Here is a 57,671-nt window from a genome sequence, read left to right as displayed (position 1 = left end):
CAATCATGAATTCCTGAGTACTCATACAGAGTCTGTGCCTTGTCGCAAGTTCCCTTACACTTTACAAATGCTACGTTCTTGTCGCCTGCTTCTACGGTTACACCGAGAATCTCAGCAATCTTCTCGCCAACTGCTGCACCACCTACCGGACAGGTATTCGGAGCTGCCTGGCCATTTGCGATTGCCTTTGCCAGAGCGTCACAGCCTGCAAATCCGCATCCGCCACAGTTGTTTCCCGGAAGCTCTCCACGGATTGCGAGCTCTTTTTCATCCACTTCAACTTTAAATTTCTCACCGAACAGCCCCAGACCGATACCAACTACGATACCAGCTGCCGCAACTACTGCTGCCGCGATGACTACTGCCATTATATCCATCCTCGTCTCTCCCTCCTACAATAATCCGGAAAATCCGAAAAATGCGATCGCCATCAGTCCTGCAGTTACAAGAACAATCGGAGATCCCTGGAAACTGTAAGGAATATCATTTCCCTCAATTCTCTCACGGATGCCGGCAAGCAGAACAATCGCAATCGTGTAACCGATTGCAGTTGCCACGCCGTTTACTACGCTCTGTACGAAGCCGTAACCATTCTGTACGTTGGTCAGTGCTACACCGAGAACGGCACAGTTCGTGGTAATCAGCGGAAGGAATACGCCCAGTGCGTTGTAGAGGGACTCCATGCACTTGTGCAGGAACATCTCTACGATCTGTACCAGAGCTGCGATTACAAGGATGAAGACGATCGTCTTCATGTAATCCAGTCCCAGCGGATTTAAAATATAGTTGTAAATCAGACTAGCCACGATGGAAGCGATCGTAATAACGAAGATTACCGCACCGCCCATACCTGCTGCAGTCTCTACCTTACGGGATACACCGACGAAGGAACAGATGCCCAGGAACTGGCTCAGTACAACGTTGCTGACCAGCGCAGAGCTGATCGCAATAACCAGTAATTCTTTCATTTATTTGCCCTCCCCTTCGGTCTTATGCTCGGCGCAGGTCATGCAGTTGCCGGTGCAACCGAAGTTTTCTTTCTCTTCCTTATCTGCAGAACCATTCGTTGCGCACGGTGCTTTCAGCTTGTTCTGAAGAGCGGTCAGCATGGACAGAACGAAGAATGCGCCCGGTGCAAGAATAAAGATAGAGATCGGCTGGAAGGAAGACGGAGTTACCTGAATGCCGAATACAGTTCCGGCACCAAGAACCTCACGGCATGCTCCGATCAGTCCAAGTGCGATTGTGAATCCAAGACCCATTCCAAGTCCATCAAATGCGGACAGGATCGGGGTGTTCTTCATTGCGAAGGACTCGGCACGACCAAGGATGATACAGTTTACAACGATCAGCGGGATGTAAATACCCAGAGCGCTGTACAGGGACGGAAGGAAACCTTCCATCAACATATCTACGATTGTTACGAGTGATGCTACGACTACGATCTCGCCTGGAAGACGAACGCGGTCCGGAATCAGGTGGCGCAGTGCGGAAATCAGAAGGTTTGCACACACAAGCACCGCCGTGGAAGAAAGTCCCATGCCGACACCGTTGATTGCGGAGGTTGTTACCGCCAGAGTCGGGCAAAGACCAAGCATCTGTACGAAAATCGGGTTTTCTTTCCAGATACCATTGTATAAACGTTCTACATATTTGTTCATGATTGCCCCTCCTACTGTGTGATGCAGTTCTCTACGAAGTAGACTGCCGCATTGACTGCACCGGTCGTTGCTTTGGATGTGAAGGTCGCACCACTGATGGCCTGAATCTCCGCATCAGAAGCAGGAGCCGTCTTTGTTACTGAGAATGTTGCTACCGGTTTTCCGTTGAACTGATCCTTGAACTCCGGCTCTTTTGCCTTCATACCAAGACCCGGGGTCTCGCTGATGGACAGGAAACCGATTCCGGTCAGGGTGTTCTCTTTCGTCACACCGACGGAAATCTGAACGGTTCCATTGTAACCGTCGTTAGAAGTAGAGGTAACCAGATAACCAATCACGTTTCCGCTTGCATCGAGTGCCTCCTGTGCACCGTCAACGGATACGTTTCCGAAGTCCTGACCAGAAAGGTCGCAAGCCTCTACGGCTGCCTTCAGATCGTCAGTCTCCTCAAAACTTGCTGCATCCGGATAAACCTCTTTATATGTAGCAGTTGCTGCTGCGAGCTGTGCTGCTGCAATCGGAGCCTTGGTTACCTCATGTACAGCACCTAAGCATACGCCGGCAATCAGGGTAATCGCAAATAAGATGGACGCGTCTTTCATAATTCCTTTCATGACTACTTGCCCTCCTTTTTCGCAAACATTTTTGCCCAACCGCTCTCGCTCTCTCTGCCGAATGCTGCCGGAAGGGTTGCCTTCTCAATAACCGGAACAAGCAGGTTGCTCAGGATGATTGCGTAGGAAACGCCCTCTGCGGAAGCTCCCCACAGACGGAAGATACCGGTCAGAAGACCAAGAACAACGCCGAACACATACTGACCAGCCGGGGTTACCGGGCTTGTCACATAGTCGGTTGCCATGAAGAATGCACCAAAGATCAGACCGCCTCCGCATACTTCACAAGCTACATAATACGGATCATGATTGCCGAAGATGAAGATGAAGACTGCGGTTGTGATGATGTAGGTCAGCGGGATGCGCAGGGAAATTACCTTGCGAACAACCAGATAAGCTGCACCGATCAGAAGAGCGATGACAGAAACCTCACCGATGGTTCCCGGAATCTTACCGATGAACATGGATGCTAAATCCATCGTCTCACCATTTCTCATAGCTGCCAGAGGAGTTGCACCACTCCATCCATCCAGAGTAAAGCTGGACATCTTTCCTGCAAAAGAGATCAGCAGGAAGCATCTTGCTGCCAGTGCCGGGTTCATGAAGTTCTGACCCAGACCACCGTAAAGCTGTTTTACAACGATAATTGCAAATACACCACCGAGTGCCGGAATCCACAGCGGGATTGTTGCCGGCATATTCAGAGCAAGAATCATACCGGTTACGACAGCACTGAAATCAGAGATCGTAATCGGCTTCTTCATGCCTTTCTCATAGACATACTCACTCAGCACGCAGGCTAAAATCGTTACAATCAGAACCAGCAGGGCATGAAGACCAAACTGGAACACGCCGTATGCCGTTGCAGGTAACATCGCAATCGCTACATCCATCATGATGCTACGGGTTGTCTCACTGCTACGCACATGCGGGGACGACGATACGTTAAATAATTTACTCATTTCTTATTCGCCTCCTGCGCTTTCTTTCTGCGGTTAGCCGCAACCGTCTTTCTCATTTCCTTAAATGCCTGAGTAAGCGGTCTCTTGGCAGGACAAATGAAAGTACAGCTTCCGCACTCCATACACTCCATACCATTTATTTTCTCGAATCGGTCACAGTCACCCTTGAGTGCTGCGTCCATCATCATAACCGGAACAATGTGGCTCGGGCATACGCTGATGCACTTACCGCAACGGATACACGGAGTCTCCTGATTTGCCTTGACCTCATCCTTTGTGAAGCAGGTCAGAGCAGAGTTCGTCTTGATGACCGGAACGTCCAGAGTGAACATTGCCATACCCATCATAGGACCACCGGAAATGACCTTCTCCGGCTCCGTCTTGAATCCGCCAGCTGCCTCAACGATCTCCTGCATGTTCGTACCGATCTTGACACGGAAGTTCTGCGGGTTTGCCACAGCATCACCGGTCACAGTAAATGTACGCTCCATCAGCGGAGTCGTCTTGCAGACTGCCTGATAGATTGCGCGCATCGTATCTACGTTGTCCACGATACAACCTGCATCTGCCGGGAGCATGGAAGAATTTACCTTGCGTCCTGTGATTGCATAAATCAGGGAACGCTCACCACCCTGCGGATACTTGGTCTTTAACGGACATACGGAAATACGAGGCTCGTCCTTCACAAGCTCGGTCATCTTCTTGATAGCCTCCGGCTTGTTGTCCTCGATACCGATCACACCTTTTGCCTTCTCAAACAGCTGAAGAACGACTTTCAGTCCTCCGATGACCTGCTCAGGAGCCTCCATCATCAGACGATAGTCGGAAGTCAGATACGGCTCACACTCTGCACCGTTAAGCAGAATGTAATCGATCGCATTCTCATCCTTCGGAGAAAGTTTTACGTTGGTCGGGAAGCCTGCACCGCCCAGACCTACAATTCCCGCTTCCTTTACGATGGTGCGAATATCCTGTTTGGAAAGTGTGGACGGATCACGGTCTGCTCCCAGACCTTCTACCGTGTTGTACTCTCCGTCATTGGTTACCACGATGGAATTCACCATCGCACCACTGGCAACTCTGCGCATCTCCACTGCCTTAACTGTTCCGGAAACTGAACAGATTACATTTGCAGAGATAAATCCACTGGCTTCGCCGATTTTCTGACCCACCAGAACCTGATCGCCCTTTTTTACAAGTGGCGTTGCCGGAGCACCGATGTGCTGAGACATCGGATATACCATATCGCCCTTCGGCATCAGGACCTGAACCGGCTTGCTCTCAGACAGTTCTTTTCCCTCGAAAGGATGAACACCGCCTCTAAATGTAGCCAATCCCATTACCTTTACCCTCTTTCTATACATTTTCGACTTCTATTGACAAATAATCTCGTTTGTCATCTGTATCAGTATAGCACATTTGAGGAAATTAGACAATTTCATCTTTAACATTGTATACAAAAACCACCCCCTGTTTTCCTTGTAAATTCAAGGTTTTGGGCAGTTTTTCCTCCCGATTTTCGTTAAATTTCAAACAGGTTTTTTCCCCTTTCACCCGCACGATTTTTCTGAACCACAGATCTTTTTTCTTCTTTTTCAGCATTTCCCGTTAAATTCTCGTTAATAAATGATAAAAAAATATCATTATTCTTTATTGCACTAAAGTTCTATTAATTTTACTTATAGATCTATTGAATTATTGCAGTTTTTTTATCAGTAAGCGGATTTCAAAATTTCTTTTTATTTTTTTTTGATTTTATGCAATAAAAATGCTCCGTCCTGCATTAACTTAATGAACGGATGAAAAGAGCTTTTGTTTTTGGCAGAGGCGAGGCAGTAACCATTTAGGTATTTTAAATTATATTTTTACGAAATTCCTTAATGCATTACACCCCATCACACACACGCCTTTCCACTGTCAGAGACAAGACTGTTTTCAATCAGAGGAAGCGTCACTGGCGCTTCCCTGATATACAAAAAAATCTCAGGGTATTCGAGAATACTCTGAGAAGGTTGCAACCAATGAGCGGAGGCGTCAAAAGCGCCTCTTTGCTATGTAAAGCGAAATATGCAACACAAAATATGTAAAGTAAAACAGAAGCGTAACTTCCGGAATTTATAGTTCCGAGAGTTACGCTTCTGTTTTTTATATTTTTATTTCTATATGGTATATTTAATAGTATATTTACTCTATCATCAGTCTTTGTCTTTTCTGCCGAAGAGACCCTTCTTGTGCTTCTCCTTCGGCGGTTCTTCTCCGCGCATCAGCGCATCGTAAGTGCGAAGTGCTTCCTTCTGAGCCTCCGTCATGCGATCCGGCACCTGAACAACGAGGGTGACATAGTGATCTCCGCGCAGATTGCGGTTGCGTAAGGACGGAACGCCCTTTCCTTTCAGACGGACTCTCGTATCGGTCTGGGTTCCCGGCTTCACCTCAAACTCAACCTCGCCGTCGACCGTCTTGATGCGGATCGGTCCGCCGAGTGCTGCCGTTGCAAAGGAGATCGGAACGGTTGAGAACAGGCTTGTATCCTGACGCTTGAAGATCGGATGCTGGGAAACCACGATCTCTACGAGCAGATCGCCTCTCTCGCCACCATTCGTTCCCGGCTCGCCACCGCCTGCACAGCGCACGCACTGACCATTGTCGACACCTGCCGGAATCGTAACCTTGAACGTCTTCTTCTTCGTGATGTATCCGGTACCGTAGCAGTCCGGGCACTTCTCCTTGATGACTTTACCCTTACCACCGCACTCCGGACAGGTCTGCACATTCTGCACCTGACCAAAGATCGACTGCTGGGTGTAGAGAATTCTTCCCTTACCACCACATTTCGGACAGGTCTCCGGGGAGGTTCCAGCCTTCGCTCCACTTCCGTGACAGGTTGCACACTCCTCCTTGAAGTTGATCTCCACTTCCTTCTCACAGCCAAAAACAGCTTCCTCGAAGGTAATGCGGACTGCTGTGCGCACATTTGCTCCGCGTGCCGGACCATTGTAGGTGCTTCCGCCACGGCTTCTGCCACCGCCGAAGAAATCTCCGAAGATGTCCCCGAAAATGTCGCCCATGTCGCTGTAATCGAATCCACCGAAACCGCCGGCTCCACCGCCTGCGCCTCCGTCGAATGCGGCATGACCGAACTGGTCATACTGTTTTCTCTTCTGCGGATCACTGAGAACACTGTATGCCTCAGATGCTTCCTTAAATTTCTGTTCAGCCTCTTTATCCCCCGGATTGGCATCCGGATGATACTTCTTGGCAAGCGTGCGATACGCTTTTTTCAGAGTGGCCTCGTCTGCATCTCTTGAAACACCCAAGACCTCATAATAATCTCTCTTATTCTCTGCCATAACCAGGTTCCCTTTCTTCTTCGCGCTGACTGCTCATTCCTGTCCTAAACTTTGATCATTGCCCAGCCCAGACGGTCTACCGGCACATCCCTGCGGAGCATGAAAACAATGCAACGAAATGGCTGTCGCATACCCCGAAGAGTTCCTCTCGGCACCCTCCGGAAATACGCGCCAGCCTATTTTCTATCTTACTTTTTTAATTCAAGTCGACGCTCGCGCTACCGGCTTATGATTAACGTTTATACGTTTTTATTATACTTCCTTGAAGTCGCCGTCGATGACATCATCGCCGTCGTTTCCTGCATTACCTGCATTTGCACCGGTTGCACCGCTCATATCCGGGCCTGCACCCTGAGCACCTGCACCTGCCTGGCTAGCCTCGTAAACCTTAGCGAACAGAGCCTGTGCACTCTTCATCAGCTTCTCCTTGCCAGCCTTGATGTCCTCTACCTGAGCATCGGTCATCTGATCGATCGGTGCGCGGTTGATTGCATCCTTCAGGGCATTCAGATCAGCCTCAACACTTGCCTTGTCGTTTGCGGAGATCTTGTCGCCAACTTCCTCAAGTGCCTTCTCGGTCTGGAATACCATTGCATCTGCATCATTTCTTGCATCGATGCCTTCCTTCTTCTTCTTATCCTGAGCCTCGAACTCAGCAGCTTCCTTGACTGCCTTGTCGATATCGGACTCGGACATGTTAGAACCGGAAGTGATCGTGATGTGCTGTTCCTTACCAGTTCCCAGATCCTTTGCGGATACGTTTACAATACCGTTTGCATCGATATCAAAGGTAACCTCGATCTGCGGAACACCTCTTCTTGCCGGCGGGATACCATCCAGACGGAACTGTCCGAGGGTCTTGTTGTCGCGGGCAAATTCACGCTCACCCTGTACAACGTGGATATCTACTGCGGTCTGGTTATCAGCTGCGGTGGAGAAGATCTGGCTCTTTCTGGTCGGGATCGTGGTGTTACGCTCGATCAGCTTGGTTGCGATGCCTCCCATCGTCTCGATGGACAGAGACAGCGGAGTAACATCCAGCAGAAGTACATCACCTGCGCCTGCATCGCCTGCGAGCTTACCACCCTGGATAGCTGCACCGATTGCAACGCACTCATCCGGGTTCAGAGACTTGCTCGGCTCACTGCCGGTCATCTGCTTTACTTTCTCCTGTGCAGCGATCATTCTGGTGGAACCACCTACCAGAAGTACCTTGCCCAGATCGGAAGTGGTCATACCTGCATCTCTCAGAGCGTTCTGTACCGGAACTGCGGTGCGCTCGATCAGGTCATGAGTCAGCTCGTCAAATTTTGCTCTGGTCAAGTTCATATCCAGATGCTTCGGTCCCTCTGCGGTTGCAGTGATGAACGGAAGGTTGATGTTGGTCGTGGTAGCTGTGGACAGCTCCTTCTTTGCCTTCTCAGCTGCTTCCTTCAATCTCTGCATTGCCATCTTATCGCCAGACAGATCTACGCCCTCAGCCTTCTTGAACTCGTCAACGAGCCACTGAGTAATACGGTTATCGAAATCATCACCGCCCAGGTGAGTATCACCGTTGGTTGCCAGAACCTCGATGACACCATCACCGATCTCGATCAGGGATACATCGAAGGTACCACCACCAAGGTCGTATACCATGATCTTCTGCTCGTTCTCGTTGTCCAGACCATAAGCCAGTGCAGCTGCGGTCGGCTCGTTGATGATACGCTTTACTTCCAGACCTGCGATCTTACCTGCATCCTTGGTTGCCTGACGCTGTGCGTCGTTGAAGTATGCCGGAACCGTGATAACTGCCTCGCTTACCTTCTCGCCCAGATAAGCCTCTGCATCTGCCTTCAGCTTCTGAAGGATCATTGCGGAGATCTCCTGCGGGGTGTAGCTCTTGCCATCGATGGTTACCTTGTAGTCGGTACCCATATGTCTCTTAATAGAAGCGATCGTGCGGTCTGCGTTTGTTACAGCCTGACGCTTTGCCGGCTCACCGACCAGACGCTCACCAGTTTTTGTAAATGCAACAACAGACGGAGTTGTACGAGAACCTTCCTGGTTCGGGATAACAACCGGCTTTCCACCTTCCATAACAGCTACACAGCTGTTCGTAGTACCAAGGTCGATACCAATAATCTTGCTCATAAATTTTTCCTCCTGTTTCATTCAGAGTCTATGTCCTGCCTGATAAAACCAATTCAAACCGAATTCCTTTTAACCAGAATCGCATCAAATCGATTTTTCAGGTACGCATTGCCATTAGTTTGCTACCTGTACCATGCTGTGACGAACAACGGTACCGCGGTATTTGTAACCTTTCTGGAGTTCCTGGGAGATCTCATTCTCTCCGAACTGATCGTCCTCCACATGCATCACGGCGTTGTGAAGATTCGGATCAAACTGCTGACCCTTCGCCTCGATCGCCTCGACGCCTGCATCCTCCAGAGTCTTTACAAACTGCTTGTAAATCTTTTCTATGCCTTCGGCAAAGGATGAACCCTTCTCGTCCTCCGGCACAGCTGCCAAACCTCTCTCGAAGTTGTCGAGCACTGGGAGAATCTTTTCAATGATATCTCTCGCTCCAACCTCATACATCGCAGATTTTTCTTTTTCCGTTCGCTTACGGAAGTTATCAAATTCTGCCATCTGTCTTCTGAGACGGTCCTGAAGCTCTTCTATCTTAGCATCCTTCGGATCTTTCTTTCCGGATGCTTTCTCAGCCTCTGCATCCTGCGCAGTCTGCTCAGCTTCTGCATTTGCCTCTGCCTGAGCGTTCTCAACTGCCTCGTCCTTCACAGCTTCCGCTGTCTCGGACTCAGGAGTGCAGGTCTTGTTCTCATTCTTGCTGTCCTGACTCATGGTTTCTCACCTTTCTTCATTCTTAAAAGTTGCATCCAACTGTTTCATCAGATTTTTCAGGGTTCCAAGAACTCTCTCATAGTCCATTCGCTTCGGACCGATGATTCCGATCGTTCCTCGAATTCCCTCACCCAACTCGTAATTGGCGGTCACCACACTGCAATCTTTCATCGTCTGCAAAGGGGTCTCATTGCCAATGTACACCTGAATGCCATTCTCCCGATTCTCATCTGACTCATTCACGTCATCGATCAGCTCTCTGAGCTTATCTTTCTGTTCTAAGGTACTGATCAGCTGACTTGCTTTCTCTCCGTCGCTGAGCTCCGGGTATTTAAAAATATTGGTCGCACCGCTCGTATAAATCTGAAGATCATCTTCATCCGCCCGGATCGCCATCGCTACCTGCGTCAGCACCTGATCCACAATCTGACTGTACGAGCCAGCCCGTTCTTTCAGACGTGTGATCACATCCAGATTGATCTCCTCAAGGGAGAGACCGTTCAGTGCGCTGTTCAAAAGAATGTTCAGATTCAGCAGTTCTTCCTGACTGATCGCACTCGGCACATCCAACATTGTATTCTTGACCAGATTGCCCTCGACAACCACAACGACGAGAAGTTTGTGCTCATCCATCTGGGAGAGCTGAATAAACTTGAGTTTGTTGCGATGGTACTGAGGTCCGCTGATCATCGCGGCGTAGTTTGTGTTCGCCGCCAGCATCTGTGCGAGACGTTTCAGAACGAGTTCCACTCGGTCCACACGCTGAATCATCAGTTCCTTGACTTCGGTTACTTCCTGTTGTTTCTCCTGCATGATCTGATCCACATAGAAGCGGTATCCCTTATCCGAGGGAATCCGTCCCGCAGAGGTGTGAGGTTGCAGGATGTATCCCATCTCCTCCAGATCAGACATCTCATTGCGGATCGTCGCGGAGCTGAGCTTCAGATCCGTAAACTTGGAAATCGTTCTGGAACCAACCGGCTCCCCTGTCTCCAGGTAAGTCTTGATGATCGCTTTCAGAATTGTAATCTTTCTGTCATCCAGTTCCATTTGACTTCCTCCTTCCGCGTTATTAGCACTCGTTATTGAGGAGTGCTAACATTCTGTGATTAATATACTTTAATGGCACTCGTTTGTCAAGGGGTTTTCTGAAATTTCTTGTGTTTTTCTTCTATATATGTTACATTCTACTGCTTATTAAATATTTTCCTAAACTTCTGATTTGCTTACCAAACACTTTTTAAACACTTTTTTGCTTTATTAAGTGCTCCTCATAGTGTATCCTTTTCTGTTTTGTTAATTTACCAAGCTACTTTCCAAATTTTGATCTGTTTACTACTTTAGATAAAAATAAAACTTAAACAATTCTTCATTTATTTGCTTATCTACGCGCTCCTCACACTGCATCCAATTCCTGAGAACTCGCTCTCGCTCCGATTCCAACGCAACGGTGCATAAGGCTGTAAAAAACACAGCCTAAGCACCGGCGTTTCCAACGGGTTCTCAGGAATTTCCGCAGTCCTCGTCGCGCTTCTACCTTTATAATTCTCCCCTAATATCACTATAAAATAAAGAAAAAGCAAACATTAAATCTTTACTTTACCAAACTCTGTTAAATCTCTCTTCCACATTTTTCCTTGACAAATTCTCAAAAACATGTAAAATAGGTACTCATGGCGCATATATTACAAAATTGTTACATATATTTAAAATGTGTGAATCGTTTATTTATATTTTATTATGTAATTATTCAGCAATGATTACAGCGAATCAGCAAGTTTGCATCCTACCAGATTTGCTAAAAAAACCGTAACAATTTTGTCAACGAAGAAAGGAATGATGAGTTTGAAACGAGTATCCATATGTGCACTGCTTACCTTGATGATTACCCTTTTTGCTGGAACTGCTTTACAGGCATGGGCGAGTGAAAAGGCTGGATATTTTGATGAGATGGACGGAAGTGTGATCGTCGGATGGGGTTGGGATTCTTCCTCTCCAAACACTGCTGTACCTGTTCACATCACTGTTACAAGAAAAGAAGATGGCGAAACAGTTGGAAATTATACACCAACTGCCGGTGTCTACCGCGAAGATTTGGAAGCGGATGGAATCGGAAATGGTCGCCACGGTTTCCGAATCTCAATGGACTGGAACACCCTTCCGGATGGAACCTATGAGATCCGCGGTTGGTCCGGTGACAATGAATTTGCAAATACCCAGACCTACATAAAAGGCGAAAAAGAGGAAGAGACCGCAGAATCAAGCGACTCCTCTGCTGATATCCAGACATCCTCTGCAACACCTGGAATGAGATCTCTTGGATATTTCCGCACAACCGGTTACTGTCCTTGCCGTCAGTGTTCCGAGGGTTGGGGACGCCGTACAAGTACCGGAACAATCGCAACCTCCGGTCGCACCATCGCTGTTGACCCACGCATTATCCCATACGGAAGTAAGGTTATGATCGGCGGAGTCATTTACACAGCTGAAGATCGCGGAGGCGGAGTTCGCGGAAAGCATATCGATATCTTCTACGACAGCCATTCCCAGTCTAAGGCTCATGGTGTCAAACAGCAGGAAGTTTTCCTCTTATATTAATCCTATAAAAAAATATTTTTTCACACAAAAAAGCTCTGAGTTTCCAGACCATTTAAAACAAATCTGAAAACTCAGAGCTTTTTATAATACCTGTTTGTCTAAAACTCAGAGATTCTTAAATATGGATAAACTATTCCATTATCTATCTTTGCGAAGATTTCTGTGCTGTGGCGACGAAAGGCGCGGAAAGTACGTGCAAACCCGTGTGAAGCGTCGGTGTTTAGGTCGCGTACTTTGCGACCTTATGCACCGTTACGCTGAACCCGGAGTGCGAACGAGTTTGCACGACTTATCCCGCCGTCGGAGCCACCCCAAAAGCTACTAAAACCCCCTTAGAATCAAGATCATGGTAATCATCAATAGTTGAACCTTCCCCAAAAGCTACTAAAATCCCTTAGAATCTTAATTTCTTAGGATCTAACATGCTTACAATTAAATAATCTGCCTGCATTCTGCATGTATCTGGAAATAAAAATGCAAATTATCAGAAATGTATCAGAAATGTTGATCTTACTTCTCCGCCAGCTCTTTCTCATAAATCGCAATCACCTGCTTCATCGCATCCGGTCCCGGAGCGCCGATCGTAACACGCTTCTGTACACAAGTCTTCATGCTGATTGCCTCATAAACATCCTGCTCGAATACCGGGCTGATGCTCTTGAACTCCTCAAGGCTCAGATCATCAAGTGCACAGTTCTTCTCGATACACATCAGAACCAGCTGACCTACAATTCCATGAGCATCACGGAACGGAACCCCATGATTTACAAGGTAATCTGCTGCATCCGTCGCATTCGTGAATCCGTGCTTTGCGCTGTCCTCCATACGGTTCTTGTTGAATGTCATTGTGGAAATCATTCCGGTGAACAGAGCCAGACTTCCCTTTACGGTATCAATCGCATCAAACGTCAGCTCCTTATCCTCCTGCATATCCTTATCGTAAGCTAACGGAATTCCCTTCATCACCGTCAGAATCGACATCAGCGCGCCGTACACACGACCAGCCTTTCCGCGAACCAGCTCTGCGATATCCGGATTCTTCTTCTGTGGCATGATACTGCTTCCGGTGCTGTACGCATCATCGATCTCAACAAAACGATACTCATTGCTGTTCCAGATGATGATCTCCTCACAGAAACGGCTCAGATGCATCGCGATCGTGGAGAGTGCAGAGAGAAGCTCAATTACATAATCACGATCAGAAACAGAATCCATACTGTTTAAGGTCGGACCATCAAAACCGAGAAGCTGTGCGGTGTACTCACGATCCAGCGGATACGTTGTTCCTGCCAGTGCTCCAGAACCGAGCGGGCAGTAATTCATACGCTTGCGAATATCATGCAGACGACCGCGGTCACGGCGGAACATCTCAAAATATGCTCCCATATGGTGAGCCAGCGTCACCGGCTGTGCCTTCTGAAGGTGAGTAAATCCCGGCATCCAGGTCTCCAGATTCTCTTTCATAATCTTTAAGAGCTCCTCAAGAAGCGTCTTTACCAGACCATCGATCTCATCAATCTCATCACGACAGTAGAGCTTCATATCCAGTGCAACCTGGTCGTTACGGCTACGTCCGGTGTGCAGGCGCTTTCCTGCCTCTCCGATGCGCTCCGTCAAATTTGCCTCAACGAAAGAGTGAATATCCTCATGCTCCTTCGTAAATACCAGCTTCCCAGACTCAAGATCTGCAAGAATTCCTTTGAGTCCCTCAATGATCGCCTTCTTGTCGTCCTCAGAGACAACACCCTGCTTTGCCAGCATCGTCACATGGGCAATGCTTCCCTCGATATCCTGATGATAAAACTTCTGGTCAAATGACAGAGATTCATTAAAATTGTGTACCAGCTGATTTTCCTCTTTTGTGAAGCGTCCGCCCCATAATTTCATAGTGCTGTTCTCCTTTTCTTCTGTTTTATTTTATACCTTTTAGATCTTTCTATTATTTTCATGATCATCTTCCCCATCACTCTGATTCTGTTGGTTCTGTCCATGTTTTTGCTCATACAGACGGGCATTTCGAAACAGACGCGCCGTTCCAAAAATAATCAGCAAAATCACAATGCTTCCGACTGTAATCCATGCACCAGGCATCAGACCTTCCGGGAAATATTTCATGGAAATCGTGTGTTCACCCGGAGTCAGATCGACTCCGATAAAAGCATCCAGCACTTTCTCTGCTGTCTGCTCCTCTCCATCTACAAAAATCTTCCATCCCTTGTCATACGGAATGGTCGTCATCATCACTCCTGAATCCTTGCAGGTGATCGTTCCCTCAAGCGTACTGTCTGTCCAGCTTGTCAATGTCCACGGCTGTTCAGACAATCGATCATAGACGGACCTAAGTCCCTGCTCCGAGAATCGATAGACACTCGCATCGAGCGGTTCGCTCGTCTCCTCCGCCGTCAGGACAACCTCCTCGCCGGCAACACACCAGCCCAGCTCCAGAAGATACCCGCGATCCGTGTTCGTGAATATCCGGCTTCCATTCCAGGTGTCTACTGAAACTTTTTCCACCTTCTTATTTCTGACATAGGCATAATACAATCCACTCTGTTCCGGAGTGAAACTCATCGAAACTCCGTCATCCGCGACATCCATCATCATCTCGAGCACCTGGTCGGCTCCGATCGCATCCGCAAGACTGTTCTGGACATCCGCCGGCTTGCTGTTGTCAATCTCCCATTTCAGGAAGAAATCGCGATCCACGAGGAATCCGAGTGGAAGTGTATACTTATTTTCATACAGCCAGGTCTCACTTTCCTGTGCAAGAAACGTCTGAAGTCCCGAATCCGCTTGTTCCTGCGGATAAAGCCCGTATTTCACAGAAAACAGAGAGTCGATTAGCGGGGTGCTTCCCGTAATGCTGTATGCATTCGTTGAACTCTCACATCCCAGTTTCTTGAAAAGTTTTGAGAGATCGGCGCTCGCAGTCGATGAGAACAGTGATACAGACGGGAAATGCATCCAGGCACCATCGTTTTTTGTCTTTCCCTTATCCTTCTTTATTCGGAAAAATGTCTCATTCGGCTGAACCGTCGAGACAAGATTCTCCACTGCCGAGTTATCTTTCGTGTACTCTGTCCGGCTCGTCGTCGTCACACTCGTGACTGCCGTGTTGACAGCTGACTCAATCGTCACAACAGCAAGCGTATAAAATAGGATGATACAGCGCCATCTCGGCTTTTTCTTATACCACGCAATTCCCGCAAGGTAAAGTGCTAAAAACAAAATTGCGACGTAGAAAACCGCAAAATGAAACTGTTCATTGTTCTCAAGCAGTTTCTGTGCCATCAGCACAAAGGCAACCGCATATCCAAATGACCGCACAACCTGTTTCCACGGTGTCTGCTCCAGATGAATATAAGCCTCATAACAGATCAAAAGCACAAGCCAGATATAAATGTAAGACTGGCGACACGGAAGACTGTTCGGATAGTGAAATCCATGCCAGATATAGTTGAGCACATTGATCGAAAAGCTCGCGAGAAAGAGCAGAAGGAGAACACAGGATACCACTTTTTCCTTCGGACGGATCTGCCGACAGCCCAGATAGAGGAAAAACAGCATGATCACAGCGACTCCGCAGTAAATGTTTGGCCAGTGATCCAGCCCGATCTCCGTCTCGACATTTCCAATGTGACGCGCAAGCATATCAAAGATCGAAAAATACTGCGTGAAAGTCTGCGGAAACGTCGAACTTCCCGACGCCGTCGATTGCAGAGCAAAAATCTCGGGCAGAAGAACGACTGCCGACAGACCTCCCGCCAAAAGCGAGTAGCCCGCAAACTGAAACAGACGTCCGACAAATTTTTCGAGTGTCATCTCCTGCTCCAGAATCAAAAGCGCAATCATATAGAAGACGAGGAACATGCAGGTCATGATCGAGATATAATAATTGGAAAGGATCGAAAATCCAAGCAAAAGGCAGTACGCCATTCCCTTTCCCTCTTTGACCAGATGCTCGAGCGCCAACATAATCAATGGGAAGACCACGATGCAGTCAAGCCACATGATGTTCCAGCTGTATGCCGCCATATATCCCGACAACGCATAGAAAATGCCAAAAAATACGATTCCAAAGTCCTGCGTCTTGCAGTGGTGTCTCAGATAATACGCCATGCTCCAACCGCAGAGTCCGATTTTTACGACAATTGAGATTGTCATAAATTCAATCACATACTTTGCCGGGCAGAGAAGAATCAGCCAGTTCAGCGGACTCGCCAGATAGTAGGCAAACAGTGCCGCGAAATTGACTCCCATTCCAACATCCCAACTGTACAGCAGGCTTCCACCGTGCGTCAGCTTATAGCGAAATTCCGAGAAAAACGGTGCATACTGATGATACATATCCGTCCTGAGAAACGATTCCTCCCCAAACGGGAAAATTCCTCTCTGAATAAAAATCAGCACCATGACAATCACCGGAATGAGAAAGGACATCAACAGCGCATACCGGGGACTTACCATCTTCAGATTCGGAAATACTTCTGATTCATATTCATATCCCTCATACTCACCCTGTGACTGCCTCCATCTCGAACTCTGATTCTGGTTTTCAGCCTCGTTCGAATTGCATCTTCGATTGTAATCCTCCCGATCTTGTTCCTCAAGATCATTTTCGAGATCCTCAATCAGCGCCCGCTCCGCCTTCTTTGTCTCCTCTTCCTGACGGCGTGCGCGAATTTTCGCAGTCAAACTGCTCTCACTCGTCTCCCAACCGTCCCGCCAGACTGGATGACGGTCTTTTTTTGTCTCATTTTGCATAAATCAATCCCCTGATGTATTCGCAGTCGTGTTATTTCCTTTTTAATTTAATTTAATCATTTCTTTAATTAAATAATTATTTTCTTTTAAATATGAAGAGTTTGCTCAATACATAATTCAAAACCAAAGAAATCACTGACACTGCAATTTTACAAATAAAATCATGCGAAATTTTCAACCCACTGACCATGACGATCATTGCGACCAGTGTAAACAGCCCGGTTGCCATCCGGCAGATCACGAAAGAAGAAAATTCCCTCCACACCTTGCCCGGGTGAAGATCCCAGCTGTTGAAGACAAACAGCTTATTTGTGACAAAGGCAAACAGCACTGCCATCGCCCAGGAAGCGATTGTCGCCAAGCGATAATCCATCCCCGCTCTTCTCATTACCCAGTAGCTGATCCAGTCCGTCAGGGTTGTCAGCACGCCAAAGATCAGGTAGGAAACCGTTTCCCGGTTCACAAACTTCTTCCATAAACGTTCCGCCATTTTTTCTCCCCGATTCATTTCCTGATACACTCGTTCGACCTCTCAAACTTGTTTTTATCGGAAATTCTGATAATTTCTGATGATAGGTCTCACTTTATTTGAGTCTATGCTCACCCGAAAAACAGATTCTTTCCCGAGCGCGCATATAGAGTCATTATAGGACAGAGAACAAAAAATGTAAAGGCGTGATAAATCTCTCTTTTAAAAAGAGGAGTTCCCACAGAACAATGAGATTTTCCTCTGTTCCATGACAACTCCTCTTCTGTCACCGTCTTATTTCCGTAACCTTTTTTCTTTTATGCTTCTGCCTTGCTCTCTGCCGGAGCTACTGCCTTTTCAGACTTCTCCTTGTCTGCAAGCAGTTTGTCGATGCTGACAATCTTTACGCAGAGTGCAAACAGCTCCATCGCTACGATCAGATCACCTAACGGCGGATAGGAAGGAGCGATACGGATGTTGCTGTCGTGCGGATCTTTTCCATATGGATAGGTTGCGCCGGCACCGGTCATCACAAGACCTGCCTTCTTACACTTTGCAACAACGTCCTTTGCACAGCCCTCAAGCGTATCGAAGGAGATGAAATAACCACCCTTCGGGGTCGTCCAGCTTCCGATTCCAAGACCGCTCAACTCTCTGTCGAGAATGCTTGTAACTGCCTCAAACTTCGGGCGCAGGATATCAGCATGGCGACGCATATGCTCTACCATTCCGTGAATATCCTTGAAGAAACGCACATGACGAAGCTGATTTACCTTGTCATGACCGATTGTCTGATACTTCAACTGCTTCTGGATATCCTCCAGGTTGTTGCGGGAAGTTGCGATTGCCGCAATACCGGAACCCGGGAAACTGATCTTTGAGGTGGACGAGAACTTGTATACCAGATCCGGATTTCCGGCGCGCTTACACTCTGCCAGAATCTCAATCAGATGATCCTGATCGTGGTCATACAGATGATGGATGCCATACGCATTGTCCCAGTAAATACGGAAATCCGGAGCTGCCGGTTTCAGGCGGGCAAAACGGCGAACCGTCTCATCGGAGTAGCTGTTTCCGGTCGGGTTGGAGTACTTCGGCACGCACCAGATTCCCTTGATGCTGTCATCGGTGGATACAAGTTTCTCAACCATATCCATATCCGGACCATCCTCGTTCATCGGAACGTTGATCATCTCAATTCCGAAATACTCAGTGATTCCGAAATGACGATCATATCCCGGAACCGGGCAAAGGAATTTTACCTTGTCAAGTTTGCACCACGGAGTAGAACCCATTACACCATGTGTCATCGAACGGGATACGGTATCGAACATCACGTTCAGGCTGGAGTTTCCGTAGATAATGATATTGTCCGGAGATACCTCCATCATATCACCAATCAGTTCCTTTACCTCCTTGATGCCGGTAAGAACGCCGTAGTTACGGCAGTCGGTTCCATCTTCACAGGTGAGATCTGAATCGCTGTTAAGCACATTCATCATCTCCATGGAAAGGTCAAGCTGCTCTGCGCTTGGCTTACCGCGGGACATATCAAGCTTTAAGTCTTTTCCCTGGAATTCCTTGTACTGGGCAGAAAGTTTTTTTCTGAGTGCCTGTAATTCTTCCTTGCTCATCTCTGCGTATGACTGCATCTTCTCGTCCTCCTCATCTGGCGGGCCGGGATGCCAGATGAGATCCGGCACCCTCGCCTCTATTGCTTTCTATTTCATTTTACATGAAACTCTAATGACTGACAATCTCGCATTTGTACAAAATTTAACGAAATTTTCACCTTTTCTTTTGACGTTATGCGTTTTTATCATCGGATCCTTCATTTTGCACATTCCGCTTTTGTTTTCCACGCCACGCTCGCTACGCTACATCTATTTACTCTACTTGCTCATCAGCTCGCGCACAAGTGCATTGACGACAGCAGGATCTGCCTTGCCCTTCATCGCACGCATCGTCTGACCGACGATGAATCCCATCGCCTTTTCTTTTCCTGCCTTGAAATCTGCGACAGACTGCGGATTCTTCTCGAGGAGTTCCTCGATCGTCTTTTTCAGAGCGCCCTCATCGTTGACAACCTTGAGTCCGTGTTCCTCGACATAAACTTCCGGATCGACATCCTCGTTGAAGATTGCCTCAAAGACATTTCTTGCAACGGTGCGGTTTACAACATTCTTGTCCACAAGCTCAATCAGCTTTGCAAGATGTGCCGGGGAGAACTTCATCTGATCGGCATCCTTCTCCTGCTCCTTTAAGAGACGCATTGCCTCAGTCATCAACCAGTTCGAGACTTCCTTCGGCTTTCCGGAAAGTTTCACAGTCTCCTCAAAGACATCTGCCATGTGCTTAGAAGCCGTCAGAATCTCAGCATCGTACTGCGGAAGACCAAATTCTTCCTGGTAACGCGCAAGTTTCTCGGTGCGAAGCTCCGGCTGTGCATTGCGCACGCGCTCAAGCCACTCGTCGCTGATGATGACCGGTGTCAGATCCGGGTCCGGGAAGTAACGGTAATCCTGTGCATCCTCCTTCGAACGCATCGCACGGGAGGACTCTTTGTTGTCGTCCCAACGACGAGTCTCCTGAACAACCTTTCCGCCATCCTCAAGAATCTCAATCTGACGCTCCCGCTCTCCCTCAATCGCACGAGCGATCGCCTTGAACGAGTTTAAGTTCTTCATCTCGGTTCTCGTTCCGAACTCCGGTGCTCCGACCTCGCGGACGGAGAGGTTGACATCGGCACGCATCGAGCCCTCCTGAAGCTTACAGTCGGATGCTCCGAGGTACTGGATGATCAGGCGAAGTTTCTCGAGGTAGGCAATGACCTCGTCCGCACTTCTCATATCCGGCTCGGAAACGATCTCGATCAGCGGAACTCCGCTTCGGTTGTAATCGACGAGAGAGCAGTCCTCCCACTCATCGTGAATCAACTTTCCGGCATCCTCCTCCATATGGATCTCATGGATACCGATTTTCTTCTTTCCGCCTGCGGTCTCGATCTCAACCCATCCATCATGACAGATCGGAAGATAGAGCTGGGAAATCTGATAGTTCTGCGGGTTATCCGGGTAGAAATAGTTCTTTCGGTCAAACTTGCAATACTGGTTGATTCCGCAGTTCGTTGCAAGACCAACTGCAAGCGCATACTCAACAACCTGCTTGTTTAAAACCGGCAGAGAACCCGGCATACCGGTGCAGACCGGGCAGGTGTGGGTGTTCGGCGCACCGCCAAACGCTGTGGAACAACCGCAGAAAATTTTGGTTTTGGTCGCCAGCTCTACATGAACCTCAAGACCGATGACCGTCTCATACTGTTTGCTCATCTTATCTCTCCTCCCGTTCTGCCAGTTCTGGCGCCTCATAGCCACCGCGACTGCACTCAAATGCATAACCTGCGCGGATGATGTTTTTCTCCTTGAAGCAATCACCGATCAGCTGAAGTCCGATCGGAAGTCCCTTGGAATCTTTCCCACACGGAACCGTCATTCCCGGGAGACCTGCAAGGTTTACAGAGATTGTGTAGATATCTCCGAGATACATCTGAAGCGGATCGCTCAGGGATTCGCCGAGCTTCGGGGCTGTCGTCGGGGCAGCCGGTCCGAGAATCACATCGTACTTCTCAAACGCCTTGTCAAATGCCTGCTTGATCAGTGCCTTTGTGCGCAGTGCCTTCAGATAATAAGCGTCATAGTAACCGCTCGAGAGAACGAAGGAGCCGAGCATGATACGGCGCTTTACTTCTGCTCCGAATCCCTCGGAACGAGTCTTTTTGTACATATTATGAAGACCTTCGTACTCTTTCGTGCGGTAGCCGTACTTCACACCGTCGAAACGGGAGAGGTTCGAGCTTGCCTCTGCGGACGCGATGACATAATATGCCGGGATCGCATACTCGACAAGGCTCAAGTCAAACTCCTCAACAATCGCACCCTTTGCCTCGAGAACTTTTGATGCATTCAGGATGGCTTCCTTTACCTCCGGGTCAAGACCTTCTCCGAGATAATCTCTCGGAATTCCGATTCTCATCCCCTTCACATCATCGACAAGCGCGGAAGTGAAATCGCAGTCCTCACGCTTCACCGAAGTGCTGTCCTTCGGGTCGTGAGAAGCAATCACTTCAAGAATTGTTGCACAGTCGGTCACATCTTTTGCAACCGGTCCGATCTGATCGAGAGAAGAACCGTAAGCGATCAGACCATATCGGGAAACCGTTCCGTAAGTCGGCTTGATTCCGGTAACACCACAGAATGAACTCGGCTGACGAATCGAACCGCCGGTATCTGAACCAAGTGCGAAGAAGCACTCATTTGCGGAAACTGCTGCACAGGAACCGCCGGAAGAACCTCCCGGAACATGCTCGGTGTTCCACGGGTTTTTCGTCACGCCGTATGCGGAAGTCTCAGTTGTGCTTCCCATTGCAAACTCATCCATGTTCGTCTTTCCAAGAATGATTGCGCCCGCCTTCTGTAAGTTCAAAACTGCCTCAGCAGAGTAGGTCGGAATAAAGTTTCCAAGAATTTTGGAACTGCAAGTCGTCAGCAGATCCTTCGTGCACATATTGTCCTTGATTGCAACCGGCACACCTGCGAGCGGTCCGGTCAGGACTCCATCCTCAATCTTTTTCTGCACTTCCTCTGCCTGCTTGAGTGCGCCCTCCTCATCGACCGTCACGTAACAGTTTAAGGACGGCTCCAATGCCTTGATCTGCTCGAGAACAGCCTTCGTGGCATCCACAGCGGTTACCTCGCCCGCTTTAATCTTTTTGCCGAGCTCAACGGCAGTTAAATCCAATATACTCACCGCGTTTTCCTCCTGTCCTTCTCTTCTTATTCTACGGTCTTCGGCACTTTGAATGCGCCGTCCTTCTTCTCCGGTGCATTCTTGAGGATATCCTCATGATCATCACCGTTTGTCACGACGTCCTCACGGAACACGTTGTTGACCGGAAATACATGGGACATCGGCTCTACTCCGCTTGTATCTAACTCGTTCAGCTTATCAATGTAGTCGAGCATTCTTCCCATATCTTTCTTTGCTTCCTCTTTTTCAGTCTCAGAAAGCTCCAGCTTCGCCAGAATGCCAACATACTCAATCGTCTCGTCACTGATGATATTTGCCATCGTTCTCTCTCCTTTCACGTTCCAAATTCTGTTTTCACGTTCACGCTTTTCGCATTTGTGCATTTATGCATTTATGCTTCTTGCACTTGTGCTCTTCGTATTTACATTCTTTGTATTTACGCTCTTGGCATTTATGCTTTTCACATTTATGCTTCTTGCACTTATATTTTTCAGATAGTTACGGTTCCAGTCTCGTCACATCACGCGGGAAGAGAGAAGTCTCGCGGACGTTCTGCTCATCTAACAGACGCATCGTCAGACGCTCAAGACCAATTCCCAGACCGCCGTGCGGTGGCATTCCGTACTTGAAAATCATCAGATAATCCTTGATGTCCTCCGGATCCATTCCACGTTTTGCCATCTTCTCAAGAATCATGTTGTAATCATGGATTCTCTGTCCACCGGTCGTGATCTCAAGTCCTTTGTAGAGAAGATCAAAGCTTAAGGTGAAACGCGGATCTGCCGGATCATCCATCGCATAGAACGGACGCTTCTTGCTCGGATAGTGAGTGACAAAAACGAAGTCGCTGTTGTACTCTTCCTTGAAGTAACGACCGATCAGCACTTCCTCCTCCGGCTCAAGATCAAATGGGTTGCGGATCTTTCTGTTGTACTTCTCAGCGACAAGCTCTTTTGCCTTGTCGAAACGAACCTGCGGGATCTTTTCGATGTTCTCGAGCTGAATTCCAAGCATATCGAGCTCTTTCTTGTACTCCTTGTTCAGAAGTTCCATCGTGTACTTGAGGAAACCGGTCTCCATCGCCATCACATCCTCGAAGCTGTCGATGTATCCCATCTCAAAGTCAAGACCGATGTACTCGTTTAAATGACGGGTGGTGTTGTGCTTCTCGGCACGGAACACCGGAGCGACCTCAAACACGCGGTCAAACACACCGACCATCATCTGCTTGTAGAACTGCGGGCTCTGTCCAAGCTCTGCCTTCTTGTTGAAGTAGTTCAGCTTAAAGACGTTTGCTCCACCCTCAGCTCCGCGGGAAACGATCTTCGGGGTGTGCACCTCGGTGAATCCCTGAGAGGAGAGGAACTCGCGGAACCCGCGGACAATTCCTTCCTGAACTTTGAATTTTGCACGCTCTCTGACGTTTCTCAAAGAAATCGGGCGAAGACCAAGTTTCGTCTCAAGGGAAGTGTTCATCTTCCACTTGTTGATTGCGATCGGCATTCCCTCCGCCGGCTCAGAGAGCACGCGGATTGTCTGCAAACGAATCTCGAAACCGTGCGGAGCACGCTCCTCAAGAGCAACAACACCGGTGACCTCAACTGCTGACTCCTCTTTGAGTTCTTTTAAATTGAACTCAGTCTTTCCCTCTTCAAATACGCACTGAACGAGGCCCTCTGCCTTTCGCAGAATCACGAAAGCAACCTCTCCCATATCCCGGACATTGTGGACAGCTCCGTTCATACAAACGGTCTTTCCCACATAATCCTGATCCAGAATCTCTTGGATGCCCACAACTTCTTTTTCTTTTACTCCTGTTAAAAATTCCATGTCTTTTTTCTCCTTACCTGTATGCGTTTTTGGATTCTAAATCGCGATTTCCGAAAGCGGATCAGACATAGGTTTTTAAATATTGGATAATAAAAAACCCGCCCCGGAATATCGCTGCATATTCCGGGACGGGACATTATTCTCATGTTCCGCGGTACCACCCGCATTGAGGCCGATCCAGTGCAAAAACCGGCACTCCTCTCTCGACATGTAACGTATGTCTGACGGATACCCCTACGCAATTTCCCGAACAAAATCAAGATTCATCTTGGTTCATTTGGAAATTCTTTCAGAATACCAGCTCCGGAGTGTTCCCTTTCGCCAAGTCCAACATGACCGCGCTCTCAGTCGGTGACGCCGTCTTCCTGTCGAAGTCCTTCTGGCAAGAGTCTCCTTCTCAGCCGTTTTGGTGCTTTGCCGCACTAAATTGGTATTATATTAGCACATGCTTTTTTCGTTTGCAATACCTAATTTTCACAAACATCTATCTTTTCAGGAGCACGGTTTCTGTTGATATTGACTTGAATTTGGATGATTTTTTGCACATACGACAGTCTGGAATCATATTCTGAATACAGAAAACCAAACTGGAAATCCTGATTTTTCTGAAGATTCCTGCATAAAAAACGATAAAAAGCGATACACCCGAAAAAGAGAACGAGTGAGAATTTCTTGCCGTATTTTTGCTAAATGCCTGTGAAACTCGATTAATTGTGGAAACTCTGAAGATTCTGGATTATTGTAAACAAGAAAGTGGGACCAGGAGGTCACTCATGCATATTTTGGAATTGTTTTTCATCGCCGTCGGACTCTCAATGGACGCAGGGGCAACTGCGATCTGCAAAGGGCTCGCAATACCCGATGTCCATCTCCACCACGCGGTTGCAATCGGCGCTTATTTTGGCATTTTTCAGGCTCTGATGCCCCTGATTGGCTACATACTCGGAAGTCGTTTTCTCGATGTGATCGGGCAGTTTGACCACTGGATCTCCTTCGCTCTGTTTGCCGTTATCGGGGGAATGATGATTCATGAATCGTTTTGGGAGGAATCGAAAACAGGTACAAAAACAGATTTACAAACCGATACAAAGAGTCTAAACAGTCCTGAAGAACTGAAATCAAACTTAGAAATTGAGACAAAAAAAGAGACCAGCTCGGGTGCAAATGCCTCCCTGCATGTCTCTGAAATGCTCCTTCTCGCTGTCGCAACAAGCATTGATGCTCTGATCACCGGAATCACATTTGCATTTCTGAATGTGCAGATTCTTCCCGCTGTTTTGATGATTGGGATCACAACATTTTTGCTCTCTGTGATATGCACCCTCGCCGGGAGCAGACTCGGAACTCGCTTTCACTCCTATGCCGGTCTCGCGGGTGGGATTTTGCTGATTCTGATGGGGTTTCGGATTCTTGTACGGCATTTGCATTTGATGTGAATTGTATTTGGGTGCTTGGCTCCTCCGGCGGAAGAAAGTCATGCAAACTTACTCATGCTTACGCGTTGCATAAGCATGAGCGGATTTTGCCAATGCTTCGCATCTTAAATTGGCAAAATCCTGCAATAATTACTTTATCATACGGTATTTTCGGTTCCGAAAATACCTCCCCATAACGTATTAATAATTCAACTACTCCGGGTTCGACGTAGCAGTGCATAAGGCTGTAAACTACACAGCCTAAGCACTGACGTCTCACACGGGTTTGCATATACTTTCCCGCCCTCCGTCGCCTTCCAAGCCTATAAAAAAATTTCTTAAAAGATCTAACACTTTACTTGAGCAAAAAATATCTAATTATTATATCTCAACTTCACGGAAACCCTCTGGTCTGAGCACTGTAACTCGGTGAAATCCACACTCTACTGCAAGGCGCAGTGCCTGGTCAAATGCAAATCCAATCGTATCTGCATGATGGCTGTCTGAGCTGATCATAATTCGACCACCCATATTTTTCAGTTCCTTGAGCAAAAAAGCGGACGGATACGGTTCGGTGCGGTAACCGCGCGAGATTGCTCCGGTGTTGATCTCAAATGGAATCTCTGCCTCGTTGAGTCGGCGCAGTGCAGTGAGTGCCGGTTCTCGATACTCATCTCTTGTCACATCAAAATGACGATTGTTTTCGTTAAATTTTGTCAACAGATCAAAATGTCCGATCCAATCACATTCCATTCTGTCAATGATCGTTGCCTCTAACTCAAAATAATCCCTAACAAATGCATACCAGTCCCCATTCCAAAGAGTCTTCACCGCATCGATGAGTTTTTCTTCCGTATCATCCACAGACACATAAACTCCATTTTTGCAGACACAATGCGTAGAACCAATTGCGTACTCCGCTTTCTGCACCGGTCCGAGACAATCAAGCTCTATTCCCGCATAAATCCGAATCCGATCTGCATACTCTTCTCGAAGTGCCCGAATTTCGTTCAAATATTTAGCAAGTTTTTCATCTGACATTCCAAATCCCGGTTCTGCAAACGAATAATCTGCATGACCTGAAAATCCAAGATCCGTAAATCCCATCCGACACGCCGACTCAATCATCTCTCTCGGTGTGCTCTTTCCATCGCAATAAGTTGTATGTGTGTGATAATCCGCCAGAAGTCTCATTTTCTTTCCCCCGCGTTCCTTTTTGTTATACAATTTGATATTTATCTCGTGATTCCGCTTTGGTTTCTATTTTTCCGCACTACATTTTGTGTAGTTCTCTGTTGTTTTTAATTTTTGATACCGCAAAGGGTGTCTTCAAATCAGACACCCCTTACAACAAAATCTATTCTATATTACTTTTTTTCATTCTTTTTATTCGTTGAACAGAATCAGCTTCTGTGCCTGGTTCTGCGCATCGCTCCAGATCAGCACACGGCTTCCATCAACCACATCAATCAGCTTCACAATCTGTCTCGTCAGATAAGGCTGAATCGGACAATCTGATGCAATCTGATACGTTGTTCCCGCATCACTCACAAGTGTCCAGCTTTCATCCTTGTTCTCTTCCATGGACTTTACTTTCACATACTCCGGCGCTTTTGCGTCAGCAGGAACCTTGCAGACAATAAATTCTGCATTCGTCTGCGGTGGCAGGCTCATCGTCATAGCCGGTCCAATGTAGGCATAAATCGTATCGCCCACTTTGATCTCAGACAGATCTACCGGAAGTCCCTGCTCTCCATCTACAATCGTAGTCGTATCTGAGCTAACTGTCAAAACAACCTCTCCCGCATAAGAATTTCCAGACTGATTGTCCATTGTGATCTGTCCATTTTCCACACTCAGAACCGGACCCGAAATGCAGAAACTCTCCTCCGACACATCACTCTCCGCCTCAGAAGTCCCAGAAACCTCGGAAGGCGCCATTGCGGTTGTTCCTGACGCATGCTCTGGTTTTACCGCCTCATTCGCTGTCACTTCACTTGTCTTTGCCCCAGTCTCAATAACGGCTGTCTCCTTCACATCGCACCGTTTTGCACATCCCGTCGCCGTCACTGCAAACATCATCACACATCCCGCTGCCATTAATCTCATCTTGTTTTTTCTCATAGAATTCCTCCGTCTATCTTCGTATTAACCGAACAATAACTTTAACTATCTCTTCCTGCAAACTTTCATTTCAATTCTGATTTTCTGATATATTTTACTTTTTACAGATCCTATATCTTATCACATCAGATATATCTTCTCTGTACTCGCAGTATATCAAAAAGCCCGCAGAAATACTATTGAAAAAACAAGACATTTCTCTTACAAATTTATGTAGATGAGTTCTACCTTCTCAATGTTTTCAAGGAATTTATTCGTACACTAGGCAGGGGTGACGCAGACGAAAAAGTCAATGCAAACCCGTGTGAGACGTCGGTGTTTAGGTCGCGTTCTTTGCGACCTTATGCACCGCTACGTCGAACCCGGAGCGAGAGCGCGTTTGCATGACTTATTTCTCTGTCGGAGCCCCTGTTATCACCTGCCCAACTTATATTCCTGCGGAGCCCTCCAGCATCCTCAAACGCTCAAGCCAACTTACTCCATATATCCGCCCTTCATCGGCGACACTGCGTGCTGGGAATACAACTTTAAAATTCCCTTCTGATACCGCGGTGCCTTTGGCTTCCACGCCTTCTTTCTCTCCTCAAGAATCGCCGTAATCTCCTCCGGCGGAAGCTCTTTTCCATCGACTCCGACAATCTCAAGAATGCGCGCCGGAACATCAATATGGATCAAATCATTCTCCTCCACAAGTGCAATCGGACCACCACTCGCCGCCTCCGGGCTCACATGACCGATAACCGGTCCTCTCGATGCCCCCGAGAAACGTCCATCCGTAATCAACGCTACACTCGATGCAAGTTCCGGATCGGAACAAATCGCCTCACCCGTGTAGAACATCTCCGGCATTCCGCTTCCCTTCGGTCCCTCATATCGAATAAAGATCGCATCCCCCGGCTGTACCTGCTTTTTGAGAACGGCATCGATGCACGCCTCCTCACTGTCAAACGGTCTTGCGCGCAGAACTGCCTGAAACATCTCCTTCGGGCAAGCCGTATGCTTGATCACGCATCCCTCCGGAGCAAGATTTCCGCGCAGAATTGCAATGCTTCCGTCCGTTCCCTTTGCATCATCGAAATTGTGGATGATCTCAGTGCGGGAAATCTCACGTCCAAGCTCCTTGCTCTTCTCTCTCAAAATCTCCTCGCAGTGCTCATAGAATCCATTTTTCTTCAGCTCGTCCAGATTCTCCCCGAGCGTCTTTCCAGTCACAGTCATCACATCGAGGTGAAGCATCCCTCGAATCTCCTCCATCACACGCGGAACACCTCCTGCATAGTAAAAATACTGTGCCGGCCAGTCACCAGACGGACGAATATTTAAGAGATAATGTGCCCCGCGATGCATCCGATCAAACGTATCTGCATCGATCTCAATGCCAAATTCATGCGCGATTGCCGGAATATGCATCGTGGCATTTGTGGAACCAGAGATTGCCGCGTGAACCATGATCGCATTCTCAAAACTCTCCTTCGTCACAATGTCCTTCGCACGAATTCCCTGACGTACAAGATTCATCAGCTGTTTTCCCGCATCGTAAGAAGCCTGACGCAGTTCCGGAGCCGTTGCCGGCATCAGCGCCGTTCCCGGAAGCATCAGTCCAAGGGCTTCTGCCATAACCTGCATCGTCGATGCCGTTCCCATAAAGGAGCAGGCTCCGCAGCTCGGGCAGGCATTCTCCTTGTAGTAATCAAGCTGTTCCTCCGGGATCTCACCGCGCTTTTCCTGAGCATCAAATTTTCCGATCTGCTCAAGCGTCAGCAGTTCATTGATTGCACAGCCCGGATCATTCTCGACATATTTAGGAGTGATTTTGTGTGCCTCCATCACGCCACCGGTCACAACAATCGCACTCATCTCCTTGAGTTTTCCAATTCCCATCAACATTGCCGGCATTGACTTGTCACAGCTTGCGATAAACACTCCACCATCAAATCCAATCGAATTTCCGTGAATCTCGACCATATTTGCAATCATGTCACGGCTTGCCAGCGAATAGTTGATTCCATCATGTCCCTGAGAAATGCCATCGCAGATATCCGTCGCATAGTAGCGCGCCGCTTTTCCACCTGCATCCTTCACACCGCTCACTGCCTGCTCCACAAACTGGTTGAGATGCGCACTTCCCGGATGGCTGTCTCCAAACGTGCTCTCCACGAGAATCTGCGGTTTTGAGAGATCTTCCTTCGTCCAACCCATTCCGATCTTCAGCGGGTCATTTTCCGGTGCCAGTTTTCGAATCGTCTGACTATACAGTTCCATATTCTTGTCCTCCATGCTTTTTATCGATCATTTTCCAGTAATTCATCAGATGTTTTTATATTTTCATCGTAGCATATTGGACTTTATTTTTCAATACGTCAGATGTATTTTTCTGCTATTTTGGCATTTTTCCCAAACAAAAATTCCTGCATTCTCACTCTAGTTTATCTCGCTTTGTTTTATCTTACTTTGTTTTATCTCACTCTGATTTATCAATCATCCAACGACTGTTCTTCCTGCATTCTCTGCTGAATCATTCTCCGATTGAATGTCATATGCATCACCATCGCGCTCCGTGCTCCGACCGGATCATGAAGTGCAATCGCATCCACAACCGCCTGATGCGTCAGAATCGTCTCCTCCTTCAACTGCTGATGCGTCACATCCACAAACATCAGCACCGCCGAATCGATGATCGGAACAAGCTGGCGAATCACACGATTTCCGGAACACTCCGCGACACTGCGGTGAAACGCAATATCCTCCTCAATATAATCCTCCCCGGCACGAATCTTCCGCTCCACACTCTCGCAGATTTTTTGAAGCGCCTCGATCTGCTCTTTCGTCGCATGGAGGGCTGCCTGCTCCGCAATCCCCGGTTCCAAAATCAAACGTGCCTCTGCCAGGTCAAGCGCCAGCGCCATCTTGTCCTTCTCCCCGCCAAGTCCAAGCGGGTCCTGATCTGCCGGTGTTGTGCTCGTTACATAGGTTCCTGAGCCCTGACGCACTGAGAGAATTCCTCTCGAGATCAACAGTTTCACCGCCTCGCGCACGGTACTTCGCCCGACCCCAAATTTTTCCGCCAGCTCAAACTCATTTGGAATTTTCTCCCCGATTGCAAACGGTTTTTCCAAAATATATTCATAAATCCGGTGCTGAACCTGCTCCGCCAAATGGCTGTTTTTCACCTTTGATTTTGCTGGTTTTTGCGCCCCTGATTTCGCATTTTCTATGTTTGATTTTATTTTTTCTGATTTCATAAATAAATCCCTTCAAATCCTTTCGTTCGATCATTCATCATACGGCTGTGATGCAGAATTTTCATTCAGAAAATTCCTATTTACAAACTGTAATCACTATATGTTACAGTTTATGCGTTGCACAAACTGTAACGGATTTTGCCGATGCTTCGCATCCTAAATCGGCAAAATCTGCTTCCACCACTGTATCATACGGAATTTTCAGTTCAGAAAATTCCTATTTACAAACTGTAATCACTATATCATTATTTATCTGAAAAATCCACGAAAACGCTTGACCTAAAGTATACTTTAAGTGCTATACTCTTACTGATAAAATAGGTCAACTAGGAGACTTTTTAAAAACTCAAAGTCAAGGAAAAAGGAAAGAGGAATATTCACATGGCAAAATCAAAAGTTTATTTCACAGACTTCCATACCATCGCATTTGGAGACAGTCTTCCAACCAAATTAAAGAAACTGATCAAAAAAGCCGGCATCGGTGACATCGATATGAACGGCAAATTTGTTGCAATCAAGATGCATTTCGGCGAGCTTGGAAACATCAGCTATCTGCGCCCGAACTATGCAAAGGCAGTTGCCGACGTTGTAAAGGAGTTCGGTGGAAAGCCGTTCCTGACCGACTGTAACACGATGTATCCGGGTAGCCGTAAGAATGCACTTGAGCATCTCGAGTGTGCCTGGGAGAACGGCTTCACCCCGCTCACCGTCGGTTGCCCGGTTATCATCGGCGATGGCTTAAAGGGAACCGATGACATCGATGTTCCGGTTGTCGGTGGTGAGTATGTAAAATCTGCAAAGATCGGACGCGCTGTCATGGATGCCGACGTTTTCATCAGCCTGACCCATTTCAAGGGTCATGAGATGACCGGTTTCGGCGGTGCGATCAAGAACATCGGTATGGGTTGTGGTTCCCGCGCCGGAAAGACCGAACAGCATTGCAGTGGCAAACCGCACATCGACGAAGCACTCTGCCGTGGATGTACTCGCTGTCAGAGAGAGTGTGCAAATGGCGGTCTCGTATTTGACAAGGAAGCCCGCAAGATGCACGTCAACCAGGACAACTGTGTCGGCTGTGGTCGCTGTCTTGGAGCATGTAACTTTGATGCGATCAGCTTTGATAACAACAATGCAAATGAGCTCTTAAACTGCCGTATGGCAGAGTACACCAAGGCCGTTGTCGATGGTCGCCCGAACTTCCACATCTCCCTGATCGTGGACGTTTCCCCGAACTGCGACTGCCACGGTGAGAACGATGTTCCGATTCTTCCGAATATCGGTATGTTCGCTTCCTTCGATCCGCTTGCCCTCGATCAGGCTTGCGTGGATGCCTGCATGAAAGCATCTCCGATGCCGGGAAGCCAGCTCGACCGCCATATGTCCGAGCCTCACTTCCACGATCATCACGATCCGTTCCGCAACTCCACCCCGGAGTCTGAGTGGCGTTCCTGCCTTGAGCATGCAGAGAAGATCGGTCTTGGAAGCCGTGATTACGAGCTGATTGATTGCCGTCAGGGTCATTAATCATTAACTAACACCGAAACCACGGAATCTCTCCGTAATCCGATCTGTACGATCTGTAAAAGAAAAGAAACGAAACATCTGCTACATACAGATACCACATACGAATTCTACAAACAAAAACAGCTGTGATTCAGCTGGGGAATCATCTCCCCACTGTCTCACAGCTGTTTTTCTATCATTCAAAGTGAAACACCGTCATTCCGATTGCCTATTTTTCCTAGTCTTCCTCGTCTTTCTCCTTCTTCGGAAGAATCTCAATCTTCACCCGTTCGACGCGTCTGCGGTCCATCTCGAGTACCGTAACCTTCAAATCCTCGCCGGTGATCACATCTCCCTCATCCGGAATCTCACCCGACAGATCCATCACCCATCCACTGACGGTCTGCGCCTCACTCTCGGTCTCCCGTCCGATCAGATCCATGAACTTGTCAAGATTTACATCTCCGCGCACAATATATTCATGATCGGAAATCTTCTCGATCTCCTGAATGACCTCATCATGCTCATCCCAGATTTCTCCAACAAGCTCCTCCAGAATATCCTCAAGCGTCACGATTCCCGCCGTTCCACCGAACTCATCGGCAATCACAGCGATGTGCATTTTCTGTTGCTGAAGCTCTTTGAGCAGAGAACCAATCTTCTTGCTCTCCGACACAAAGAGCGCCGGGCGGATGATATCGGCGAGCTTTCCGCCCTTGTGATAAACCTTAGAATAAAAATCTTTCTGGTAAATAATTCCGACGATGCAGTCAATATTTTCCCGGTAAACCGGAAGACGGGAAAACATCGTCTCCGCAAACACCTGATCAATCTCCGTCAGCTCTGCGTCCTCCGGCACACCGATCACATCGACACGCGGAGTTCCGATGTCCATGACATCCCGCTCCGTAAACTCTACGGCATTTCGGATCAGGCGTCCCTCCTGCTCATCAATTCCACCGTCTTCCTTCGCTTCCTCCACGAACGTCAGCAGTTCTTCCTCTGTGATTCCATGATCGTTCTCCATCTGGAATAACTTTGCAAGCAGTTTTTTCCACTGCGCAAACAGGAAGTTTAACGGCGTCAGAATCTTTGTCAAAATGTTCATAAACGGCGCAGAAAACATTGCAAACTGTTCCGGCATTTCCTTTGCAACACTCTTCGGCGTTACCTCACCAAACACGAGCACCACAATCGTCATAATCACCGTGGAAACGCTCGCGCCGTTCTCCTCTCCGAGAATCCGCACGCACATCAATGTTGCCAGTGACGTTCCCAAAATATTTACAATGTTGTTTCCGATCAGCATCGAGGACAGCATATTGTCAAAATTATCCTCCAGCTTCATCACTAGCTCCGCTCTCTTGTTTCCCTTATCCGCCATATTTTTGACTCGAATTCGGTTTAGCGAAGAAAACGCCGTCTCCGTCGCCGAAAAATAGGCAGACATCACCAGGCAGACAAGAATCACTGCCAACTGTACACTGTTACTACTCATCACACTCTCTCCTTTAGTTCCATCTCTGTTTCCATTTTTCCTGTCTAATACTTTTTGAGGATACCCATTCTTCCACTTATTTTCATTCTCTGTGTCGTTTGACACGCACAAAAGGCACAGCCTGCTCTCCCCTTAGAGAACAGACTATGCCTCTTCTATCTCACAACGCATCATAAACATATGGTTTTCATCACTGTCACTCTGGTTGTCGCTATCGTCCATCTGATAAAAAATCCTTTCTGCTTGCACATGAATATCCATGAAACAGATTTCATTATAAAAAAAATCTCATTTTCTGTCAATAGTCTCGTTGCAGGATCACACTTCACATGACCTTTCTTGTTATTGTTCACGCGCACGTGCCCAGTAACGGAATTTGCCGTGGCTTCGCATTTAAATACGGCAAATTCCCGCTACCACCACGTTATCTTACGGCACTTTCGGTTCCAAAAGTGCCTACCTCTGAACAGTAACCCTTTCTTGCCACAACGACAAACCGCCCATTTTTTGCATGATAACTACAGGTGGAAAGCATCAGGATCTGATCTCCATACTCGGGCACAATCCCCGTGTCATAACAGGCATGTCCACGAATCTCCCGAATCAAATTTTGAAACGCCTCCTGATCCAGATTTCCCGCATAGCGATAATAGGGGAAATTCTCCCCTCGACCATCTGCATTCGCCCCCGTCGCCATTTCCGTTTCCGAAACCATTTCTGATTCTGAGACCGTTGTCCGAAACACGGCAAAAACCTCATACGAGCACGAAACTTCCGGCATATAAAAGTGAATCTGGCGATGATTTTCCCAGTACTCTTTTTTTTCATAACGCCTGAGCGAGCCAAACATCGTTCCATTTCTCATATTGTGCCCGTAGATCAACAGACAGTCACTCTCCGCCCCGCATCCCTGTGCAAAAAACAGGCTTCCACCTGCCGAAGATTTTCCAAAAAAATCTTTTCGCAGATATTTTTGAGGATCTCCCGGATCATTCATAACCGGAAGATCAACCGCCGTTCCCGGAATCCAGAGCCATCCTGCAAAATCCGAATTGAGATCACTCAATTTTGCGTAATCGCGGGTCGCGTGATCCCTCTCCTGCTCAAGAAGATTTTTCTTCTGCATGTTCTGATCTGGCATTTCCTGCTCGGATGTCCCCTTTTTCTGTCCTTCCTCCAAATCAGCCCATGGCAAAAACCGGGACTGCGTAACTGTGCCTGTCTCCTGCCGTGTCAATTCTGCAAGCTGTGCAATCGTATCCGCCTCCCTGACTGCCTGCATCCGGGTTCGCCCCCACTCGACAGAAGAAATCAGAAATACGACTGCACAGATCAGAATCCCAATTCGTCCTCCCGCATGTTCCCGTTCTTTCATTTTTTTCCTGTTTTTCATGTTCTTTTATTTTATTTCTGTTCTCTCATCAATCGCTCTCGTCAATCCCTTTTTCTCTGATTTTCCGCTCACTCTTCTCTCATTCTTTTTGTCTCTTCATCAATTTCTTTCTCATCCATCTCTTTTATCGGTCTCTCTTATCTATCTCTCTCATCGGTTTTGCGTCATCTCATTTTTATGTTTCCTCATCGGCTTCCATCTTCATGCCAGACGGCTTCCATTTTCCTCCGCTTTCCGTCTCTTCTTTCCGACAAAGGTTCCGATCACAAGCGCAGTTCCGACCACTCCGGAAACACCTGCAAGTACTGCCCACAACCATTCATGGGTGAGATCCCCGGTCTTAGGCAGGGCAAACGGCTGAGGAAGCACGACTTCCTGCTCAGGAAACAGAATATCCGGAAATGTCTCTGCCGGCTCGCCAGCCGTCGTCTCCGACGTACTCGTCGAACCTGAGCTTCCCGATGATGAAGATCCTCCCCCCGACGACGAACCACCGCCAGAATGACCACCGCCTTCGGATGAGTGTGAATACTTGTTTGCAAACAAAATGCTTTCCGCCTTCGCTCCGGGTTCTGTCTGATTGTCCCCCGCACGCTTTTCCACGGAAAGTCCACTCTCAAGTTTGCCATCCGATCCATTTAAGATGTGCACGGTCACCTGATAAACACTCCGATCCAGAGTGAAATTGGACCGATCCTGCGTCGTCTGCGTGATCTCATACTCATAATTTCCCGGCACTGAATACGCAATCCGCTCAAAGACCACATTCTCCCCGGCATTTGCGGTCAGCACAAATCGATCGACATCTCCCGCCGTCTCCGGCATCGGTGTCCCCGCCTGCTTTCTTGCAAGCTCGATCTGGTAGGTCATTCCTGACGGCGCATTTCCCGATGTCTGCACCTGTACGGGAATGGATACCCAGATAAGATCGGACGATGCAAATGCCACTGCCGGAAGTGCCACAATTCCGACCACCACTGCCAGAAACACAGCGATTCCCGTCGCCACGACAGACTGTATCGACAACCATTTTCTTTTTATCTGATCCATATTTCCCGCTCCTCCTTCCGTTTTATTCCAACTTTCCAAACAACACAACGCGTCCATCCGTCTGTGCGTCTACACAGGTTGACATTCCCACAATCTGATCGGAATTACTCACGCCAATCTCCCGATAAATGGATGCTCGATTTCGAAGTTCCTCAAGAAGTCTTTCATTCTGATATTCCGGTCCCGGATGATAGACAAGCGGATCGTAGGCATTTGTCTCCAGACAGGCAAACAGGACAATGCGATAACGCTTCTGGGGCAAAATCAAGGTTCCTTCCGGATGCGCCTCAAAGTATTCCGAATCAAGGAATTCCATCACATCTCCGAACATCCCTCCATTATCCATGTGATGACCATAAATCAGGTTATAGGGGTCTGAGAAATCCGGGCTGTTCAGACATGATAAAAAGATCGATCCCGTCAGGGCAAATTCCCCGAACACATTCTTATTGATGTACGTCATATCATCCTCTCCCTGCACAACCGGATAATCGATATGCGTTCCCTCAATCGTCAGCCACCCCCGTGTATCCGGATTCAGCCTTATCAGTTCATCCAGACTGTACGTCTCCTCTCCTCCATCCGCACCCGGCTTGTATTGCAGAAGCCGTTCATTTGAGAAAGCCTCCCGACCAAGCTGGAAGTTCTCCCAGAGCGACCAGCCACCAAAGAAAAGCATCAGCAAAATCAAAATGCCCGCCAGAATCCGAAGCATCCGGTTTCCCGCCCACGCCATACGCCCTACCAGTTCCACTCTGGGATTCCTCCTTTCTCACCCAAGGATGCCATCATACTATTAATTATCTTGATCGTCACAAAGGCTCTACTGAATCCTATCTTTTCATCTACCTCGCCACACTCACATTATTAGCGACGTAAGGCGAGAAAGATCCTGCAAACCCGTGTGAAACGCCGGTGTTTAGGTTGCGTATTTTGCAACCTTATGCACCGTTGCGTTGAACCCGGAGCGAGAGCGCGTTTGCAGGACTTTCTCTCGCCGTCGGAGCGCCTCACTTCATAACTCGCTCCATCAAACTATTAAACCTTACTCCTCTCTCTTCTTGCGGAAGAACATACCACCGAGTGCTCCCGCTGTTCCGAGCATCAGCGCATACGGTCCAAATTCCATTGCAATACCGGTCGGCGAAGTGATAGTCTTATCATTCGTGTAAACAACCGTGTCATCCCCAGTGTCTGTCTTACCGGTTGCAGTCAGACCATCTGAGGAATCTGCACCCGTGATCGTCGTCGCATATCCATCGGATGCATAACTTGCCTCGACGATCGTATAGACATCATTTGCGGAAAGTCCATAGACCTCGATCGACTCACCGTGCTTGAGGGATATCGTCACAGCATCCGCTCCACTTGTGAGCACGAGCGTGCTTCCATCCGCGAGCGTGTAGTTTGTCGCATACTTCTCATTTTCCTGTCCGTTCACCTGGATCGTGAACTCAAACTCCTTGTCGCGATTACCCTGATTACCGGTTACCTCCTTCGTCAGAGTCAGCTTATGTACACCATCATAATCATTTCTGAACACCAGATCATCTGACTTGTTCTCTCCATCATCCAGTGTCGCCTTCACCGCAGACACGATATATCCGGTGTAGTCGTCATTGTTCTCCACATAGACATAGACATCATAAACACTCTCATCATAGGTGATTCCTTCATACCGGTCTGCCAGAGCTTCCGGAATGTTCTCCTTCACCTGATAATGATAGACACCCGGAGCCGTAAACTTCGTCGCATCCACCAGAATCGCTCCGGTCTTGCTGTACTCCGCAAGCACGCCCTCATTTCCCGGTGTAAAGTCAAAGGAATTATTCGGGTCTAACGTCAGACCTCCGCTAACACCGGCATAGACTACCTGATTTCCAAAGGTTCCTGCCTCACCCTCGGTAAGCTCAAACGAGAACGAGGTCGCCGGTGAGTACGTCTTTCCGTCTGTTGGAACCTTCTTGATCAGACTCACAGACTCAATCGGTGTCACCTCTGCAAATGCCGGAAGCGCTCCGATCGAAGACAGCGCTACTGCCGTCATCGTTACCACCATAGCCTTCTTTCCCATTCTTCTTCGTCTCATAGATAATCCTCTCTTTCCAACACATTTTCGGTTTCTATCCGCACGTTTGACACACACGCTGAAAACACGCAGAAACCATTTTTATATCATCGCATGAAAAACTGCGATCATATCACCACTGCCAGTTGCACCTTATTCGCTTTTATTCGTTTGTTTTCACTGTTTCCACTTTATCTGCATTTCTCAAAATCCGGTTCTTCTAAACAAAATCAACACTTTTCCGAGAATTTCGCTCTTTTCCACCGGACCAAAATACCGGCTGTCCTCTGCACCGATTCGGAAATCTCCAAGCACAAAATACTGACCGTCTCCGAGTGTTACGGGGTAATCGAGATAATCTCCATCTCGGAGCGTATCGTAAAAAATATCCGTCTCCACAATCAGATTTCCATTTACTTTGAGACATGCGTCCTCCGTGACCTCCACCTGATCTCCACTCTTTGCCACAATTCTTCCTACATAGCGTTTTCCCTCCTTTTTGAGCACAACCACATCCTGAGTTCGCAACTGTTTTTCCAGACGATAGTAAAGCAGGAGATCCCCGGCGCTGACCCGCGGTGACATCGCATTGTCACTCACGCGGTAAAATCCAAATACCACGCCGAACATCACGATCAGCGTAAGCACCATGACTGCCAGATTCCGAAGAAACATCACGATTTCTTCTCTCAGCCTGTTTCTCTCCTCTCCACCTCTCTCTTCCCCTTCTCTCTTCTCCGCCCATTTCCTCATCTTCGCTTCCCCATTTCCATTTTCCTCTGAACTTTTTACGCTTTCCCCTAAACTTCTCACGCCTTTTTCTGAACTTCCCGCACGTTCTCTCAAACAAATATTTTACATTGCACGTTCACAACTCTATTTTCTTCTCTTTCCTGCCGAGAAACCTCCCTCACTCCAGATCCTGACAGATCCAAACAAGAGTCCCATCATCGCAAGCAAACCGGAAAGTTTCTGTTCCGGAAGTCCTGTCGGGGACGTGATCTCCCGGTTATTTGTGAAGATCACCCGGATATCTCCCGCTCCGCTTCCGATCACAAACCGGATCGTCTTTCCGGAGTCGAGAATCTGCGTATCCGAAACATTTCCACTCACCGCCGGTATCGTCTCATATCCGCTCGCACCTCCCGTCTCCGTGATCGTCACGACGTCACCCTCACGAAGCTCTGTGAGCATGCGGGATCTCGTCTCCTCAGAAGAAGCGTGATCCTTATCCTGAAGCGAGAATTCAAGCTGTCTGATCGGGCTTCCCGCTCTCGACACCTCCGCGCGGAAAAGGAACTTCTCTCGCTTACCACCCATATTTCCGGTCACCTGCTTTTCCACCGTGACCTGAGCCGAATAAATCACATAGGTGTTCGCAAATTCTGCAACCGTCTCACTCTGGTCATAAACCTCAACCGTCGTGCTCGTTCCGCTCACTCCATTGACCGTACTCGTCGGACCCTGATACTTTTCCGAGAGCAAATCTTTCACCGTCTCCGACACAGTCTCAGATACCTCATACGTTCCGGTCCCTACATTCTGGAACGTTCTCATCGCCGAATAACTTCCATCACCATTTGCGACAAATCCGAAAAGCTCTGCCGTCAGAGTCTCCTCACTGCCCGCCTTCTTCGCTGTCACAGTCACCCGATAATTCTGCGCATCCTCTGCGTCGAGACCAACCACCGTCTTTTTCAGCGTCAAATGTCCGCGATCCGGTCTTGCCGGCGGAAGCTCCGTGCTGAACCACACATTGTCGATCAGATTTCCCTGCGTCGCTCCACCTACGGCATTGACTGCGACAAAGAAGAACCGCGTCAGATACTGACCTGCCGGAACCTGATACTCACCGGAATACGTTTTCCAGTTTGCCGGTCCATCTGTGATATCTGCACTCGTGAGTCCATCTGCAATCTGGAAATATTCCGGGTGCTCCGCCCAAAGTGTCTCCATTGCGCTCTGACTCGTAATATTCGAAGCGATTGCCTCCGGTGCCGACATGATCACGACACGCATCGTGTCAGCTCCCTCTCTGCCGACATGGGAAAGTTGCCAGTGAAGCTCCGAACCCGGAACGGTCAGGACATCCTGATACAGAGAACCATACGCCTCACAGTTTAACTCGGCAGCCCGCTCTCCCTCGACATAGTCGGTAAAGTGATAGGCTCCACTCGGATTGTCTCCCGTGATCTCGATTTTTCCATCCGATCCCGTCGTCCGCCATACAAGTCCGCTCGTTCCATTTGGAAGCTGGACAAAAGAAGATTCCTTATATTTAACCCACTTTTTCACAGAAGGATTCTCAAATCCGCCGTTCTGAAGTTGCATATAATACGGTTCGGTGTAGGATGGCGACACTTTTTTGTTGTTTTCATCCCCCTCAAGCCATGCCTCGACCCTGTATGTATACTGCTTGTTCCGGTAATCAGAATCCTCGGTTCGCCTTGTATAAATATCGAGGGCGACGTTGAGTCTTCCGTCGTCTGAGACGTTGTAGGAATCTCCGCTGACCTTGACGCGCTCCACTGCTTCCCAGTCTCCGTCTGAAGTCTGACGATACCACTGAAGAAAGAGTCTTCCCGATCCACCCTGGGTCAGCTCTGCGCCATTGATCAGTGGAATCAGCGTTCCGCTGTTTGCAATGTCATCTCGAATCGCGATCGATCGGATCGACGTGATCTCCGTCCGGAATGTCACCGTGTAGGTCGAAAAACTGTCCGTCTTAAACTCGAGCGGTTCGCCCTCCACATTCATCTGGCGCACTTCCACCTCCTCGCCGTTCTCAAGCAGATGCTGAACCGCAAGCGACTCGGGATCTGCATCCTCAGGAAGCGCCCCATCCTTGAGTTCAATATGTACCTCCACAATTCCGTCCGGCTCAATCTCCTCCCCCTGCTCATCAAGAAATCCGATATCAAATGCCATCATTCCGTCATACGCGATCTCCTGCTGATCGAGAGCTTCTTTTGCCCTCTGGTATTTCTGGTACTCTTGGTATTCCTGATATTCTTCGCCATCCTGCCCGTTGTCTCCGCTTATCTGCGTGACCTCAAGACTCGCATGATCCGGCAATGTTCCCGGCTCTGCCCACGCGCGCACAACAGCGAGTTCCGTCTCCGATTCATAAAAATCTGCATCGGAATCCGAGGCGAGAGCCCTGAGCTGGTCAAGTTCAAGATCTTCTGCCGTCGTCACAAATCCTCTTCCCGGTCTGCGGTCTGCTAAAACCATTTCCAGCCACTCACCATTCAAGGTCTGATGCTCGGCATTTGAGGGCGTCGCAAATGCATCGGAATTGGAAACTGTATTGGAAATACCATCCGCATTTGAGGTTGTCCCAAGTTCCGCTTTTCTCTCCTCCGATTCCATCGCCTCAAACTCATCAGAATCAGAGTTCGTCGCACTGCCAAATGTATCCGATCCCGTTGACCACTCCTCGTCCACCCCTCTCTTCACCCAGCTCTTTGGACCGATCGAAGCAATTCCGGTCGAATACCTTCCAAGGTTTAAGCTGACGCGCTGTGTCACCTCCGTCTGATTCGTGAAGAGAAACATCAGCGTCTCATCTCCCTGAAACTCATAGAGATCTTTGAAATTGTTCTCCGAATTTCTCTCTGAATTTCTCTCTGAATTTCTATTTGAATTTTTCTCTGAATCTTTCTTTGAATCTCTTTCTAAATCGTCTTCTAAATCTCCTTCCAAATCATTGTCCAGATCACTCTCCAAATCACCCTCCAAATCATTCTCAAGGTTGATTCGGTCGCCGAGCCGTACAAACACATGAAGCCCGACCTTCTCTTTTCTGTTTTTCTTTGTGAAGTCCTCCGGAAGCGCAACCTCATACAGGTTCTCTCCCTCTCCATCCTCCCCGTAGAGAATGTTCTGGTACTCTCCGGCATATGCCCCTCTCCACTTCCGGTCATCCGGATTCAGGGACTTCTGAGCCTTCACGGTCTGCTGAATGCATGCGTAAAATTGCTTTGGGTCAAGTTCAAGTTCTGTCACACCATCGTTTCCCGACGATGCGACGACTGCCAAGTGAAACAGTCCACTTCCCATCGCAAGCGTCACGCACAAAAGTACCGCACAGAATTTTTTTCCGCGCGTTTTCAGAACATGAACCATCTTGGATACCTCTTGCATGAAATGTGTATCCATCGCCTTCCCCCCCTTTCTTGAATCCCTCTCCGGGACACGCTCTAATGGAAAGATATGAAAGGGGGCAAAAAAATATGAAAAAAAGAATACCGTTTTCGGAACAATCCGTAAACAGTATTCTTTCTTTTTCGACGTTTCTTCGATTTTTATTCGGTTTTTTGAGCTTCTTTTTCTTTTTTTGACGCTTTTTTTGTCGCCTTGTCCGCCTTACTCGGATTCTCAGATTTCTCAGACTTTTCCGGCTTCTCCGCTTTCTCTGTCTTCTCTGTCTTTTCTATTTTTTCTGTTTTCTCAGATTTTTGAGCTTTATCGGCTTTGTCGGCTTTTTCTTCTTTTTCAGCCTTCTCGGCTTTCTCAGCGGATTCCATCTTCATATCCTTGATTCGACGGAAATAAGAACTCATCTCATCTGCCATTCCCGCGAGACGATTGAGCAGAGTCGAGAAATCCGTCAGCATCTCATCATCCTGAAAATACGGGTAGACGATGTCGTGGTCGATCTCACTCCAACCTTCCTCAAAAAGCGTTCTTCCCTGAATCTCCACATAATATCCTTTATATTTAATGATATAGTGCAGAGACCGGTAAATGCCGTCCGACTTGATGTCGATCAGGCGCTTGTCATAGATTCTAGTATCACCCGTTCTGCGGTAAACCTTCGGGCGCTCCGCAATATAATAGTGATCGGGATTCTCATCAAAATCCATCAGGCGGTCTTCTATATAACATTCCGGATTATTCTCAAACACGGAAGTGATGTAGTTGTGAAAGCGAATCCAATCTTCCCGGTAAAGGAAGAAGACGCGGATTCCAATCAAGTCCGTCATGTATTTCCAGTAATTTGTCCGATCGATGTACTGATACGGATCGGGAGTCATCTGCTTCTTGCGGATGATCTTCTCAATCAGGTGACCGGGCTGTTTCGTGCGGTAGCGGTAGGAGTGAATGCCTGCACGCTCAATGTCGTACAGGTAATCATTCACAAAATCCTTTCCGATCCGTTTCAACTGTCCCTCAAGCTGACAATAGTGATCGTAGATCGCATTCAGCTCATCCCACTTCATGCCGGTTCGTTTCAGTTCTTCTTTCTCGATGTGATACTCTTTTAAAAATTTTTTCTTTTTAATCATCTTAATCTGGTTTCCAGAGGGGATTACAGAGTAACCTTCATAAAGTTCTTCTTACCGCGCTTTACAACCATTCCGTCTCCGCCGAAATCGTCCTTTGTGAAGGATGCCTTGATATCCTTTACCTGAGTTCCGTTGACCGATACACCGCCCTGCTCAACGTTTCTGCGTGCCTCGGAACGAGAGGAAGCAAGACCGGACTTCTGAAGAACAGCGAGAAGGTCGATTGCTCCGTCTGTGAAATCCTCCTCCTTCAGCTGGTAGGACGGCATGTTCTCAAGGCTTCCCTGACCGGAGAACAGAGCCTTTGCAGCAGTCTGAGCCTTAACTGCCTCTTCCTCACCATGAACGAGTTTCGTCAGCTCAAATGCAAGGATCTCTTTTGCAGTATTTAACTGACTTCCTTCCCATTTATCCATCTCATCGATCTGCTCAAGCGGAAGGAAGGTCAGCATACGCAGGCACTTTAATACGTCTGCATCGTCTACATTTCTCCAGTACTGGTAGAAGTCGAACGGGGAGGTCTTCTCCGGATCAAGCCATACAGCGCCAGACTGGGTCTTACCCATCTTCTTGCCCTCAGAGTTTAAGAGCAGGGTGATTGTCATCGCATGAGCATCCTTACCCAGCTTACGACGAATCAGCTCGGTACCGCCGAGCATGTTGCTCCACTGATCATCTCCGCCAAACTGCATGTTACAGCCGTAACGCTGGAACAGCTCATAGAAGTCGTAGCTCTGCATGATCATGTAGTTGAACTCAAGGAAGCTCAGTCCCTTCTCCATACGCTGTTTGTAGCACTCTGCGCGAAGCATGTTGTTTACAGAGAAGCAAGCGCCTACATCGCGAAGCAACTCAATGTAGTTCAGCTTTAACAGCCAGTCTGCATTGTTTACCATCATTGCCTTACCCTCACCGAAATCGATGAAACGGCTCATCTGCTTCTTGAAGCACTCGCAGTTGTGCTGGATCGTCTCAACCGTCATCATCTGACGCATATCGGTACGACCGGACGGGTCTCCTACCATTGCAGTACCGCCTCCGATCAGAGCGATCGGCTTGTTTCCTGCCATCTGAAGACGCTTCATCAGGCACAGTGCCATAAAGTGTCCAACATGAAGGCTGTCTGCGGTCGGGTCAAATCCAATGTAGAACGTTGCCTTTCCCTCATTGACCATCTTACGGATCTCTTCCTCATTTGTCACCTGCGCGATCAGACCGCGGGCAACCAGCTCGTCATAACAATTCATCGCTGTAATCTCCTTTTTCTCTTTTTCTTTTTTTCGTTCTTTTTTCTTTGTTGCTTGGTTTTGTTGCGAGAACCGAGAAGTCCCGGATTTTTATTTCATAAAACATAAATAAGTGCCTATGAAATAATCTCTTAATGAAATAAAAAGCCCCGCCCTCTCAATGGTTCTGCCATCAAAAGGACGAGGCGCATGCTCGTGTTACCACCTTCTGTTCACAGACAGCTTGCACTGCCTGCCTCACTGAGCGTCATATTCCACAGGGGTTCTATAACGTTCCGACATGATAACGGTCGCCGACTCCGTCACAGCCTACTGATATTTCGCGTCCTGAAACAAAACAAAAATCAGATCGATTCTTTGCTCGTTTTCTGTTCACGACCACGTTCGGTGTGAAGCTCAAGGATGTATTCCCATGCCGTCTCTCCGCGCGCCTCTCATCTTCCGGCTACTTTCTGTGCGGGTATTCCCGATGGTACTTCTTCCTCTCATTGCCTGACTGATTTTCACTTTTCTGACCACAAAAATTCTTGCGATCACGCTTGCATTATAGCCTTTCCTCTGGATGTTTGTCAAGTCCCTTAGAAAATACAAAACTCCGGTTATTGCCCCAGTAACTATTTATCTATAAGAACAATCTCAATCTTCTCATGCTTCGTATCAAAATCAGTTCCCTCAAGAAGCCCCTGATCCTCATACTCTGCCTCGCCCATCTGGTTGTCATACGGGTCCTGTCTCAGATACTTTTTCGGGAAATAAAAATCACTCTGATACTCGCAGGTCGTCGGAATCCGGTACGGGTCAAGGTTTCCGAAATAAAACTCCCAGCGCTCGAGATCTCCCGCTCTCCACGCAGCTCCTCCAAACGAGGCATCTGCATACAGCCAGCCATACGACTCAATATAGAACTGTGCCCAGTCGTGACAGCCGATATTCTTCGGACATGCATAGAGACCGGACTGCCATCTTGCCGGCACACCGACGATTCGGCAGAGCGTGATAAAGAGCAGTGCCTGAAGTCCGCAATCGCCTTTTAAGTTTGTCGCGGTAAACGTCGCATGCTGTTCGATCGTAAAGTAGGAGCGCACATAGGAATACATCACATGGGTCGTGATATAATCATAAATTTTCTTTGCCTTTCGCACCGGATTTGTCTCATCGCCGACAATCTCCTTTGCAAGTGCTCTCAGATACGGGGTGAAGCGGATATGAGGGAACTGTTCCCCAAGATACTTTTTTGCCTCTTCCCGCTCTTTATTCAATTCATTTGATTCATTTAATTCCTTCGATTCTCCATCTTTCCGGCTCAAATCCAACTTTTCAGAGGCTTCCTTCCAGTCCCAGTACTTCATCTCATTTTCGAGTTCATATTCCACCTCAAACGTCTGTCCACTCTGATATTCCGTCTCAAAGCAGATCGTTCTCTGAACCGCAGACGTCGGAGCCACTTTTCCGCACTCCGGACTGCAACCGAGATATGTAAATTTCTTCACCTGAGCATACTCGAGCGGAAGCGGAAGCTGTACCTGAATCTTCGTGCCCTCTCTTCTCGCAAGCGGGCGCAGAGACGCCATGCTCTTAATGTGAATCTTGCTTCTCAGGCTTCCTTTTTCCTTCATCTGGTGCATCACATCATCGAGCATATTGAGCTGTGCCCGACGATCCCAGATCGTCTCCTCATTGAGCAGACGATAGCTAAGATCTTTCCGGGTCTTGATCAGGTTGTCAATAAAATTGTCCTTGAGCTTGATCTCCCCGTTGATACAGATCCACTCAAATGCGCCCTCCGCCAAAAGATCATCGAGTTCCTCATTTTCAAAGTCTGCAAACGTCTCTTTCATCATATTGATCGCACTCTGCCAACTGTGCGGATACTGCTGTGGCAGGCGCGCAAGGATCTCCCGCTCAAGAAGCAGACGCTCCCTCAACGCTTCCGGAAGCTCTTTTTCAAGACACTTCTCGATCACCTTGTTTGCGAGTTTCAAGTGTCCCATCGCCTTGAGTCTCGCGATGTCCTCCGGAAGTTCCACAGTCAGCGCGTCAAGGTTTTTTACGCTTCCGCCCGCCTCGAGATAAATTCTATTTTCTTTGCGTTCTTCGCTTTCCTTCATTTTGGGTTCCTTCTTTTCCGTTTCTTTTTCTTTCTTTTCAATTTCTTTTTCTTTCTTTTCGATATCTGTGTTTTCCATGTCTGTCTTTTCCATCTGGTCTTCGGATTCTCTCATTTTCTTTGCTGTCCCCTTTTTGTCACTTTTCTTTCTGTCTGAATGTCTGTCAATTTCGATTTTTTTCCAGGCGATAGAGCGCCCCGGCTCCGATGATTCCGGCATCATTTCCGAGTTTTGCCGTCACAAGACGCGTATTTTTCTCGGAACCCCGCGAATAAATCATCGGCGCAACTCTCTGCCTCAACGGAGCAAGCAATTCTTCTCCCGCTCCACTGATTCCGCCTCCAATGCAGAGCACTTCCGGCTGAATGATATTGATGATATTTGCAATTCCCTCCGCAAGATCATCGAGATAAGAATCAAATACCTTTTTGGCTGTTACATCCTCTGCCCGAACCGCCTCAAAAATCAGTTTTCCATTGATTGCACTTCGGTCGCCCGCGCACAACTGATTCAGAAGGGAATCCGGATTCTTCCTTGCCTCCCGTTTTGTCGAGCGGACAAGTGCAGATGCCGACGCATACGCCTCAAAGCATCCTCTTCTCCCGCAGGTGCATTTGCGCCCGTTCTTTCGGATCACCATATGTCCGAGTTCCCCGGCAGAAGCATTGACTCCGCTCACGATCTTTCCATCGAGAATCAAGCCACCACCGACTCCTGTCCCGAGCGTCACTGCCACCATCGACTTACTGCCCTGACCGCTTCCCGCTAAATACTCCGCCCAGGATGCCGATTTCGCATCATTTTCCGCATAGACCGGACATGGAAATCGCTCCCGCAACATTCTCACAAACGGAACGTTGTCAAAGCCAAAATTATTTGCATACTCCACGCTCTCTTTTTCCTGATTGACGGTTCCCGGAATTCCAATTCCCACGCTTTCGATCTCTGCAAAGCTCCGTTTTTGGTCATCCAACAGTCGGACTGCCAGCCGAAAAATTTCATCCGCCAGATCCTCCGGTTCTCTCGGCAGACCCGTCGGAGCCTGGATCTTCGCCTCAATCTCAAACTTATTTTCCGCCGTCTCCCTGACAATTCCAACTGCAATCTTCGTACCCCCAAGATCAATCCCCACATATCTCTGTCCCATAAGCTGTCCATCTCCTCACCTGTCGCGGTCTTTAATTATTGTCTTTATCCATGGTCTTTAACTATTGTCTTTAACTATTGTCTTTAACTATTATCTTTATCCATTGCCTTTATCCATTTATCCCAGTTCAATTAATCATACCATTTTTTATCAGACTTGTCATAAGATTCTTGTCAAACAACCATGTCTCCGATATACACAAAAAATGGCGGTAGATCCATTTTCTATCTGGACCTACCGCCACTATTTTTTTATCTATTTCAAACACTCCCCGTTTGTTTCGATCACATGCCGATACCACCCGAACGACTTTTTCGGAGTACGCTTTAAGGTTCCGTTTCCGGCGTTATCCCGATCCACATAGACCATACCATAACGCTTTTTCATCTCTCCGGTGGAAGCACTCACCAAATCAATACAGCCCCAGGCGCAATAACCAATCAAATCCACACCGTCCTCTTCCACAGCCTTCATCATCTCCTTCAGATGAGCCTCCAGATAGGCGATACGGTAGTCATCCTGAATGCTTCCATCCTCCTCAATCCGATCTACTGCACCCAGACCATTCTCCACAATAAACAGTGGTTTCTGATAGCGGTCATAGAGATCATTCATCGTGATGCGCAGTCCCAGTGGGTCGATCTGCCATCCCCACTCACTTACCTTCAGATGTGGATTTCTCAGGGATTTCATTACATTACCGGAAATGGAATTTTTCGCAATCACATCCGGATCAGCGCTGGTGAGACGGGAAGTATAATAGCTGAATGCGATGTAATCCACCGTATTCTCCCGAAGGATCTTTTCATCTTCCGGCTCCATTGTAATATGGATGTTTTCCTGCTCAAACTGTTTCATTACATAAGCCGGATATCCACCACGCGCCTGTACATCCACGAAGAAATAATTTCCACGATCCCGCTTCTTCGCCGCCCAGACATCTTCCGGATTACAGGTATTCGGGTAAAAACTCCCCGCTGCCAGCATACAGCCAATCTTATTTTCCGGGTCGATCTCGTGGGCAATTTTTGTTGCCATCGCAGAAGCCACCAGTTCGTGATGCGCTGCCTGATACTTCACCTGATTCTGATTTTCTCCCTCCCGGAAACGAATTCCTGCTCCCATAAACGGAAGATGCATCAGCATATTGATTTCGTTGAACGTCATCCAGTAATGAACTCTTCCCTTAAAATGTTCAAACAGGACTCTGCTGTATTTTACATAGGCATCAATTAGCTTTCTACTTCTCCATGATCCGTAGGTTTCCTCAAGATGCAGTGGCACATCGAAATGGCAGATCGTAACCACCGGCTCAATCCGATTTGCCAGCAATTCATTAATCAGGTCATCGTAAAACTTCAGTCCTTCCTGATTTGGCTCTGCCTCTTCTCCTGTTGGGAAAATGCGGGACCAGGCAATCGAAAAGCGATAGCACTTAAATCCCATCTCTGCCATATACCGGATATCCTCTTTCCAGTGATGGTACATGTCGGTAGCACCGTGGGACGGATAAAAGGAATCCTCCGGCAAGGTGTGATAATCCATGATGCCCTCCATCACTGCCCGTCTGTTTTCTCCCCAGGGAATCACATCTACCGTTCCTAATCCCTTTCCGCCTTCCAGATAACCGCCTTCACACTGGTTTGCTGCTGTCGCACCGCCCCACAAAAATTCTTTTGGTAATCCATGCATCGTCATTTCTCCTATTCCTGTCCACCAGTCGATTTTTCTTACGTTCTTACGTTTTTACTTTTGTACTTGAATAACCGGCTCTCCTGCTTTTACATGTTTTCCTGTTTCACCCGTCACACTGCGATAAACTGCTGTGTTGCTTACAATCACCGGAGTTACAATGTCATACCCGGCTTCTTTCACCTTGTCAAATTCTACCTGAATCAGCGGAGTGCCAACCGATACACGATCTCCGGTCTTTGCCAGAGCCTTAAAATACTTTCCACCCAGCTTTACCGTATCAAGACCAATGTGGATCAGCACTTCTTCTCCGCTGTCTGCCAGAAGACCGACCGCATGAAGCGTATCAAAAATAGATACGATTGTTCCATTCACCGGAGATACAATCAGATCTTCATCCGGAATCACGGCAACACCATTTCCAAGGATTCCCTGAGAAAATACCTCATCCTTCACCTCACTCAGAGGAATCACATTACCTGAAACCGGAGAACAAACCATATCACAGTCAGAAGCCGGCTGTGCACAATCTTCTTTTGAAACAGAGGTTTCTGTCTTTTCTGTCTCCACCGTGCTCTTCTTCTCTGCGGAAACACTGTCCTTTTCTTTTCCATCCCCCTCTAGTGCTTCCTTCGGGTCTTTGTAAAGAATAAAACAAATTACGAAAGCAACCACAAAAGCAATTCCCGCACCAATGCTGGCAAACAGCAGATCTCTGAGGCTATCTCCGCCAATATAGCTCGGCAGAGTCAGAAGTCCCGGTGATCCGCCAGAGTAGTTCTTTACATGCATCAGTCCGACGAACAGGCCACCCGCAGCACCACCTGCCATTGCAGAGTAGAGCGGTGTCCGGTAAGGTACGTTAATACCATACAGCGCCGGCTCTGTAATTCCGCAGACTGCCGTGATACCGGCAGACATCGCAAGCTGTTTTATTTCAGATACTTTTGATTTAAACGCCACTGCAAGGGTTGCACCACCCTGAGCCACGTTGGATGCCAGGTTATTCGGATAAACCATACTGTCGTAGCCCATGGTCATACGATTGTTGATGCCTACCGGAACGATCGCATAATGTGTTCCAGTCATAACAAGGAGTGGGAACACTGCACCAAGAATCATAGAAACCAGCCATCCATAGCTCTCCATCGCCCGCAGGAATGTCGCAATATAGTTACTGATGACATAACCGATCGGTCCCAACACGGAGAGCGTTACAACACCACTCACCAGAATCGTAATCAACGGCTTGGAGAAAAATTTGATCGCCTTTGGAGAAATCCGGTCTGCAATCGGTTCCACCACGGACATAAACCATACTGCTAAAATGATCGGAATTACCGAGGAAGAATAACTGGCATTGTAGATCGGAATCATAAACAGGCGAATCGCCTCTCCCGATTCTTTGGATGCAGATACCATGTTGACAAAATTCGGATGCAGGAGAATGCCTCCCAACATCATAGCAAGATACGGGTTGCATTTAAACTTCTTTGCCGCCGAGCTTGCCAAAAGAATCGGCAGGAAATAGAAGGTTGCATCTCCCATAAAGTTCAGAATCTGATAACTCTGGTCACTCGAAGCAACCAGTTTAAATGCTACAAGCAGTGACAGTACCGCTTTCAACATACCTGCGGCTGTCAGTGCTGGCAGAATCGGCGTGAAAATTCCAGATAAGGTATCGATCGCCGTTGCCACTTTCGATTTTTTCTCTTTCTGTTCCTCCCCCGCACGGCTGTCCTTTAAATCACACAATTCATTCAGTGGTGCAAACACATTTGCCACATCACTTCCAATGATGACCTGATACTGACCGCCACTCTTTGCTACCCCAACTACGCCCTTTGTCTTTTTCAGAGCATCCGTCTGCGCCTTGCTTTCATCTTTCAGGTTGAAGCGAAGCCTGGTCGCGCAATGTACAAGACCAGAAACATTTTCTTTTCCGCCTACAAGCTCTAAGATCTGTTCTGCAAGTCTTTTGTAATCCATGTGTAACCTCCTCCTTATCGTTCTCTCTGGTTCTTTCTGTCTGCAACTTTACCATTGATTCAATAAAATGTCAGCATCCGAAAAAGCAAAAGGACCATCGGTTCAAAATTGCCGTTCCAGCCGGTCAAAATTTTGAACCAATGGTCCAATTCCTTATTAGTCCTGATTGTTTCTGATTGTCTTTGATTGTTTTTCTCTTTCAGGACTTTTTCTCTTTATTGTAAATCAGATTCCAATAGTCCACCGTAGTCCGCAAAGACTCCTGATTTACCATTTTCAAAGCTGCCTCCACATGATTCCCGTAATTTTGAGAAAGACACATGCCAAACAGCACATCCAGCACATAAGTAACCGCCGTATAAGAAGTCATGACTTTCAGACTCAGAAGTGAGTCCCTGGAGGGAATCTCTACGATTTCATCACAGTATTCCCGAATGTCCGCATTGTGTCTCCCCACAATACCTGTCACAAACGTCTTTGTTGTTTTTTTCAGATACCGGGCAACATCAATCATCGAACGATTTGCCCCTGTAAAGCTCATTACAAAAGCGATCCGCTTCTGATCCTGTCGTTCCGTCAGGTAATGGGCATTCACACTCTCTCTGGCATGACATTCCATACCAAGCGTGGAAAATTTGAACGCTGCTGACTGTGCCAGCGTGTAAGTGATCCCGTTTCCGTAAAAATCGATCTGATCCGCCCGCATCATTCTGTTAAAAATCCGGTTTACCACATTTTTATCCATACACATTCGCGTATCACTGATCGCTTTGTCATACAGTGCCGGAATCACATTCAAAACATCCTGATAGGTGCTTTTTTCGTTGATCGGTTCATTCTGAAGCAACTGATTGATCCGGATATTTTGCACACTCTCTGAAACGATCTGAAATTTCAGCTCCTGATATCCGGCAAGTCCAAGTTTCTTACTCAAGCGGATTACTGTCGCCTTGCTGGTGTAAGATGCCTTCGCCAGTTCTTCCGCAGACATTGGCAGAATTGCCTCTGTGTGCTCCAAGATGTAACGGGCCACAGCCTGCTCCTGATGAGTAAATCCCTTCATCTCTGTAAGTTGTTCAAAAATCATCCCTCAACCTCATTCCATCATTTTCTTTGCCGGTGGCAAAAGTCCGATGCCTCCACCTTTAGAGGAGGAGGCATCCACTCTGAGTTATACTCATTATTATACTATAAATAAAAGAATTCGTGAAGTTGGGGTTCTGCGCTTATGCACAACACCTAAGTAAGCGGTCTGATCTTGAAACAGTGATCGAGCGGTCCGCTTCCCTTTCCGAGATCCAGACCGGAGGTAAGCGCTCCCGTGAGATACTCTTTTGCACATTTTACGCTCTCCTCCACGCTCTTTCCCTCTGCAAGTCCACAGGCGATTGCCGAGGAGAGTGTGCATCCGGTTCCGTGTGTGTTCGGGTTGTCGACCCGGCTTCCGCGAAACCAGATCCACTCCCCATCGCGGTAGAGGACATCATTTGCAGTTGAAATCTGGTGACCGCCTTTTACCAGAACCGCACCACCATAACGCTTTGAGATCTTCTCTCCGGCTTCTTCCATCTGAGCCTCATTCTCAATCTTCATCTCTGCGAGAATCTCAGCTTCCGGAATATTCGGAGTCAGAACTGCCGACAGCGGAAGAAGTTCCCCTGCGAGCATCCCCATCGCATCCTCTGCGAGAAGTCTCGAACCACTCGTCGACACCATAACCGGATCGAGCACGACATTTCGCGCCTGATACTCGCGAAGTTTCTGCGCGATCACACGGATCGTCTCTTTTCCGGAGACCATTCCGATCTTCACTGCATCCGGAAAAATATCCGTAAACACACTGTCGAGCTGAAGTCCGACAAACGCGGGATCTGTCTCAAAAATCCCTGCCACTCCGGTCGTGTTCTGCGCCGTCAATGCCGTGATTGCGCTCATTCCATAAACGCCAAGTGCCGTCATCGTCTTCAAGTCCGCCTGAATCCCGGCTCCTCCACTGCTGTCCGATCCCGCAATCGTCAGAACCGTTTTTCGGCTGGTCTTTTTATCGTCTCTGTTTTCCATAATTATCACTTATTACTGCCACCTGTCATCTATTTATTTTATCACTCATCAAAAATGGTAACAATCTCTCCGTCCATGATGCGGTTCATATTCTTGACTGCACAGAAGTTTCCACACATCGAGCAGGTATCCTCTTTCTCCGGCTTTGCAGATGCGCGGTATGCTCTCGCCTTCTCCGGATCGATCGCAAGCTTGAACATTTCCTCCCAGTCGAGTTTCTTTCTCGCTGCGCCCATCGCGCGATCCCAATCCTTTGCACCCTTTACGCCCTTTGCAATATCTGCTGCATGAGCTGCAATCTTGGAAGCGATGATTCCTTCTTTTACATCGTTGACATCCGGAAGGCGAAGATGCTCAGCCGGAGTTACATAGCACAGGAAGGCTGCGCCGGATGCCGCTGCAATCGCGCCTCCGATCGCTGCGGTGATGTGGTCATAACCTGGTGCAATATCGGTAACAAGCGGTCCAAGGACATAGAACGGAGCACCCTTGCAGACGGTCTGCTGAATCTTCATATTTGCAGAGATCTGGTCAAGTGGCATATGACCCGGTCCCTCTACCATAACCTGTACGTCCTTCTCCCATGCACGACGGGTCAGCTCTCCAAGTGTCACAAGCTCCTCAATCTGGGAAATGTCGGTTGCATCCTCAAGACATCCCGGACGGCAGGCATCGCCAAGGCTGATCGTCACATCGTACTCCCGGCAGATTTCCAGAACGCGGTCATAATACTCGTAGAACGGGTTCTCCTCCCCGGTCATCATCATCCATGCAAAGATGATCGATCCGCCTCTCGATACAATATTCATCAGGCGCTTATTGTCCTTGAAACGCTTTGCGGTGCTCTTGTTGATGCCGACATGGATCGTCATGAAATCCACGCCATCCTTTGCGTGCATCTCCACAATCTTCAGCCACTCCTCCGCGGTGATGTCCTTGAGCGCCTTGTGATAGTAGACAACGGCATCGTAAATCGGCACAGTTCCGATCATTGCCGGGCACTCTGCGGTCAGTTTGCGACGAAATGTCTGCGTATCTCCATAGGAACTCAAATCCATGATGGACTCCGCTCCCATCTTCACTGCGTCATTTACCTTTTCCAGCTCCATATCAATATCTTTCCAGTCACGGGAAGTTCCGAGATTGACATTGATTTTCGTCTTGAGCATCGAACCGACTCCGTTCGGGTCAATCGAGGTATGCAGGCGGTTACACGGAATGATTACCTTGCCCTCCGCAATCAGGGCACGCAGTTCTTCCTCACCCATTTTTTCTTTTTCTGCTACAATCTTCATCTCCGGCGTGATGATTCCCTTTCTCGCCGCATCCATCTGTGTTGTGTACTCTCTCATTTCCTCTCCTCCTATAACACGTGATATACAAATGACATACAAAATCCATGAATCCATATCATCAGATAGAATTTCATACAAAAAACGGCATCCTGTATGGGAACGAAATGTTCTTTACAGGATGCCGTCTGAAATGTTCTTTCGGTCATCGGTCTTCGCATTCGATCCCTACGTTGGCATTACCCAAATCAGGTTATTAAGGTCGAAGTTTGATTACTTCCTCTCAGCCTGCTTCCACAAGCTCCCTTTGTTTGCTCTTATTAAATTATCTGATTTTATTCTTTTTTAGTGTATCACTGTCGAATCATTCTGTCCAGTTTTTTCTATTTTTTCTTGCTAAGTCTTATTTTTCTATTCTACGTTTTCTCGAATTTCCTTTTCTGGCTCCGTTCCTGCGTCAGCCTCATTCCTCATCTTCTTCGTCCGCTTCTCCGATTCAGACTTTTCTTCCCTTCGTTCTTCCAGATGTAGCTATCTCTTTATTTCGCCTTGTGGTATCCTCTCCACGGATTTCCCTCTTTCTGAAACTCTTTTCTCAAGTCTTCCTCCTCCAATCCGAGCTTGCCACAGTACACGAATCCAAGTTTTGTGAGGAGATTCTGCATCGGCTTATTGTCGTCATGCGTATCGATTTTCAGATTTCCACACTGTTCAAATGCCCAGTTTAAGCAAAACGAGCCTGCTCCGCGCGTTCCCTCTGCCACCGCAATCCGGTGAACGACCCCGTAAGGTCTGTCATTGAGCCACTCTCCTGACTCAAGCTGACGGTAAGACGGTTCATCTTCCTGCTTCGCAAAATAGAAGACTGCCTCGATCTTCTCTCCGTCCATGCAGACATAACATTTCTTCTGATGAATATTTTCTTCAACCAGATCTCTCGGCGGATAGACCGTCTCCCACTGGGTCGGATTCCCGTTTTCCGCCATAAACTTCTGTGCATACGCATAGATTCCCATAATTTCTTCAAGCTGTTCCGGCTGTGCCACTCTGATCTCTCTCATGTTCTCTTGATTCTCCTTTTCTCTTCGCTATTTCTCAGTTCTCAGTTTTCGTTCTGATTTCGTTCTCATTTTGATTTCTCTCGCTGTTTTTCTTGCGAACTACCCATTTCACTCATCGAACAGTCGACAATTTCCACTTGGATATTTCAAAATAACAACTAAAAGATTTTCGGGAGCCCTCCCTGTTCTGTCATCCATCCCTGACATTCTGCCTCCACAACGCCAAGCAGTTCCTCTGGTGTCTCCTGACATCCGCTGTAAAGCCAGATCTTGATAATCTGAAAAATTCCTCCACGGAAAAATTCCATCCGATACTCCTCCAGCGAGCCCTGACTCTCCAGACGCTTCTGTGTCCGCTTTCTGTCATAAGAAAACATCCCGTAAGGAGTATCATTCCCCAATTTGAAGTAAGTCTTGTAAAAAATTTGATTTGCCTTTATATGGCGAAACAGGTTCAGATAATAGCTTCTGCCATCTGCCTCCGCTCCCGCCTCAAAGGCTTCCTGTTCCCGCTGATAAAGCTCCGGCAATACCTTCTCGAGCTTGTTGCGAACCGAGTCTGCGAGGTCATACATGTCTGCATAACTTGCATAAAATGTGGTTCTGTTCAAACCTGCCTGTTTGCAAATATCGGTAACCTGTATTTCATTCAATTTTTTTGTTCTGAGAAGCTCCATAAATACCTTCTCAATACATTCCATAGATGCACGTTTTCTTTTATTATTTGGTTTATTCATATGCTTTTTATGCTGGTTCTCCTACATTATTTCAACAGATGTCGTCTTATTTAGCTCTTTAACACAACATGTGTTTATTTATTTTCTTCATTTATCGCAACATATGTTGATTTATTGGCTCTTTATTTCAACACATGTCGGTTTTATTGATGAGATTTCTTTTATTATCTCAACAAGTGTTTGCTTATTTGTTTTTTAATATCCATACAGATGTTGTGTTATTTCTTTATCTCAACACTTGTATGGGTAATATCGCCATTTTTGAGCCTTTTTATTATACTCTACTTGCTTTAAATCAACAAGTGTTGTTTTAATAGAAAAACCTGCTTAAAAAAAGCTGGTTTTATTCTCTTTTTCATATAAAAAACCTGCATGTTAAGCAGGTTATAAACAGGTTATTAATATGGTTTTTAACCTGCATTTGTAGGTTGTTTTTGGAAGCATCAGGCAGGTTTTTGAGGGTTGTTTGAAGAGTATTTTAAGAGTATTTGAGGTCGAAAATTTGAGTTATCCACATTATCCACAAAAAATATTACATGATATTCATTGATATATGCATGTTTATTCACTCTATCAAAATCGCAGAGTACCACGCCTGACCAACTGGATCAGACGTGGGTGAATGCGTAATGATTTTAAAATATTTTAGATCATTCATTCTTTTGATTCTTAATATATTCTTTTACCGCAGTACTTGTTCGGTCACTGACCGTTCCAATAAAATAGCTTAAACTCCAAAAATAGGGTTTCCAATAATAAGGTTTCAGTTCCTCTACAAATTGTTTCCTAATGTTTCGAGAAGATGCAGATTTAAATGCATTTACAAATTCTGCAAGATTTAAATTTGGTTTT

General features: G+C 47.6%; 44 protein-coding genes, 1 pseudogene and 1 riboswitch (1 of these 46 running past the window's edge). Of the genes and pseudogenes, 3 read left to right on the top strand and 42 right to left on the bottom strand.

Features of this window, described 5'->3' with window-relative positions; all coding sequences use genetic code 11:
• The 11 genes from ACR0QT_RS08825 to hrcA form a co-directional block, all read right to left on the bottom strand.
• A protein-coding gene (locus ACR0QT_RS08825) for an RnfABCDGE type electron transport complex subunit B (RefSeq protein ID WP_432630443.1) crosses the window boundary here: on the bottom strand, positions 1-377 show its beginning. Its footprint begins 415 nt before the window's first position; the window shows 377 of its 792 coding nt (coding positions 1-377); its start codon is at positions 375-377; the stop codon falls past the left edge of the window.
• Positions 378-392: 15 nt separating this feature from the next.
• Positions 393-968, bottom strand: coding sequence for an electron transport complex subunit RsxA (gene rsxA, locus ACR0QT_RS08820; protein WP_177978322.1), 576 nt, complete (start codon positions 966-968; stop codon positions 393-395).
• On the bottom strand, positions 969-1,661 hold the full coding sequence (gene rsxE, locus ACR0QT_RS08815) for an electron transport complex subunit RsxE (RefSeq protein ID WP_177978321.1): 693 nt from the start codon (positions 1,659-1,661) through the stop codon (positions 969-971).
• An 11-nt stretch (positions 1,662-1,672) separates the two neighbouring features.
• On the bottom strand, positions 1,673-2,275 hold the full coding sequence (locus ACR0QT_RS08810; RefSeq protein WP_432630442.1) for an RnfABCDGE type electron transport complex subunit G: 603 nt from the start codon (positions 2,273-2,275) through the stop codon (positions 1,673-1,675).
• Between the two features lie 2 nt (positions 2,276-2,277).
• On the bottom strand, positions 2,278-3,237 hold the full coding sequence (locus ACR0QT_RS08805; protein WP_177978319.1) for an RnfABCDGE type electron transport complex subunit D: 960 nt from the start codon (positions 3,235-3,237) through the stop codon (positions 2,278-2,280).
• Positions 3,234-4,577, bottom strand: coding sequence for an electron transport complex subunit RsxC (gene rsxC / locus ACR0QT_RS08800; protein ID WP_177978318.1), 1,344 nt, complete (start codon positions 4,575-4,577; stop codon positions 3,234-3,236). Before rsxC ends, ACR0QT_RS08805 begins: the two co-directional genes overlap by 4 nt.
• Before the next feature lie 88 nt (positions 4,578-4,665).
• Complete coding sequence (locus ACR0QT_RS08795) at positions 4,666-4,839, bottom strand: hypothetical protein (protein WP_432630441.1); 174 nt, start codon at positions 4,837-4,839, stop codon at positions 4,666-4,668.
• A gap of 593 nt (positions 4,840-5,432) precedes the next feature.
• Entirely contained in the window at positions 5,433-6,587 is a 1,155-nt protein-coding gene (dnaJ, locus tag ACR0QT_RS08790; protein ID WP_432630440.1) for a molecular chaperone DnaJ, read from the bottom strand.
• A gap of 252 nt (positions 6,588-6,839) precedes the next feature.
• On the bottom strand, positions 6,840-8,720 hold the full coding sequence (dnaK, locus tag ACR0QT_RS08785; RefSeq protein WP_432630439.1) for a molecular chaperone DnaK: 1,881 nt from the start codon (positions 8,718-8,720) through the stop codon (positions 6,840-6,842).
• A 114-nt stretch (positions 8,721-8,834) separates the two neighbouring features.
• Positions 8,835-9,434 (bottom strand): nucleotide exchange factor GrpE, encoded by a 600-nt coding sequence (gene grpE / locus ACR0QT_RS08780; protein ID WP_432630438.1) that lies wholly within the window; start codon positions 9,432-9,434, stop codon positions 8,835-8,837.
• A gap of 6 nt (positions 9,435-9,440) precedes the next feature.
• Positions 9,441-10,484, bottom strand: a complete 1,044-nt coding sequence (gene hrcA / locus ACR0QT_RS08775) for a heat-inducible transcriptional repressor HrcA (RefSeq protein WP_432627020.1) — start codon at positions 10,482-10,484, stop codon at positions 9,441-9,443.
• Between the two features lie 795 nt (positions 10,485-11,279).
• On the opposite strand from hrcA, the gene ACR0QT_RS08770 reads away from it, so the two are divergent.
• Complete coding sequence (locus ACR0QT_RS08770; protein WP_432630437.1) at positions 11,280-12,032, top strand: 3D domain-containing protein; 753 nt, start codon at positions 11,280-11,282, stop codon at positions 12,030-12,032.
• Between the two features lie 510 nt (positions 12,033-12,542).
• On the opposite strand, the gene argH is transcribed toward ACR0QT_RS08770, so the two are convergent.
• The 8 genes from argH to aspS all read right to left on the bottom strand — a co-directional run bounded on the left by argH (position 12,543) and on the right by aspS (position 23,901).
• A complete protein-coding gene (argH, locus tag ACR0QT_RS08765; protein WP_432630436.1) occupies positions 12,543-13,919 on the bottom strand; it encodes an argininosuccinate lyase in 1,377 nt (458 codons plus the stop codon).
• Positions 13,920-13,958: 39 nt separating this feature from the next.
• The gene (locus ACR0QT_RS08760; RefSeq protein ID WP_432630435.1) at positions 13,959-16,796 is read right to left on the bottom strand and encodes a YfhO family protein; all 2,838 of its coding nucleotides are present in this window, start codon (positions 16,794-16,796) and stop codon (positions 13,959-13,961) included.
• Positions 16,797-16,872: 76 nt separating this feature from the next.
• A complete protein-coding gene (locus ACR0QT_RS08755) occupies positions 16,873-17,286 on the bottom strand; it encodes a GtrA family protein (RefSeq protein WP_432630434.1) in 414 nt (137 codons plus the stop codon).
• Positions 17,287-17,582: 296 nt separating this feature from the next.
• Positions 17,583-18,917, bottom strand: a complete 1,335-nt coding sequence (locus tag ACR0QT_RS08750) for an aminotransferase (protein WP_432630433.1) — start codon at positions 18,915-18,917, stop codon at positions 17,583-17,585.
• Positions 18,918-19,157: 240 nt separating this feature from the next.
• Positions 19,158-20,594, bottom strand: a complete 1,437-nt coding sequence (gene gatB, locus ACR0QT_RS08745; protein WP_432630432.1) for an Asp-tRNA(Asn)/Glu-tRNA(Gln) amidotransferase subunit GatB — start codon at positions 20,592-20,594, stop codon at positions 19,158-19,160.
• Between the two features lies 1 nt (position 20,595).
• The gene (gatA, locus tag ACR0QT_RS08740) at positions 20,596-22,071 is read right to left on the bottom strand and encodes an Asp-tRNA(Asn)/Glu-tRNA(Gln) amidotransferase subunit GatA (RefSeq protein WP_432630431.1); all 1,476 of its coding nucleotides are present in this window, start codon (positions 22,069-22,071) and stop codon (positions 20,596-20,598) included.
• Between the two features lie 26 nt (positions 22,072-22,097).
• Positions 22,098-22,391, bottom strand: coding sequence for an Asp-tRNA(Asn)/Glu-tRNA(Gln) amidotransferase subunit GatC (gene gatC / locus ACR0QT_RS08735; protein ID WP_432630430.1), 294 nt, complete (start codon positions 22,389-22,391; stop codon positions 22,098-22,100).
• Between the two features lie 178 nt (positions 22,392-22,569).
• Complete coding sequence (aspS, locus tag ACR0QT_RS08730; RefSeq protein WP_432630429.1) at positions 22,570-23,901, bottom strand: aspartate--tRNA(Asn) ligase; 1,332 nt, start codon at positions 23,899-23,901, stop codon at positions 22,570-22,572.
• Positions 23,902-24,674: 773 nt separating this feature from the next.
• On the opposite strand from aspS, the gene ACR0QT_RS08725 reads away from it, so the two are divergent.
• A complete protein-coding gene (locus ACR0QT_RS08725; RefSeq protein WP_432630428.1) occupies positions 24,675-25,337 on the top strand; it encodes a manganese efflux pump MntP in 663 nt (220 codons plus the stop codon).
• Positions 25,338-25,697: 360 nt separating this feature from the next.
• Here ACR0QT_RS08725 and ACR0QT_RS08720 read toward each other — a convergent pair whose 3' ends face one another.
• The 4 genes from ACR0QT_RS08720 to ACR0QT_RS08705 form a co-directional block, all read right to left on the bottom strand.
• A complete protein-coding gene (locus ACR0QT_RS08720) occupies positions 25,698-26,510 on the bottom strand; it encodes a histidinol-phosphatase (protein ID WP_432630427.1) in 813 nt (270 codons plus the stop codon).
• A gap of 192 nt (positions 26,511-26,702) precedes the next feature.
• Complete coding sequence (locus ACR0QT_RS08715) at positions 26,703-27,440, bottom strand: hypothetical protein (RefSeq protein ID WP_432630426.1); 738 nt, start codon at positions 27,438-27,440, stop codon at positions 26,703-26,705.
• Positions 27,441-27,914: 474 nt separating this feature from the next.
• Positions 27,915-29,702, bottom strand: a complete 1,788-nt coding sequence (gene ilvD, locus ACR0QT_RS08710; protein ID WP_432630425.1) for a dihydroxy-acid dehydratase — start codon at positions 29,700-29,702, stop codon at positions 27,915-27,917.
• 212 nt (positions 29,703-29,914) lie between these two features.
• On the bottom strand, positions 29,915-30,682 hold the full coding sequence (locus ACR0QT_RS08705) for a FadR/GntR family transcriptional regulator (RefSeq protein WP_432630424.1): 768 nt from the start codon (positions 30,680-30,682) through the stop codon (positions 29,915-29,917).
• A 381-nt stretch (positions 30,683-31,063) separates the two neighbouring features.
• Here ACR0QT_RS08705 and ACR0QT_RS08700 point away from each other — a divergent pair, with 381 nt between their 5' ends.
• The gene (locus ACR0QT_RS08700) at positions 31,064-32,206 is read left to right on the top strand and encodes a DUF362 domain-containing protein (protein WP_432630423.1); all 1,143 of its coding nucleotides are present in this window, start codon (positions 31,064-31,066) and stop codon (positions 32,204-32,206) included.
• 217 nt (positions 32,207-32,423) lie between these two features.
• Here the strand turns inward: ACR0QT_RS08700 and ACR0QT_RS08695 are convergent, their stop codons facing one another.
• The 19 genes and pseudogenes from ACR0QT_RS08695 to tnpA all read right to left on the bottom strand — a co-directional run.
• Positions 32,424-33,683 (bottom strand): HlyC/CorC family transporter, encoded by a 1,260-nt coding sequence (locus ACR0QT_RS08695; protein ID WP_432630422.1) that lies wholly within the window; start codon positions 33,681-33,683, stop codon positions 32,424-32,426.
• Positions 33,684-34,107: 424 nt separating this feature from the next.
• Entirely contained in the window at positions 34,108-35,058 is a 951-nt protein-coding gene (locus ACR0QT_RS08690) for a class B sortase (protein WP_432630421.1), read from the bottom strand.
• Between the two features lie 219 nt (positions 35,059-35,277).
• Positions 35,278-36,126: a Spy0128 family protein gene (locus ACR0QT_RS08685; protein ID WP_432630420.1), complete on the bottom strand. Its 849-nt coding sequence runs from the start codon at positions 36,124-36,126 to the stop codon at positions 35,278-35,280.
• Between the two features lie 22 nt (positions 36,127-36,148).
• A complete protein-coding gene (gene srtB / locus ACR0QT_RS08680; protein ID WP_432630419.1) occupies positions 36,149-36,880 on the bottom strand; it encodes a class B sortase in 732 nt (243 codons plus the stop codon).
• Positions 36,881-37,171: 291 nt separating this feature from the next.
• Positions 37,172-38,215: a DUF7601 domain-containing protein gene (locus ACR0QT_RS08675; protein ID WP_432630418.1), complete on the bottom strand. Its 1,044-nt coding sequence runs from the start codon at positions 38,213-38,215 to the stop codon at positions 37,172-37,174.
• Positions 38,216-38,398: 183 nt separating this feature from the next.
• Positions 38,399-38,947 (bottom strand): signal peptidase I, encoded by a 549-nt coding sequence (gene lepB, locus ACR0QT_RS08670; RefSeq protein ID WP_432630417.1) that lies wholly within the window; start codon positions 38,945-38,947, stop codon positions 38,399-38,401.
• A gap of 123 nt (positions 38,948-39,070) precedes the next feature.
• Positions 39,071-42,355: a hypothetical protein gene (locus tag ACR0QT_RS08665; protein WP_432630416.1), complete on the bottom strand. Its 3,285-nt coding sequence runs from the start codon at positions 42,353-42,355 to the stop codon at positions 39,071-39,073.
• Between the two features lie 329 nt (positions 42,356-42,684).
• Positions 42,685-43,485 (bottom strand): annotated as a pseudogene (locus tag ACR0QT_RS08660) (GTP pyrophosphokinase); the annotation flags it as partial.
• A 23-nt stretch (positions 43,486-43,508) separates the two neighbouring features.
• Complete coding sequence (tyrS, locus tag ACR0QT_RS08655; protein ID WP_432630415.1) at positions 43,509-44,732, bottom strand: tyrosine--tRNA ligase; 1,224 nt, start codon at positions 44,730-44,732, stop codon at positions 43,509-43,511.
• Positions 44,733-45,346: 614 nt separating this feature from the next.
• Positions 45,347-46,954 (bottom strand): transglutaminase-like domain-containing protein, encoded by a 1,608-nt coding sequence (locus ACR0QT_RS08650; protein ID WP_432630414.1) that lies wholly within the window; start codon positions 46,952-46,954, stop codon positions 45,347-45,349.
• A 49-nt stretch (positions 46,955-47,003) separates the two neighbouring features.
• A complete protein-coding gene (locus ACR0QT_RS08645; protein ID WP_432630413.1) occupies positions 47,004-47,987 on the bottom strand; it encodes an ROK family protein in 984 nt (327 codons plus the stop codon).
• Between the two features lie 255 nt (positions 47,988-48,242).
• Positions 48,243-49,679, bottom strand: coding sequence for a 6-phospho-beta-glucosidase (locus tag ACR0QT_RS08640; protein ID WP_432630412.1), 1,437 nt, complete (start codon positions 49,677-49,679; stop codon positions 48,243-48,245).
• Between the two features lie 54 nt (positions 49,680-49,733).
• Entirely contained in the window at positions 49,734-51,668 is a 1,935-nt protein-coding gene (locus ACR0QT_RS08635) for a beta-glucoside-specific PTS transporter subunit IIABC (RefSeq protein WP_432630411.1), read from the bottom strand.
• A gap of 199 nt (positions 51,669-51,867) precedes the next feature.
• Positions 51,868-52,755: a MurR/RpiR family transcriptional regulator gene (locus tag ACR0QT_RS08630; RefSeq protein ID WP_432630410.1), complete on the bottom strand. Its 888-nt coding sequence runs from the start codon at positions 52,753-52,755 to the stop codon at positions 51,868-51,870.
• A gap of 152 nt (positions 52,756-52,907) precedes the next feature.
• Entirely contained in the window at positions 52,908-53,729 is an 822-nt protein-coding gene (thiD, locus tag ACR0QT_RS08625; protein ID WP_432630453.1) for a bifunctional hydroxymethylpyrimidine kinase/phosphomethylpyrimidine kinase, read from the bottom strand.
• 41 nt (positions 53,730-53,770) lie between these two features.
• Complete coding sequence (gene thiC, locus ACR0QT_RS08620; protein WP_432630409.1) at positions 53,771-55,081, bottom strand: phosphomethylpyrimidine synthase ThiC; 1,311 nt, start codon at positions 55,079-55,081, stop codon at positions 53,771-53,773.
• 147 nt (positions 55,082-55,228) lie between these two features.
• Positions 55,229-55,339, bottom strand: a riboswitch (TPP riboswitch).
• 221 nt (positions 55,340-55,560) lie between these two features.
• Positions 55,561-56,082: a GNAT family N-acetyltransferase gene (locus tag ACR0QT_RS08615; protein WP_432630408.1), complete on the bottom strand. Its 522-nt coding sequence runs from the start codon at positions 56,080-56,082 to the stop codon at positions 55,561-55,563.
• 158 nt (positions 56,083-56,240) lie between these two features.
• Positions 56,241-56,783, bottom strand: a complete 543-nt coding sequence (locus ACR0QT_RS08610; protein WP_432630407.1) for a TetR/AcrR family transcriptional regulator — start codon at positions 56,781-56,783, stop codon at positions 56,241-56,243.
• A gap of 686 nt (positions 56,784-57,469) precedes the next feature.
• Positions 57,470-57,671, bottom strand: a 202-nt coding sequence (gene tnpA / locus ACR0QT_RS08605; RefSeq protein WP_432630406.1) for an IS200/IS605 family transposase, incomplete at its 5' end; no start/stop codon positions are given.

This window comes from Brotaphodocola sp., assembly GCF_050873365.1.
In the GTDB taxonomy this organism is placed as follows: Bacteria; Bacillota; Clostridia; order Lachnospirales; family Lachnospiraceae; genus Brotaphodocola.
The sequence above is the reverse complement of the archived record's forward strand: the minus strand, read 5'-3'. Positions and strand labels throughout refer to the sequence as shown.

Bases quoted from the DNA above. Each gene is read 5' to 3' on its own strand.
- rsxA (WP_177978322.1), bottom strand. From the start codon at position 968: ATGAAAGAATTACTGGTTATTGCGATCAGCTCTGCGCTGGTCAGCAAC.
- rsxE (WP_177978321.1), bottom strand. From the start codon at position 1,661: ATGAACAAATATGTAGAACGTTTATACAATGGTATCTGGAAAGAAAAC.
- ACR0QT_RS08810 (WP_432630442.1), bottom strand. From the start codon at position 2,275: ATGAAAGGAATTATGAAAGACGCGTCCATCTTATTTGCGATTACCCTG.
- ACR0QT_RS08805 (WP_177978319.1), bottom strand. From the start codon at position 3,237: ATGAGTAAATTATTTAACGTATCGTCGTCCCCGCATGTGCGTAGCAGT.
- rsxC (WP_177978318.1), bottom strand. From the start codon at position 4,577: ATGGGATTGGCTACATTTAGAGGCGGTGTTCATCCTTTCGAGGGAAAA.
- ACR0QT_RS08795 (WP_432630441.1), bottom strand. From the start codon at position 4,839: ATGCTGAAAAAGAAGAAAAAAGATCTGTGGTTCAGAAAAATCGTGCGG.
- dnaJ (WP_432630440.1), bottom strand. From the start codon at position 6,587: ATGGCAGAGAATAAGAGAGATTATTATGAGGTCTTGGGTGTTTCAAGA.
- dnaK (WP_432630439.1), bottom strand. From the start codon at position 8,720: ATGAGCAAGATTATTGGTATCGACCTTGGTACTACGAACAGCTGTGTA.
- grpE (WP_432630438.1), bottom strand. From the start codon at position 9,434: ATGAGTCAGGACAGCAAGAATGAGAACAAGACCTGCACTCCTGAGTCC.
- hrcA (WP_432627020.1), bottom strand. From the start codon at position 10,484: ATGGAACTGGATGACAGAAAGATTACAATTCTGAAAGCGATCATCAAG.
- argH (WP_432630436.1), bottom strand. From the start codon at position 13,919: ATGAAATTATGGGGCGGACGCTTCACAAAAGAGGAAAATCAGCTGGTA.
- ACR0QT_RS08760 (WP_432630435.1), bottom strand. From the start codon at position 16,796: ATGCAAAATGAGACAAAAAAAGACCGTCATCCAGTCTGGCGGGACGGT.
- ACR0QT_RS08755 (WP_432630434.1), bottom strand. From the start codon at position 17,286: ATGGCGGAACGTTTATGGAAGAAGTTTGTGAACCGGGAAACGGTTTCC.
- ACR0QT_RS08750 (WP_432630433.1), bottom strand. From the start codon at position 18,917: ATGCAGTCATACGCAGAGATGAGCAAGGAAGAATTACAGGCACTCAGA.
- gatB (WP_432630432.1), bottom strand. From the start codon at position 20,594: ATGAGCAAACAGTATGAGACGGTCATCGGTCTTGAGGTTCATGTAGAG.
- gatC (WP_432630430.1), bottom strand. From the start codon at position 22,391: ATGGCAAATATCATCAGTGACGAGACGATTGAGTATGTTGGCATTCTG.
- aspS (WP_432630429.1), bottom strand. From the start codon at position 23,901: ATGGAATTTTTAACAGGAGTAAAAGAAAAAGAAGTTGTGGGCATCCAA.
- ACR0QT_RS08725 (WP_432630428.1), top strand. From the start codon at position 24,675: ATGCATATTTTGGAATTGTTTTTCATCGCCGTCGGACTCTCAATGGAC.
- ACR0QT_RS08720 (WP_432630427.1), bottom strand. From the start codon at position 26,510: ATGAGACTTCTGGCGGATTATCACACACATACAACTTATTGCGATGGA.
- ACR0QT_RS08715 (WP_432630426.1), bottom strand. From the start codon at position 27,440: ATGAGAAAAAACAAGATGAGATTAATGGCAGCGGGATGTGTGATGATG.
- ilvD (WP_432630425.1), bottom strand. From the start codon at position 29,702: ATGGAACTGTATAGTCAGACGATTCGAAAACTGGCACCGGAAAATGAC.
- ACR0QT_RS08705 (WP_432630424.1), bottom strand. From the start codon at position 30,682: ATGAAATCAGAAAAAATAAAATCAAACATAGAAAATGCGAAATCAGGG.
- ACR0QT_RS08700 (WP_432630423.1), top strand. From the start codon at position 31,064: ATGGCAAAATCAAAAGTTTATTTCACAGACTTCCATACCATCGCATTT.
- ACR0QT_RS08695 (WP_432630422.1), bottom strand. From the start codon at position 33,683: ATGAGTAGTAACAGTGTACAGTTGGCAGTGATTCTTGTCTGCCTGGTG.
- ACR0QT_RS08690 (WP_432630421.1), bottom strand. From the start codon at position 35,058: ATGAAAGAACGGGAACATGCGGGAGGACGAATTGGGATTCTGATCTGT.
- ACR0QT_RS08685 (WP_432630420.1), bottom strand. From the start codon at position 36,126: ATGGATCAGATAAAAAGAAAATGGTTGTCGATACAGTCTGTCGTGGCG.
- ACR0QT_RS08675 (WP_432630418.1), bottom strand. From the start codon at position 38,215: ATGAGACGAAGAAGAATGGGAAAGAAGGCTATGGTGGTAACGATGACG.
- lepB (WP_432630417.1), bottom strand. From the start codon at position 38,947: ATGAGGAAATGGGCGGAGAAGAGAGAAGGGGAAGAGAGAGGTGGAGAG.
- ACR0QT_RS08665 (WP_432630416.1), bottom strand. From the start codon at position 42,355: ATGGATACACATTTCATGCAAGAGGTATCCAAGATGGTTCATGTTCTG.
- tyrS (WP_432630415.1), bottom strand. From the start codon at position 44,732: ATGAATTGTTATGACGAGCTGGTTGCCCGCGGTCTGATCGCGCAGGTG.
- ACR0QT_RS08650 (WP_432630414.1), bottom strand. From the start codon at position 46,954: ATGAGAGAATCCGAAGACCAGATGGAAAAGACAGACATGGAAAACACA.
- ACR0QT_RS08645 (WP_432630413.1), bottom strand. From the start codon at position 47,987: ATGGGACAGAGATATGTGGGGATTGATCTTGGGGGTACGAAGATTGCA.
- ACR0QT_RS08640 (WP_432630412.1), bottom strand. From the start codon at position 49,679: ATGCATGGATTACCAAAAGAATTTTTGTGGGGCGGTGCGACAGCAGCA.
- ACR0QT_RS08635 (WP_432630411.1), bottom strand. From the start codon at position 51,668: ATGGATTACAAAAGACTTGCAGAACAGATCTTAGAGCTTGTAGGCGGA.
- ACR0QT_RS08630 (WP_432630410.1), bottom strand. From the start codon at position 52,755: ATGATTTTTGAACAACTTACAGAGATGAAGGGATTTACTCATCAGGAG.
- thiD (WP_432630453.1), bottom strand. From the start codon at position 53,729: ATGGAAAACAGAGACGATAAAAAGACCAGCCGAAAAACGGTTCTGACG.
- thiC (WP_432630409.1), bottom strand. From the start codon at position 55,081: ATGAGAGAGTACACAACACAGATGGATGCGGCGAGAAAGGGAATCATC.
- ACR0QT_RS08615 (WP_432630408.1), bottom strand. From the start codon at position 56,082: ATGAGAGAGATCAGAGTGGCACAGCCGGAACAGCTTGAAGAAATTATG.
- ACR0QT_RS08610 (WP_432630407.1), bottom strand. From the start codon at position 56,783: ATGGAATGTATTGAGAAGGTATTTATGGAGCTTCTCAGAACAAAAAAA.